This is a genomic window from Mesorhizobium sp. M0077, from assembly GCF_040322955.1.
Lineage (GTDB): Bacteria > Pseudomonadota > Alphaproteobacteria > Rhizobiales > Rhizobiaceae > Mesorhizobium.
Window position 1 is genome coordinate 389,339 of sequence record NZ_JAMYUL010000004.1, and the last position, 53,900, is coordinate 443,238.

The 53,900-nt window shown below is 63.8% G+C and carries 61 protein-coding genes, 1 tRNA gene and 5 pseudogenes (2 of these 67 running past the window's edge); 46 read left to right on the forward strand and 21 right to left on the reverse strand.

The features are described 5' to 3' along the window. Positions 1 to 320: the 5' portion of a non-homologous end joining protein Ku gene (gene ku / locus NKJ57_RS11720; RefSeq protein WP_023824060.1), read on the reverse strand. The gene continues 547 nt to the left of window position 1, outside the view; 320 of the gene's 867 nt are visible here — the first part of the coding sequence; it begins with the start codon at positions 318 to 320; its stop codon lies beyond the left edge, outside the window. Between the two features lie 344 nt (positions 321 to 664). On the opposite strand from ku, the gene NKJ57_RS11725 reads away from it, so the two are divergent. The 6 genes from NKJ57_RS11725 (at position 665) to NKJ57_RS11750 (ending at position 4,016) form a co-directional block, all read left to right on the forward strand. Then, positions 665 to 814 (forward strand): hypothetical protein, encoded by a 150-nt coding sequence (locus NKJ57_RS11725; protein ID WP_196813601.1) that lies wholly within the window; start codon positions 665 to 667, stop codon positions 812 to 814. A gap of 179 nt (positions 815 to 993) precedes the next feature. Next, positions 994 to 1,419, forward strand: coding sequence for a thiol-disulfide oxidoreductase DCC family protein (locus NKJ57_RS11730; RefSeq protein WP_352510713.1), 426 nt, complete (start codon positions 994 to 996; stop codon positions 1,417 to 1,419). Between the two features lie 61 nt (positions 1,420 to 1,480). After that, positions 1,481 to 1,735: a hypothetical protein gene (locus NKJ57_RS11735; protein ID WP_156939210.1), complete on the forward strand. Its 255-nt coding sequence runs from the start codon at positions 1,481 to 1,483 to the stop codon at positions 1,733 to 1,735. A 179-nt stretch (positions 1,736 to 1,914) separates the two neighbouring features. Beyond that, positions 1,915 to 2,184 (forward strand): hypothetical protein, encoded by a 270-nt coding sequence (locus NKJ57_RS11740; RefSeq protein WP_352510714.1) that lies wholly within the window; start codon positions 1,915 to 1,917, stop codon positions 2,182 to 2,184. 211 nt (positions 2,185 to 2,395) lie between these two features. Then, positions 2,396 to 2,764 (forward strand): YciI family protein, encoded by a 369-nt coding sequence (locus NKJ57_RS11745; protein ID WP_023681239.1) that lies wholly within the window; start codon positions 2,396 to 2,398, stop codon positions 2,762 to 2,764. A gap of 7 nt (positions 2,765 to 2,771) precedes the next feature. Continuing rightward, a complete protein-coding gene (locus tag NKJ57_RS11750; protein WP_352510715.1) occupies positions 2,772 to 4,016 on the forward strand; it encodes an RNA polymerase sigma factor in 1,245 nt (414 codons plus the stop codon). A 9-nt stretch (positions 4,017 to 4,025) separates the two neighbouring features. Here the strand turns inward: NKJ57_RS11750 and NKJ57_RS11755 are convergent, their stop codons facing one another. From NKJ57_RS11755 to NKJ57_RS11765, 3 genes are all read right to left on the reverse strand, one after another. Next, positions 4,026 to 4,652, reverse strand: coding sequence for a glutathione S-transferase family protein (locus NKJ57_RS11755; RefSeq protein WP_352510716.1), 627 nt, complete (start codon positions 4,650 to 4,652; stop codon positions 4,026 to 4,028). Between the two features lie 199 nt (positions 4,653 to 4,851). Further along, entirely contained in the window at positions 4,852 to 5,826 is a 975-nt protein-coding gene (gene cysK, locus NKJ57_RS11760) for a cysteine synthase A (protein WP_023692952.1), read from the reverse strand. A gap of 179 nt (positions 5,827 to 6,005) precedes the next feature. Then, positions 6,006 to 6,623, reverse strand: coding sequence for a LysE family translocator (locus NKJ57_RS11765; RefSeq protein ID WP_352510717.1), 618 nt, complete (start codon positions 6,621 to 6,623; stop codon positions 6,006 to 6,008). A 177-nt stretch (positions 6,624 to 6,800) separates the two neighbouring features. On the opposite strand from NKJ57_RS11765, the gene NKJ57_RS11770 reads away from it, so the two are divergent. Further along, the gene (locus NKJ57_RS11770) at positions 6,801 to 7,706 is read left to right on the forward strand and encodes a hypothetical protein (protein WP_352510718.1); all 906 of its coding nucleotides are present in this window, start codon (positions 6,801 to 6,803) and stop codon (positions 7,704 to 7,706) included. A 24-nt stretch (positions 7,707 to 7,730) separates the two neighbouring features. On the opposite strand, the gene NKJ57_RS11775 is transcribed toward NKJ57_RS11770, so the two are convergent. From NKJ57_RS11775 to hrcA, 3 genes are all read right to left on the reverse strand, one after another. Next, positions 7,731 to 9,080, reverse strand: coding sequence for a PQQ-dependent sugar dehydrogenase (locus tag NKJ57_RS11775; protein WP_352510719.1), 1,350 nt, complete (start codon positions 9,078 to 9,080; stop codon positions 7,731 to 7,733). A gap of 109 nt (positions 9,081 to 9,189) precedes the next feature. After that, a complete protein-coding gene (locus tag NKJ57_RS11780) occupies positions 9,190 to 9,390 on the reverse strand; it encodes a hypothetical protein (protein WP_023672050.1) in 201 nt (66 codons plus the stop codon). Positions 9,391 to 9,426: 36 nt separating this feature from the next. Beyond that, positions 9,427 to 10,512, reverse strand: coding sequence for a heat-inducible transcriptional repressor HrcA (gene hrcA, locus NKJ57_RS11785; protein WP_023681233.1), 1,086 nt, complete (start codon positions 10,510 to 10,512; stop codon positions 9,427 to 9,429). Positions 10,513 to 10,667: 155 nt separating this feature from the next. Between hrcA and rph the strand changes: the two genes are divergently transcribed. The 6 genes and pseudogenes from rph (at position 10,668) to NKJ57_RS11815 (ending at position 14,555) form a co-directional block, all read left to right on the forward strand. Continuing rightward, a complete protein-coding gene (gene rph, locus NKJ57_RS11790) occupies positions 10,668 to 11,384 on the forward strand; it encodes a ribonuclease PH (RefSeq protein WP_023726746.1) in 717 nt (238 codons plus the stop codon). 190 nt (positions 11,385 to 11,574) lie between these two features. Further along, the gene (locus NKJ57_RS11795) at positions 11,575 to 11,985 is read left to right on the forward strand and encodes a VOC family protein (RefSeq protein ID WP_023698063.1); all 411 of its coding nucleotides are present in this window, start codon (positions 11,575 to 11,577) and stop codon (positions 11,983 to 11,985) included. Next, positions 11,985 to 12,632 carry an RdgB/HAM1 family non-canonical purine NTP pyrophosphatase gene (gene rdgB / locus NKJ57_RS11800; RefSeq protein ID WP_023726744.1) on the forward strand — a complete coding sequence of 216 codons (648 nt, stop codon included), beginning with the start codon at positions 11,985 to 11,987 and terminating at the stop codon, positions 12,630 to 12,632. Before NKJ57_RS11795 ends, rdgB begins: the two co-directional genes overlap by 1 nt. Next, complete coding sequence (hemW, locus tag NKJ57_RS11805; protein ID WP_023726743.1) at positions 12,632 to 13,789, forward strand: radical SAM family heme chaperone HemW; 1,158 nt, start codon at positions 12,632 to 12,634, stop codon at positions 13,787 to 13,789. The genes rdgB and hemW overlap by 1 nt, the downstream gene beginning before the upstream one ends. 71 nt (positions 13,790 to 13,860) lie before the next feature. After that, on the forward strand, positions 13,861 to 14,229 hold the full coding sequence (locus tag NKJ57_RS11810) for a hypothetical protein (RefSeq protein WP_155923877.1): 369 nt from the start codon (positions 13,861 to 13,863) through the stop codon (positions 14,227 to 14,229). 3 nt (positions 14,230 to 14,232) lie between these two features. Further along, positions 14,233 to 14,555 (forward strand): annotated as a pseudogene (locus NKJ57_RS11815) (low molecular weight protein tyrosine phosphatase family protein). A gap of 113 nt (positions 14,556 to 14,668) precedes the next feature. Here NKJ57_RS11815 and NKJ57_RS11820 read toward each other — a convergent pair. Next, the gene (locus NKJ57_RS11820; protein ID WP_023672058.1) at positions 14,669 to 14,857 is read right to left on the reverse strand and encodes a hypothetical protein; all 189 of its coding nucleotides are present in this window, start codon (positions 14,855 to 14,857) and stop codon (positions 14,669 to 14,671) included. A gap of 7 nt (positions 14,858 to 14,864) precedes the next feature. Further along, positions 14,865 to 15,050, reverse strand: coding sequence for a hypothetical protein (locus tag NKJ57_RS11825; RefSeq protein WP_023672059.1), 186 nt, complete (start codon positions 15,048 to 15,050; stop codon positions 14,865 to 14,867). A 172-nt stretch (positions 15,051 to 15,222) separates the two neighbouring features. On the opposite strand from NKJ57_RS11825, the gene rsmI reads away from it, so the two are divergent. Beyond that, positions 15,223 to 16,131 (forward strand): 16S rRNA (cytidine(1402)-2'-O)-methyltransferase, encoded by a 909-nt coding sequence (gene rsmI, locus NKJ57_RS11830; protein ID WP_023672060.1) that lies wholly within the window; start codon positions 15,223 to 15,225, stop codon positions 16,129 to 16,131. Beyond that, entirely contained in the window at positions 16,124 to 16,501 is a 378-nt protein-coding gene (locus NKJ57_RS11835) for a YraN family protein (protein WP_023692944.1), read from the forward strand. The genes rsmI and NKJ57_RS11835 overlap by 8 nt, the downstream gene beginning before the upstream one ends. 176 nt (positions 16,502 to 16,677) lie before the next feature. Here NKJ57_RS11835 and NKJ57_RS11840 read toward each other — a convergent pair whose 3' ends face one another. Further along, positions 16,678 to 17,484, reverse strand: a complete 807-nt coding sequence (locus NKJ57_RS11840; RefSeq protein WP_023687560.1) for an undecaprenyl-diphosphate phosphatase — start codon at positions 17,482 to 17,484, stop codon at positions 16,678 to 16,680. 169 nt (positions 17,485 to 17,653) lie between these two features. Between NKJ57_RS11840 and NKJ57_RS11845 the strand changes: the two genes are divergently transcribed. From NKJ57_RS11845 to NKJ57_RS11885, 9 genes are all read left to right on the forward strand, one after another. Next, complete coding sequence (locus NKJ57_RS11845) at positions 17,654 to 18,346, forward strand: glutathione S-transferase family protein (RefSeq protein WP_023672063.1); 693 nt, start codon at positions 17,654 to 17,656, stop codon at positions 18,344 to 18,346. Next, on the forward strand, positions 18,327 to 19,481 hold the full coding sequence (gene queG, locus NKJ57_RS11850) for a tRNA epoxyqueuosine(34) reductase QueG (protein WP_352510720.1): 1,155 nt from the start codon (positions 18,327 to 18,329) through the stop codon (positions 19,479 to 19,481). The genes NKJ57_RS11845 and queG overlap by 20 nt, the downstream gene beginning before the upstream one ends. After that, positions 19,478 to 20,407, forward strand: coding sequence for an SDR family oxidoreductase (locus tag NKJ57_RS11855; RefSeq protein ID WP_023687563.1), 930 nt, complete (start codon positions 19,478 to 19,480; stop codon positions 20,405 to 20,407). Before queG ends, NKJ57_RS11855 begins: the two co-directional genes overlap by 4 nt. Positions 20,408 to 20,453: 46 nt before the next feature. Then, entirely contained in the window at positions 20,454 to 21,536 is a 1,083-nt protein-coding gene (gene mepA / locus NKJ57_RS11860; RefSeq protein ID WP_373420153.1) for a penicillin-insensitive murein endopeptidase, read from the forward strand. Positions 21,537 to 21,703: 167 nt separating this feature from the next. Continuing rightward, entirely contained in the window at positions 21,704 to 22,723 is a 1,020-nt protein-coding gene (locus NKJ57_RS11865; RefSeq protein WP_352510721.1) for a glucokinase, read from the forward strand. 279 nt (positions 22,724 to 23,002) lie between these two features. Then, positions 23,003 to 24,862 carry an ABC transporter ATP-binding protein gene (locus NKJ57_RS11870; RefSeq protein ID WP_023741995.1) on the forward strand — a complete coding sequence of 620 codons (1,860 nt, stop codon included), beginning with the start codon at positions 23,003 to 23,005 and terminating at the stop codon, positions 24,860 to 24,862. After that, positions 24,859 to 25,680, forward strand: a complete 822-nt coding sequence (gene dapB / locus NKJ57_RS11875; protein ID WP_023687567.1) for a 4-hydroxy-tetrahydrodipicolinate reductase — start codon at positions 24,859 to 24,861, stop codon at positions 25,678 to 25,680. The genes NKJ57_RS11870 and dapB overlap by 4 nt, the downstream gene beginning before the upstream one ends. A gap of 27 nt (positions 25,681 to 25,707) precedes the next feature. Next, the gene (locus NKJ57_RS11880; protein WP_023672068.1) at positions 25,708 to 26,328 is read left to right on the forward strand and encodes a 2,3-bisphosphoglycerate-dependent phosphoglycerate mutase; all 621 of its coding nucleotides are present in this window, start codon (positions 25,708 to 25,710) and stop codon (positions 26,326 to 26,328) included. Positions 26,329 to 26,626: 298 nt separating this feature from the next. Then, positions 26,627 to 26,711 (forward strand) — tRNA-Leu (locus NKJ57_RS11885). 101 nt (positions 26,712 to 26,812) lie between these two features. Here NKJ57_RS11885 and NKJ57_RS11890 read toward each other — a convergent pair. The 3 genes from NKJ57_RS11890 to NKJ57_RS11900 all read right to left on the reverse strand — a co-directional run bounded on the left by NKJ57_RS11890 (position 26,813) and on the right by NKJ57_RS11900 (position 27,945). Continuing rightward, the gene (locus NKJ57_RS11890; RefSeq protein ID WP_023672069.1) at positions 26,813 to 27,157 is read right to left on the reverse strand and encodes a low affinity iron permease family protein; all 345 of its coding nucleotides are present in this window, start codon (positions 27,155 to 27,157) and stop codon (positions 26,813 to 26,815) included. Positions 27,158 to 27,357: 200 nt separating this feature from the next. Beyond that, the gene (locus NKJ57_RS11895; protein ID WP_023672071.1) at positions 27,358 to 27,666 is read right to left on the reverse strand and encodes a DUF1236 domain-containing protein; all 309 of its coding nucleotides are present in this window, start codon (positions 27,664 to 27,666) and stop codon (positions 27,358 to 27,360) included. Between the two features lie 48 nt (positions 27,667 to 27,714). Further along, positions 27,715 to 27,945 carry a hypothetical protein gene (locus tag NKJ57_RS11900; protein ID WP_033001362.1) on the reverse strand — a complete coding sequence of 77 codons (231 nt, stop codon included), beginning with the start codon at positions 27,943 to 27,945 and terminating at the stop codon, positions 27,715 to 27,717. Between the two features lie 206 nt (positions 27,946 to 28,151). On the opposite strand from NKJ57_RS11900, the gene NKJ57_RS11905 reads away from it, so the two are divergent. The 13 genes and pseudogenes from NKJ57_RS11905 to NKJ57_RS11965 all read left to right on the forward strand — a co-directional run bounded on the left by NKJ57_RS11905 (position 28,152) and on the right by NKJ57_RS11965 (position 39,729). Beyond that, entirely contained in the window at positions 28,152 to 28,451 is a 300-nt protein-coding gene (locus tag NKJ57_RS11905) for a DUF1236 domain-containing protein (RefSeq protein ID WP_023681215.1), read from the forward strand. A 74-nt stretch (positions 28,452 to 28,525) separates the two neighbouring features. After that, entirely contained in the window at positions 28,526 to 28,732 is a 207-nt protein-coding gene (locus tag NKJ57_RS11910) for a hypothetical protein (protein WP_023698078.1), read from the forward strand. Positions 28,733 to 28,838: 106 nt separating this feature from the next. Then, on the forward strand, positions 28,839 to 28,994 hold the full coding sequence (locus NKJ57_RS11915) for a hypothetical protein (protein ID WP_352510722.1): 156 nt from the start codon (positions 28,839 to 28,841) through the stop codon (positions 28,992 to 28,994). 18 nt (positions 28,995 to 29,012) lie between these two features. Continuing rightward, positions 29,013 to 29,344, forward strand: a pseudogene (locus NKJ57_RS11920) (ArsR/SmtB family transcription factor). Positions 29,345 to 29,371: 27 nt separating this feature from the next. Further along, positions 29,372 to 29,730: pseudogene (locus tag NKJ57_RS11925) on the forward strand (arsenate reductase/protein-tyrosine-phosphatase family protein). A gap of 5 nt (positions 29,731 to 29,735) precedes the next feature. Beyond that, positions 29,736 to 30,421 (forward strand): annotated as a pseudogene (locus NKJ57_RS11930) (aquaporin). Then, positions 30,418 to 30,878: pseudogene (gene arsC / locus NKJ57_RS11935) on the forward strand (arsenate reductase (glutaredoxin)). Before NKJ57_RS11930 ends, arsC begins: the two co-directional pseudogenes overlap by 4 nt. 30 nt (positions 30,879 to 30,908) lie before the next feature. Continuing rightward, positions 30,909 to 31,229: an ArsR/SmtB family transcription factor gene (locus tag NKJ57_RS11940; RefSeq protein ID WP_352510724.1), complete on the forward strand. Its 321-nt coding sequence runs from the start codon at positions 30,909 to 30,911 to the stop codon at positions 31,227 to 31,229. Between the two features lie 40 nt (positions 31,230 to 31,269). After that, positions 31,270 to 32,658 (forward strand): NAD(P)-binding protein, encoded by a 1,389-nt coding sequence (locus NKJ57_RS11945; protein ID WP_352510725.1) that lies wholly within the window; start codon positions 31,270 to 31,272, stop codon positions 32,656 to 32,658. Positions 32,659 to 32,684: 26 nt separating this feature from the next. Then, a complete protein-coding gene (locus NKJ57_RS11950; protein WP_502904794.1) occupies positions 32,685 to 33,872 on the forward strand; it encodes an MFS transporter in 1,188 nt (395 codons plus the stop codon). Between the two features lie 506 nt (positions 33,873 to 34,378). Continuing rightward, positions 34,379 to 37,522 (forward strand): amino acid permease, encoded by a 3,144-nt coding sequence (locus NKJ57_RS11955; protein WP_352510727.1) that lies wholly within the window; start codon positions 34,379 to 34,381, stop codon positions 37,520 to 37,522. A gap of 234 nt (positions 37,523 to 37,756) precedes the next feature. Beyond that, on the forward strand, positions 37,757 to 39,424 hold the full coding sequence (locus NKJ57_RS11960) for an FAD-dependent oxidoreductase (RefSeq protein WP_352510728.1): 1,668 nt from the start codon (positions 37,757 to 37,759) through the stop codon (positions 39,422 to 39,424). After that, the gene (locus NKJ57_RS11965; RefSeq protein WP_023726734.1) at positions 39,424 to 39,729 is read left to right on the forward strand and encodes a UBP-type zinc finger domain-containing protein; all 306 of its coding nucleotides are present in this window, start codon (positions 39,424 to 39,426) and stop codon (positions 39,727 to 39,729) included. The genes NKJ57_RS11960 and NKJ57_RS11965 overlap by 1 nt, the downstream gene beginning before the upstream one ends. A 29-nt stretch (positions 39,730 to 39,758) precedes the next feature. On the opposite strand, the gene NKJ57_RS11970 is transcribed toward NKJ57_RS11965, so the two are convergent. The 6 genes from NKJ57_RS11970 to NKJ57_RS11995 all read right to left on the reverse strand — a co-directional run bounded on the left by NKJ57_RS11970 (position 39,759) and on the right by NKJ57_RS11995 (position 45,359). Next, a complete protein-coding gene (locus NKJ57_RS11970; protein ID WP_352443639.1) occupies positions 39,759 to 39,932 on the reverse strand; it encodes a hypothetical protein in 174 nt (57 codons plus the stop codon). A 149-nt stretch (positions 39,933 to 40,081) separates the two neighbouring features. After that, positions 40,082 to 41,263, reverse strand: a complete 1,182-nt coding sequence (locus tag NKJ57_RS11975) for a trans-sulfuration enzyme family protein (RefSeq protein ID WP_352510729.1) — start codon at positions 41,261 to 41,263, stop codon at positions 40,082 to 40,084. Next, positions 41,260 to 42,693 carry a pyridoxal-phosphate dependent enzyme gene (locus NKJ57_RS11980; protein WP_352510730.1) on the reverse strand — a complete coding sequence of 478 codons (1,434 nt, stop codon included), beginning with the start codon at positions 42,691 to 42,693 and terminating at the stop codon, positions 41,260 to 41,262. Before NKJ57_RS11980 ends, NKJ57_RS11975 begins: the two co-directional genes overlap by 4 nt. A 227-nt stretch (positions 42,694 to 42,920) precedes the next feature. Further along, positions 42,921 to 44,288 (reverse strand): FAD/NAD(P)-binding protein, encoded by a 1,368-nt coding sequence (locus NKJ57_RS11985; RefSeq protein ID WP_023692935.1) that lies wholly within the window; start codon positions 44,286 to 44,288, stop codon positions 42,921 to 42,923. A gap of 16 nt (positions 44,289 to 44,304) precedes the next feature. Continuing rightward, entirely contained in the window at positions 44,305 to 44,781 is a 477-nt protein-coding gene (locus NKJ57_RS11990; RefSeq protein ID WP_023687576.1) for an RrF2 family transcriptional regulator, read from the reverse strand. Positions 44,782 to 45,197: 416 nt separating this feature from the next. Beyond that, the gene (locus NKJ57_RS11995; protein WP_023681206.1) at positions 45,198 to 45,359 is read right to left on the reverse strand and encodes a hypothetical protein; all 162 of its coding nucleotides are present in this window, start codon (positions 45,357 to 45,359) and stop codon (positions 45,198 to 45,200) included. A 231-nt stretch (positions 45,360 to 45,590) separates the two neighbouring features. Here NKJ57_RS11995 and tauA point away from each other — a divergent pair, with 231 nt between their 5' ends. The 4 genes from tauA to NKJ57_RS12015 all read left to right on the forward strand — a co-directional run bounded on the left by tauA (position 45,591) and on the right by NKJ57_RS12015 (position 48,668). Continuing rightward, on the forward strand, positions 45,591 to 46,604 hold the full coding sequence (gene tauA, locus NKJ57_RS12000) for a taurine ABC transporter substrate-binding protein (protein ID WP_023710332.1): 1,014 nt from the start codon (positions 45,591 to 45,593) through the stop codon (positions 46,602 to 46,604). Between the two features lie 152 nt (positions 46,605 to 46,756). Then, a complete protein-coding gene (locus tag NKJ57_RS12005) occupies positions 46,757 to 47,548 on the forward strand; it encodes a taurine ABC transporter ATP-binding protein (RefSeq protein ID WP_352510731.1) in 792 nt (263 codons plus the stop codon). Next, entirely contained in the window at positions 47,545 to 48,405 is an 861-nt protein-coding gene (locus NKJ57_RS12010) for an ABC transporter permease subunit (RefSeq protein ID WP_023824077.1), read from the forward strand. Before NKJ57_RS12005 ends, NKJ57_RS12010 begins: the two co-directional genes overlap by 4 nt. 80 nt (positions 48,406 to 48,485) lie before the next feature. Then, positions 48,486 to 48,668 carry a hypothetical protein gene (locus tag NKJ57_RS12015; RefSeq protein WP_023672089.1) on the forward strand — a complete coding sequence of 61 codons (183 nt, stop codon included), beginning with the start codon at positions 48,486 to 48,488 and terminating at the stop codon, positions 48,666 to 48,668. A 136-nt stretch (positions 48,669 to 48,804) separates the two neighbouring features. Here the strand turns inward: NKJ57_RS12015 and NKJ57_RS12020 are convergent, their stop codons facing one another. Continuing rightward, positions 48,805 to 49,092: a GIY-YIG nuclease family protein gene (locus NKJ57_RS12020; RefSeq protein WP_023710330.1), complete on the reverse strand. Its 288-nt coding sequence runs from the start codon at positions 49,090 to 49,092 to the stop codon at positions 48,805 to 48,807. A 283-nt stretch (positions 49,093 to 49,375) separates the two neighbouring features. Here NKJ57_RS12020 and NKJ57_RS12025 point away from each other — a divergent pair, with 283 nt between their 5' ends. The 4 genes from NKJ57_RS12025 to NKJ57_RS12040 all read left to right on the forward strand — a co-directional run bounded on the left by NKJ57_RS12025 (position 49,376) and on the right by NKJ57_RS12040 (position 53,152). Next, entirely contained in the window at positions 49,376 to 50,329 is a 954-nt protein-coding gene (locus NKJ57_RS12025; protein WP_352498544.1) for a sulfonate ABC transporter substrate-binding protein, read from the forward strand. A 69-nt stretch (positions 50,330 to 50,398) separates the two neighbouring features. Then, a complete protein-coding gene (gene ssuD / locus NKJ57_RS12030; RefSeq protein WP_352510732.1) occupies positions 50,399 to 51,568 on the forward strand; it encodes an FMNH2-dependent alkanesulfonate monooxygenase in 1,170 nt (389 codons plus the stop codon). Then, entirely contained in the window at positions 51,565 to 52,341 is a 777-nt protein-coding gene (locus NKJ57_RS12035) for an ABC transporter permease subunit (RefSeq protein ID WP_352462797.1), read from the forward strand. Before ssuD ends, NKJ57_RS12035 begins: the two co-directional genes overlap by 4 nt. Before the next feature lie 7 nt (positions 52,342 to 52,348). Beyond that, positions 52,349 to 53,152 carry an ATP-binding cassette domain-containing protein gene (locus tag NKJ57_RS12040; RefSeq protein WP_352510733.1) on the forward strand — a complete coding sequence of 268 codons (804 nt, stop codon included), beginning with the start codon at positions 52,349 to 52,351 and terminating at the stop codon, positions 53,150 to 53,152. Between the two features lie 233 nt (positions 53,153 to 53,385). On the opposite strand, the gene NKJ57_RS12045 is transcribed toward NKJ57_RS12040, so the two are convergent. After that, the gene (locus tag NKJ57_RS12045) at positions 53,386 to 53,571 is read right to left on the reverse strand and encodes a hypothetical protein (protein ID WP_023710328.1); all 186 of its coding nucleotides are present in this window, start codon (positions 53,569 to 53,571) and stop codon (positions 53,386 to 53,388) included. Between the two features lie 310 nt (positions 53,572 to 53,881). On the opposite strand from NKJ57_RS12045, the gene NKJ57_RS12050 reads away from it, so the two are divergent. Continuing rightward, positions 53,882 to 53,900: the start of a septal ring lytic transglycosylase RlpA family protein gene (locus NKJ57_RS12050; RefSeq protein WP_023672096.1), read on the forward strand. Its footprint extends 341 nt past the window's final position; 19 of the gene's 360 nt are visible here — the first part of the coding sequence; its start codon is at positions 53,882 to 53,884; the stop codon falls past the right edge of the window.

Consider the following 53,900-nt stretch of genomic DNA (forward strand, 5'->3'; position numbering starts at 1 on the left):
ATCTGCTCTATCGAGGCTTTGTCGACGAAGCCGTCCAGCGCCATCGTGTGCGAGGACTCGATCTGCACCGCTTCGATCTCTTCGTCCTCGATATGGACGAACTCACCGGGGCTCACCTCATAGCCCCTGATCTCGTCGCCATCGCCCAGCGGCTTGCCGGTTTCAGAATCGACATAGATGCGCTTCACCGTGTTGCCGGTCTTGCGGTTGAGCACCCGGAACGAAACTTTTTCGGCGTGGGTGACGACGTTGGTCAGTTCGACAGCGCAGGTGACCAGCGACAGTTTCAGATAGCCCTTCCAGGCGGGGCGAGGTGCCATGGCGAACTCCTGCGCGATGCGGTTCAAGCGAGAACGGGCAAGGCCCGTTCCGGTTCCGGGCGCGCAACCAGGGGCATTTCGGCAGCGAGAATGGAAATTTCGAGAGGCTCGCCAATGTGAAACAGAACCGCGCCCAAGCGACATCCAGACGAAACATATGTGATGCAAAAGTCACAATGCCGGAAATGGCGACGGACCACACCGAAAGACCCCCAAACAGCCGCATTCCGGCCACGAAGCATGGGGTTTTCGACCAAAGATTAACATCGTGTTCACCGACTATTCACGCCTCGACACTATGATCCCCGCAATCGGACGGGACATCCGAAAATCGGGACAGGGACTTGAGTAAAATGAAATTCTGGGGCCACATCGCCGGCTATGCCGCCGCCATCCGCGAGTTCATCGCGCCGACCTATCGGCCGGAACGCTACTACATGCGCGGCCCGGGTCCGGCCTGCGCCCGTCGCGGCAGCTCGCTCGGCGCGCACTGATCATGACATTCGAAACGCGTCACGACAGCCGGATCTGCAGACCGGAGGCCGATCCCCGCGCAACCACCTATCGCGCCGAGCGCCCCGCGCTGGCCGCGAGAGGCCGTGCGACAACGCCGCGGCTTTGATCCCGCTGCCGGCGGGCTTAGTGTCTGAAGACACAAGCTGCCGGATGTCCCGTGACTTCTTCTCCTGAACCCTTCGATGCCAGCCAGCCATTGATCGTTTTCGACGGCGTCTGCGTGCTGTGCTCGGGCTTCGTACGCACGGTGGTCGGGCTCGACCGCAAAAACCGCTTCCGCTTCGCCACGGCGCAGTCGCCCTTCGGCGAGGCGCTGTTCCAGAGATACGGGCTGCGCACCGACAGCTACGAGACCAATCTGGTCCTTGTCGGCGGCGCTCCCTTCATCCGGCTGGACAGTTTCATCGCGGTGATGGCCGAACTCGGCTGGCCGTGGCGGGCGGCGAAGGCCCTGCTGCTCATCCCGCGCCCCTTGCGTGACTGGCTCTACGAACGCATCGCCAAAAACCGCTACGCCATGTTCGGCCGCAAGGACAGTTGCGAGATCCTGTCCGCCCCGATACGTGCGCGCGTGATCGGCTAATCGCATGTCACCCAAAAGTCACCTCGGTTCCGGGAACGACATACGCAAAAAGAGCGGCGCGATGAGGCTTCTGGTCGTTGGCGGCTATGGCATTTTCGGCGGCCGCATCGTGCAATTGCTGGAGAGCGAGCCACGCCTGATCCTGCTCGTCGCCGGGCGCTCACTGGCCAAAGCCGAGGCCTTGTGCAACGCCGGCACCGGCGCGGCGGCGCAGCTCGTGCCGGCGCGCTTCGATCGCAACGGCGACGTCGCGCAAGGCCGGCCTGTTCGTTCGCGCCTCAGTCCGGCAACGCCGCGACGGCGACGATCTCGATGACGATGTCTGCCTGGGCAAGCGCTGCGACGCCGATTACCTCGAAGGCGGCGGATTGTTGTCGCTACAATGCTTCGGACAATGCTCGGCGAAAAACGCGTCCAGCACGTCGAGACGAAAATTAGGCGAGCTGAGGACGCCGCCGTCGGGAAATGGCCCTTTGACGAAAAAAGGTCAGCCTGATGAGATGGTCGAGCCCCGCTGCCAAGTTCTTCCAGATCCGATTTGATGTTGCCGAGAACTTCCCGCCACTGCGCCGCGGCATCGCCGGCGAAGCCGCCACCCTTCTTGGCGGCCGGATCGTAGTCAGCCGATGTCGCGGTGTTGCCGCAGAGATAGACGGTGCCTTTCGCACCGCTGACGACCGTGCCTTTGCCCCATGGCATCAACCGGCCGTTCTTGAATTTCTTGTGGGTCACGAGTTCCATTCTCTTCTCCCATGCCTCGTGTGACGTGCCCGCCAACGACAGAGGATAGTGCTGTGCGGAGCCACGGCCAGTCCGCTGCCGGTCATCCGCCAGCAGACGGAGGAACATCTGGTCCTTGCGAAATCTCCTGGCGGAGGCGAAAGTTTTTTCTGAAGCCCGTCGAAATCGGCCGCCGCCGCGCGACATACGTCTGGCCCCGCTAGAACGCGGCCTTCGAAACCACGGGAGAAGACCCATGCGATACATGCTTTTGATCAACAGCGACGAAGCCGCGCAGGCGAACACGCCAATCGAGAAGGCTCAGCAGATGAGCGCAGCATATGCCGCCTATACCGAAGCGTTGAAGAAATCCGGCGCATGGCTCGCCGGCGAAAGGTTGCGCCCGACCCAGGCGACCACCTCGGTGCGGATCACAGACGGCAAGACCAACGTGATCGACGGCCCCTATGCCGACACCAAGGAGCAGCTTGCCGGCTTCTACATGATCGAGGCGGCCGATATCGATACCGCCATCGACTGGGCGGCGCGCTGTCCGGCGGCGAGCGCCGGCACGGTCGAGTTGCGGCCGATCTGGGAAATGGCCGACTACATGCCCAAGAAATGACACCGTGATGGACAATCGCCCGGAGATCGCGCGGGCGGCTGCCGAAGCGGCCGCCCGGCAGAGTTACGGCAAGCTGGTCGCCTGGCTAGCGGCGCGCACCCGCGACGTGGCCGGCGCCGAGGACGCGCTGGCCGAGGCCTTCGCCGCGGCGCTGGAGCGCTGGCCGCAGACCGGCGTGCCCGACAAGCCGGAAGCATGGCTGCTGACCGTCGCGCGCCGCCGTGGTGTCGATGCGGTGCGCCGTCGGCTGACCAGCGAGGCGAGCCGCGACCATCTCAAGCTGATGGCCGAGGAGATGGAGGCGAGCATGGAAGACGACGACTTGCCCGACGAGCGTCTCAGGCTGATGTTTGCCTGCGCGCATCCGGCGATCGAAGCCAGCGTGCGGGCGCCGCTGATCCTGCAGACGGTTCTGGGTTTCGACGCGGCGGCGATCGCCTCGGCCTTCCTGGTTTCGCCGGCGACGATGGGCCAGCGTCTGGTGCGCGCCAAGAGCCGCATCCGCGAGATCGGCATTCCGTTCCGCGTGCCGGATCGCGCCGAACTCGGCGAGCGGCTGGAAACGGTGCTGGAAGCGATCTACGCGGCTTTCGCCGAAGGCTGGACCGACCCGGCAGGGACCGAGACGAGAGCGCGCAATCTGGCGACCGAAGGCATCTGGCTCGGTCGGCTGGTGGCATCGCTGATGCCGGACGAACCGGAAGCGCTCGGCCTGCTGGCGCTGATGCTGTTTGCCGAGGCGCGGCGCCCGGCGCGGCGCGATGCGGCTGGAGATTATGTGCCGCTCGCCGACCAGGATTGTCTTCTTTGGGATCACGCGCTGATCGACGAAGCCGAGGCGCTGCTGGGCCGCGCCGCCACCATGGGCGTCATCGGCCGCTATCAGCTCGAAGCGGCGGTACAATCGGTGCATGCGACGCGGCGACGGACCGGCCAAACCGATTGGGCGGCGATCCGTAACTTCTACGATGCGCTGTCGGCGATATCAGGCTCGCCGGTGATTTCGATCAACCGCGCCGTGGCGATTGCCGAGGGCGAAGGGGCGGCGGCAGGACTGGCGGCGCTCTACGTGCTGGGCGCCGACAAGCGGCTCAACGACTACCAACCCTACTGGGCCGCCCGCGCCGGCCTGCTGGCCAGGCTAGGCAATGCGGCGCAAGCGGTCGAAGCCTATGACCGGGCGATCGGCCTTGAACGCGACCCCGCCGTGCGCCGCTTCCTGCAGGCGAAACGGGCGATCCTGCGAAATTGAAGCGTCCGTTCAGGCCGGCCACATCTCATGCGTGGTGTTGAGCCGTTTCATCAGCGGATGCGGGCGCAGCGCCGACCATAAGCGTTCGATGTTCGGCCAGTCGGCTCGCGCCTTGTCCATGTCGGGGTGCCAGGCCACCAGCATGACGAGGTAGATGTCGGCCAGCGACATCGCGTCGCCGGCCAGCCAGCCGCGCCCCTCGAGGGCTGTATCGACAATGGCGAAGCCGCGGTCCATCTCGGCAATGGCTGCCTGCTTGACGGCTTTCTTGCCGTCGGCATCGGTGGTGTAGCGATGGGCATAGTAGAGGCGCAGGATGGCGGGGTAGAGCACCGACGACATGAACGCCATCCAGCGCAGGAAACCGGCGCGATCCGGCGATCCGGCGGCCGGCGCCAGACCCGCCTCCGGATGGCGCTCGGCAAGCAGGATGCAGATCGCCGCCGATTCGGTTATCGATTGACCGTTGGGCAAGGTCAGCACCGGAACCTGGTTCAACGGGCTGATGTCGAGGAAGGCCTGGTCCGGCGGATCCTTCTTGGGCACATCGATCTGGTCGAATTGCGCGTTTGCCAGCGCCAATGCGGCCTCGACGACAAAACCGCCGCTGCCTGGGCGCGTGTAAAGTTTGTACATGAGATTCTCCCCCTGCCCACACGAAGCAGGCCGGGGCGATTTGACCCTGAAGCCGCCTCCCGCTCAAGCCGGTGGCGGACGCCACAGCCGGGTTTTCTGCGGTCCAGCCATGAGACTTCCGATGTCGGAGGGACAGCACCCCCCGATGCCCGGCAGGGCGGAGGGGGGTGCGAAGGATCCCCGCTATCCCGTTGAGACGTTAAGCGCCCAGCCCGTCGAACAGGATCGTCGACAGATAGCGCTCGGCGAAGGACGGGATGATCACCACAAGGTTCTTGCCCTTGTTCTCCGGCCGCGAGCCGACGACGATCGCCGCTTGCAGGGCGGCGCCCGACGAGATGCCGACCGGCACGCCTTCAAGGCGGGCGACGAGGCGGGCGTTGGCGACCGAATCCTCGTTGGAGACCTTGACGATCTCGTCATAGATCGAAGTGTCGAGGATCTTTGGCGCAAAGCCGGCGCCGATGCCCTGGATCTTGTGCGGGCCGGGCTGGCCGCCCGACAGCACCGGCGAGGCCTCCGGCTCGACGGCGACGACATGCACCGAGGGCTTGCGTTGCTTCAGCACCTGGCCGACGCCGGTGATGGTGCCGCCGGTACCGATGCCGGCGACGAAGATGTCGACCCCGCCATCGGTGTCGTTCCAGATCTCCTCGGCGGTGGTGCGGCGGTGGATCTCCGGATTAGCCGGGTTTTCGAACTGCTGCGGGATGACGGCGTCGGGCAGGGTGGCGGCCAGCTCGTCCGCCTTGGCGATGGCGCCCTTCATGCCTTTCGGCCCTTCGGTCAGCACCAGTTCGGCGCCGAGCAGCGCCAGCATCTTGCGGCGCTCCACCGACATGGTTTCGGGCATGGTCAGGATCAGCTTGTAGCCCTTGGCGGCGGCGGCGAAGGCGAGCGCGATGCCGGTATTGCCCGAGGTCGGCTCGATCAGCGTCGTCTTGCCGGGTTTGATCCGGCCCGACGCTTCCAGCGCCTCGATCATCGAAACGCCGATGCGGTCCTTGACCGAGGCGATCGGATTGAAGAATTCGAGCTTGGCAAGAAGGTTGGCAACGACGCCCTTCTCCTTGGCGAACTTGTCGAGCCGCACCAGCGGCGTGTCGCCGATCGTCTCGGTGATCGAGTTGTAGACACGGCCGCGGCCGGGCACGCGCGCGGAAGGCTTGTTCATTGGTTTCGCTCCCAAATCAGATCAGGCAATTGGCGTCGGCGGACAGAATAGGGCTTTCGCCCGCGCAAGATAGGCTGCCGGCCGAAAATATCGAGTGGGCCGCTTGCTGAAAACGCTTGTCCCCTCAAGCCGCATTTTCCGGATGGACCGATCGGCGGAATGGATGGGCCTGAACCGATCTACTGACGTGCGGCAATGGCAGCGGCCGCGCCCACCATGAAGCCGGCGGCGGTGCGGTTCAGCGCCCTCATCGCGCGTGGCGATTTCAGGAACCAGCGCGCCTTGGCGGCCAGCGCAAGATATGGCACCAGCACCACGAAGAGCACAATGACGGTGAGCGCGACCAGGATGCCGTAGTCGGCGAGCGTGATGGTCTTCAGGTCGACGATGGTCGGCGTGATGGCGAGGTAGAAGATCATCGTTTTCGGGTTGCCCAGCGTGACGGTGAGGCCGGCAAGGAAGCTCGATACCAGGCCGCCCTTGCCTTTCCTGGCCTCGACAGTCTCGGGCGTGATCCCGGCCGTCCAGAAACGCCAGCCGAGGAAGGCGAGATAGGAGACGCCCAGCCATTTGATGGCGAGAAACACCATGCCGAAGCTTTGCGCGACAAAGGCAAGGCCGAGCACCACCGCGGTGAGATAAATGAGGTCGCCGAGCATCAGGCCGAACGACATCGCCAGCGATGAGCGGAAGCCGGATCCGAGCGCCCGCGCCACAAGCGCGGTGACGCCGGGCCCGGGAATGGCGGCGGCGATGCCCAGCGCAGCACTATAGGCAAGGAAGCCGGTGAGGGTCATGACGGTCGCACCTCGTGAAACGACTCTGATGCCATGAAAGCCTGCAACGGCAAAACGGATTCGATTGCGCCAAGCAGGACATGAAAGCCGGTCATCCTCGCCTGAAAGCGAGAGATGGTTCACTTACGCCCCGAAGGCGGTCGGCTATCTCGCATGGTCCGAACGGCAGGAGCACCCATGTTAGCCAAAAGACTTCACATCCAGCTCATGAAGTGGATGCCCAACAACTATTCCGAAGCACGCGGTCACGTCCACGAGCTGGAATGGTATCTGTGGTTCGAGGGGCGTCAGGCTTTCAGCCTGTTCGACAAGGGCGATAGCGATGTCGTTCCGCAGACTGGATATTTTACCGACAGCCGGAACCCTGGCGCCTACCCCGTTCGTCCGATGATCTATCCGCTGGTCGTCAACAACCGCTTCAAGGTGCGGCTGGTGGCGATCGAGCGTGACGGACCGCAAAAGATAGACCCCGACGACACCGCCAAAGGCGAATTCTACATCGACCTCGACACCAAATATCCGCCGGTCTCGGACTGGCGCATCATTGCTGCCGATCCGCGCAATACCGACCTCAACGTGGAAGCGTCGTTCCAGCTGCAATGGTTGGATTATGTCGATACCGCCGAGATTGCCGAGGATGGCCCGCCACGCATCATCGACAAGTCCAATTATCCCTATCCCTGGGGCGCCAATGTGATGGTGTTCGAGCACTGGCTCGGGCTTGGCCGCAAGGCGCCGCTCAAACTCATCGACCCGAACCGCGCATCGCGCCGCGAATACTGGATGATCAATGGCAATGCGGCCCGGCGCATGGTGCAGGACCTCTATCGCTTCCACATCAACCAACTGGGCGTCGCCAACGACACCATCAGCAGTGTTTACGTGCCGAAGCTCAATGCCGGCCACGTCACGGTGACGCTTTACGAGCACGATTTCAGCGACAGCCGCTTCGCGCAAGGGGCGAAGAAGTCCTTCGGCTCGGTCGGGCTCTTCAATCTCAGGGATACCGGTTTCGATGACCGCGTCTCATCGGCCGAGGTGATCCATACCTATCCCAAGGTGATCCATCGGGACGTGCATTAGGGCCGGATTGCGCTGTTCGCCGGCTCAGGATGGGCCATCGACATGGGTGATGCGCCAGATGGTGCCGTTGCCATCCTCGGTGACGATAAGCGCGCCGTCCCTGGCCACCGCGACGCCGACCGGCCGGCCCCAGACGGCGTCGTCGGAGAGGACGAAGCCGGTGATGAAATCCTGGTACTCGCCGGTCGGCTTGCCGTCGCTGAATCTCAGCCGCACCACCTTGTAGCCGGTCCTCATACCACGGTTCCAGGAGCCGTGCAGGGCGACGAAGGCGTCACCCTTGTACTCTGCCGGGAAATTGCCGCCGTCATAGAAGGCGATGTTGAGCGGCGCCGAATGCGCCTGCATCAGCACGTCGGGCACGGTGACCGAGCCGGCGAGGTCTGGGCGCGCGCCCTCGTGACGCGGGTCCTCGTTGGCGCCGATATAATACCAGGGCCAGCCATAGAAGGCGCCGTCCTTGACTGAGGTGGCATATTCGAACGGCACATCGTCGCCGAGACCGTCGCGCTCGTTGACGACACACCACAGCGCGCCGGTGGCCGGCTGCACGGTCATGCCCGAGCAATTGCGCAGGCCGGTAGCGAGGATGCGGCCATTCTTGCCGTCGGGGCCGAAGGCCAGCACGTCGGCACGGCCATCCTCGGAACCCCAGGTGGCGCCGAGTGGCTGTGATTTTGCCCAGGCGTCAAGGCCGCCCTTCGGTGCCTTCTGCATGCCCTCCGCGACGTTCGATCCGGAGCCGACCGAGAGATACAGCGTCTTCCCGTCCGGCGAGAAGGCGATATCGCGGGTCCAGTGGCCGCCGGTAGGGATGTCGGAGACAATCGTCTCCGGTTCGCCGGAGGCTTTAAGGTCGCCGTCGCGATAGGCGTAGCGGACCACGCTGTCGTTGTTCGCGACATAGACCCATTGCGGCTTGTCGCCAGGCGGGTAGAAGGCGATGCCATAGGGCTGGTTGAGATTGTCGGCAAAAATGCCCTCTTCGGCCGGCTTCGCGCTACCCTTGGCCAGCCGATAGACGCGGATCTGGTTGGCGTCACTGTCGGCGACGAACAGGTCGCCGTTCGGCGCCACGCGCACGACCCGCGGATTGGAAATGCCGGAAGCAACCAGTTCGGCCGAAAACCCAGGCAGCAGGACGGGCTTCGCGCCCTCGGGTCGATCGCCAAGGCCGGCGCTGTTGGAGGCGGATCCGGTGATGTTGGGCTTTTGCAGATCATCCGGCTTGATCAGCCGGCGCACACCTGGCTTGTCGGCCGTCCAGTCGCCGAAAGCGTCTTTGCCGGTCAGCAGCGGTTGATCGGCCTCCTGGGCGAAGGCGCTGGTGGCCAGAAGCAGGGCAAGCCCTGCCAAGCCGGCAATCCGGATCATGCTGTTCTCCTCGAACTCGCGCCGGTCGGCGCGTCATGCACAAGGGAGATATTGTGCGGCCGCCGCAAAAGAGAAGCGTGCGCGCGCGCAGATTCGACGAGAGAACCGCTCAACTTTCCTCTTCGACGTCGAGATCGTCGTCGAGACGCTTTTCCAATGCGACGAGATCTTCCGGCAGCGGCAAGCCCATGGCGCGCATTTCGCGCAGTTTTTCGCGCAGCTGCTCCTGGATTTCGTGCTCGTCCTCCGGCTGGTTGACCATTTCTTCGAGCAGCATGCTGATCTGGGCCTTGAACGATTCAAGCGCCATTCTGCGCCCTCCTTTACGGTGATCCCGGCTTCGGAATTATCTTAACATCCGGGTAATCAATTGGGCCGTGTAGTCGACCATCGGCACGATGCGGGCATAATTCAGCCTGGTCGGGCCGATGACACCGAGCGCGCCGACGACGCGGGCGTCCTTGTCGCGGTAGGGCGCCACGACCAGCGACGAGCCGGACAGCGAAAACAGCTTGTTTTCCGAGCCGATGAAGATCCGCACGCCGGGGCCGTCCTCGGCGAGGTCGAGCAGCTGGATCAGCCCGTCCTGCGTCTCCAGATCCTCGAACAGGTGGCGCAGCAATTCGATATCGGCCTGGGCGGTGACGTTTTCGAGTAAATTGGCGCGGCCGCGCACGATAAGGCGCGCCGGCAGGCCGCTGTCGGCGCCGGCCCACACCGCCAGGCCTTTCTCGACCAGGTCCTGCGACAACGTGTCCAGCGCTGCCCTGGTCTCGTCCTTGATGCGGGCGATCTCGATGCGCGCCTCGGCGAGCGTGCGGCCCCTGATATGGGCGTTGAGGAAGTTGGAGGCCTCGTGCAGCTGCGAGACGGTGATGCCGGCCGGCAGGTCGACGACGCGGTTCTCGACATCGCCATTCTGCGACACCATCACCGCCAGCGCCTTGGTCGGCTCGAGCTGGATGAACTCGATGTGCTTCAGCGCCACCTCGTTCTTGGTGGCGAGCACCAGGCCGGCGCCGCGCGACATGCCCGACAGCATCTGGCTGGCCTCGGTCAGCATGTGTTCCAGCGTCGCGCCCGAGCCGGAGGCGCGCACCTGCGCCTCGATGACCCGGCGTTCCTCGTCGGAGAGATCGCCAAGCTCCATGAAGGCATCGACGAAGAAGCGCAGGCCGGTCTGGGTCGGCAGGCGCCCGGCCGAGATATGCGGGGCATAGATCAGGCCGAGATGTTCGAGGTCGCTCATCACATTGCGGATGGTGGCCGGCGACAGCGACGACGGCAGGATGCGCGACAGGCTACGCGATCCCACAGGCTCACCGTCCTTCAAATAGGATTCGACGATGCGCCTAAAAATGTCGCGCGAACGCATGTCGAGCGATTGCAGCGCGGGCGCCAGCAGACTGGGTTCGGTGACTGCCTTGGTCATTCGAGCCAAAAACCTCCGGCTCAAGGATATAGACTTCCATCGCCCCCGCGCAACCCGGCGTCTGTGCCAGATCGCCCGGCCTTTTCCTTTGCGCCATGGGCTGCATGCGTCTACAAGCCGCCGACGCAACCGTAAAAGAACAGAAAGAGGCCTCGATGCGCCCTTCTAAACGCCAAGCCGACGAAATGCGCGCCATCTCCTTCGAGCGCGGCGTCTCCAAACACGCGGAAGGCTCGTGCCTGGTGAAATTCGGCGACACGCATGTGTTGTGCACGGCGAGCCTGGAGGAAAAGGTGCCGGGCTGGATGCGCAATTCCGGCAAGGGCTGGGTGACGGCCGAATACGGCATGCTGCCGCGTTCGACCGGCGAGCGCATGCGCCGTGAAGCCTCGGCCGGCAAGCAAGGCGGCCGCACGCTCGAAATCCAGCGGCTGATCGGCCGCTCCTTGCGCGCCGTTGTCGACCTGCAGGCACTGGGCGAACAGCAGATCACCGTCGACTGCGACGTCATCCAGGCCGATGGCGGCACCCGCACGGCCTCGATCACCGGCGGCTGGGTGGCGCTCTACGATTGCCTGCGCTGGATGGAAGCGCGGCAGATGGCCAGTGTTGCCAAGGTGCTGAAGGACCATGTCGCGGCAATTTCCTGCGGCATCCACGACGCCAAGCCGGTCATCGACCTCGACTATATCGAGGATTCGTCTGCCGGCACCGACGCCAATTTCGTCATGACCGGCAAGGGCGGCATCGTCGAGATCCAGGGCACCGCCGAGGGCGAGCCGTTCTCGGAAGGTCAGTTCGCGGAGCTGATGGGGTTGGCCAAGAAGGGCATTCAGCGGCTGGTGAGCTTGCAGCAGATGGCTGTGGCCTGATTGAATTTAACGTGATGACGTCGGCGATCCTTCACACCCCCCTCTGGCCTGCCGGCCATCTCCCCCGCAAGGGGGGAGATCAGAGGTCGCTACCGTTTTCGCCAACCATCAACGTTGAGACGCCGCCAGCGGAACTGCCAATCTCCCCCCTTGCGGGGGAGATGCCCGGCAGGCCAGAGGGGGGTGCCTGATGCAACCCTCCGCTATTCTTGAGTCAGCGCTTTACGTCACGGATCTCGCCGCTGCCGAAGCCTTCTACTCCAACGTCCTCGGCCTCCCTCTCCTCGGCAAGGTCGACGGCCGCCATCTCTTCTTCCGCTGCGGCCCGGGCGTGCTGCTGGTCTTCAACGCCGAAGCCACCAAAATCCCGCCGGCGCCCGATGCGCGGCTGAAAGTGCCGCCACATGGCACGGTCGGCGAGGGCCATCTCTGCTTTGCCGCAAGTGCGGATGAACTCGCACAGTGGAAGGCGCAACTTGAGGCGAAAAACATCGCCATCGAAAGCGAATTCGAATGGCCGCAGGGCGGGCGCTCGATCTACATACGCGACCCCTCGGGCAATTCGATCGAATTCGCCGAGCCAAGGATCTGGGGCCTTTGATGCATTCTCTCGATGGAAAGAAGATCGTCGTTGCCAGCCACAATGAAGGCAAGCTGCGCGAATTCGCCGACTTGATGGGTCCGTTCGGCTTCGAGGCGAAGTCGGCAAAGGACTACGGCCTGCCGGAACCGGAGGAGACCGGCACCACCTTCGAGGAAAACGCCTACATCAAGGCCTTCGCCGCGGCTAAGGCGACCGGCCTGCCGGCGCTGTCGGACGATTCGGGCCTGTGCGTCGACGCGCTCGACGGCGCTCCCGGCGTCTACACCGCCAATTGGGCCGAAGCTCCCGATGGCAGCCGCGACTTCGGCATGGCCATGCAGCGCACCGAAGTGGCCTTGCAGGAGGTCGGCGCCGCCGAGCCAGCGCAGCGCAAGGGGCGGTTCGTCGCCGTCATCTGCCTGGCCTTCCCCAATGGCGAGGCTGAATATTATCGCGGCGAAGCTGAGGGAACGCTGGTGTGGCCGCCGCGCGGCGAACTCGGCTTCGGCTACGACCCGGTGTTTTTGCCCGACGGTTTCGACAAGACGTTCGGCGAGATGAGCGCTGAGGAAAAACACGGCTGGAAGCCCGGTCAGCCGACGGCGCTGTCGCACCGCGCCCGCGCCTTCCAGAAATTCGCCCGCGCCAGGTTAGGCTCAGCTTAATGTCGCTGGACCGCAGCCCGGGCTTCGGCGTCTACATCCATTGGCCGTTCTGCGCGGCCAAATGCCCGTATTGCGACTTCAACAGCCATGTCCGTCACCAGCCGGTCGACCAGGAGCGCTTTGCCCGCGCCTTCGAGACCGAGCTGAAGACGATGCGCGAGCGGACCGGGGCGCGCGAGGTAACTAGTATCTTTCTCGGCGGCGGCACACCGTCGCTGATGCAGCCGCAGACGGTGGCGGCGGTGCTGGACGCCGTGGCGAAGAACTGGACGGTGCCCGACGGCATCGAGGTGACGCTGGAGGCCAATCCATCCTCGGTCGAGGCCGAGCGCTTTCGCGGCTACCGCGCCGCCGGCGTCAACCGCGTCTCGCTCGGCGTGCAGGCGTTGAACGACAAGGATCTGCGCTTTCTCGGCCGACTGCACAATGTCGACGAGGCGCTGCATGCCATCGGGCTGGCACGCGAAATCTTTCCGCGCCTCTCCTTCGACCTGATCTACGCCCGCCCCGGCCAGACGCTGGACGACTGGCAGGCGGAGCTCGAACAGGCGATCGGCCATGCCGCCGACCATCTGTCGCTCTACCAGCTGACCATCGAGGAAGGCACGCCGTTCCATGCGCTGCATGCGGCGCACAAGTTTACCATTCCCGACAATGACCGGGCCGCCGATCTCTATGCGCTGACTCAGGAGGTCACCGCAGCGCATGGCCTGCCGGCCTATGAGATTTCCAACCACGCCAGGCCGGGCGCCGAGAGCCGGCACAATCTGACCTATTGGCGGTATGGCGAATATGTCGGCGTCGGACCGGGCGCGCATGGCCGCTTCATCGAAAACGGCCAGCGCATCGTGACGATCGCCGAGCGGATGCCGGAGACCTGGGCCGGTCTTGTCGAGGCCAAAGGCCATGGCGTCACCGGCGGCGAGGTCTTGACACGCTCGGAGGAGGCCGACGAGTTCCTGCTGATGGGGCTGAGGCTGGCCGAAGGCATCGACCTTTCCCGCTACGAGGCGTTTTCCGGGCGCGGCCTGTCGAGCGCCCGGCTGGCCGTGCTGCAGGATGAGGGGCTGGTGGCGCCGATCGGCAATGCCAGGCTACGCGCCACGCCAGCCGGCATGATCGTGCTCGATGCCGTGGTGGCGGATTTGGCGCGGTGAGCCCACAGGGCAAATGGCCGGGCTGTTGGACGATTTATCGGCTTGAGCAAGGATGTTAGAAAGTCGACTTGTTGAACCGCTGGCGTGCCAGCGCCGCATCCGAGGTGACTCCTGCGATGACGTTCCTGATCCACGAGACCTTGATGACATTGAACACGGATGATGTGTTCGAGTTTGGATTGACCGAAATCTTGAGATCTCCAGAGCAAGACGACCTCTTTGAGGCTCAGGCGATTTTCATCAGGAACGCAACGGTCACATCGAAACTAAAATTGACCCACTTGAGCGAATTCAGCGTTGTCCTCAGTTTCATAACATATATTGGAAATAAGCTTCGCGGAATCGCCAAGGATGAGTTGCTCGAGTTTGATCTGAATGGACTCACATTTGATCAGTACATCCCTCTCAGCAAAAATCTGCGTAAGATCTGGGATGAGTAGTCGGTGAAGAACGTCCTGTTCGTCTGCAGCCAGAACCGCTTGCGCAGCCCGACCGCCGAGCAGGTGTTCTCCAAACGTAGGGATATCGAGGTCGAGTCGGCCGGCACCAATCACGATGCAGACACGCCGCTGACGCATGAACTGGTCGCCTGGGCCGACATCGTCTTCGTGATGGAAAAAGCGCACCGCACCAAGCTGCAGAAGAATTCAAGGAGAGCCTGAAGAAGGCCCGCGTCATCTGCCTCGACATCCCGGATGACTACGGATCCATGGATCCGGAGTTGATCGACCTTCTGAAGGCACGGGCTTCGCGATATCTCGATTGAACTATGGGGGCTTCGCAACCACGCGTTCGTCATCCTCGAGTCTGCGCCGCGTCGCTTCGCTCCTTGCTCGCCCGTGATGACGAAGTGAGGGTGGTCCTCGCCAATCGCGAAGGTCAAGCGTCGTGCTTGAAGCGGCGCTTGCCGCGGTGTTTCTCGGCATGCGCCTCTCCGGTCCGGGCCGGCTTGGCGTCGCTCTTGTCCCGGCGGACGCTGTTCTGGTCGTTCATCGGATGCGGCGGCGCGCCTTCGCGGGCGCTCTTCGTTTCAAGACGGGTGATGAAGATATCGAAACGATTGGGCATCGTACGGTCAGTGCTCCGTCGTGCTGTCCGGTTTGTTGTCCGAAAGCCTGACATTCGTCGGCAAGGCGGTGGCCGTCCGACTGGCCAGGCCGGTGTCGCTTTCGGCGAGCGCACGCTTGCCCTTTCGCGCAGTGAAGCGCTTGCGCTCGGCATAATAGGGCTCGAAAACGTCCTGCAATTCCAGGCTGTCCATCCTGTCCTCCTCCTCAAGAGACTCAGGTATTCAATCCGCCAGCCACGCTTTCGTTCCCCACTGTGGCAAAGACATGGCCGCCGGGTTACATCGGCGTCAGGTTTGGCCCGACGTTCGGGAGTTTTGCAACCCGGCGCGCGCCATGCCAAACAGGGCGAAATGGAGAGACCCGGTGACCGGCGAGAAACGCAGCTATGTGATCGGGCAGACCGAGATCGCAGTCCGGCCGCTGGCGCCGGCGCTGTATCTGGTGGCGACGCCGATCGGCAATCTCTCCGACATCACGCTGCGCGCGCTGGAAACGCTGGCGGCCGCCGACGTCGTCGCCTGCGAGGACACCCGCGTCTCGCGCGTGCTGCTCGACCGCTACGGCATCCGCCGCCGCACCACGGCCTATCATGAACACAATGCCGGCGAGGCCGGACCGAAGCTGATCGCGGCACTCGAGGCCGGGCAGAGCGTGGCGCTAATTTCGGATGCCGGCACGCCGCTGATCTCCGACCCAGGCTACCGGCTGGTCGGCGAAGCGCTGGAGCGCGGCCTGCGCGTGGTGCCGATCCCCGGCCCATCGGCGCCGCTGGCGGCGCTGACGGCGTCGGGCCTGCCGTCCGACGCCTTCCTGTTTGCCGGGTTTCTGCCGGTGAAATCTGGGCAGCGGCTGACAAAGCTCGAAACGTTCAGGGCGGTGCCGGCAACGCTGATCTTCTTCGAGTCGCCGCGTCGGCTGGCCGAAACGCTGGTCGCCATGGTCGAGGCGTTGGGCGGCGCGCGCAAGGCCGCCATCGGCCGCGAGCTGACCAAGACTTTTGAAGAGATGCGGACGGGAACGCTGCAGGCGCTGGCCGACCACTATGCGGCGGCTGACACGCCGAAGGGCGAGATCGTCATCTGCGTCGGGCCCGCCGAGATCAAGCCCGACCAACCCGCCGACATCGACAGGCTGCTGCTGTCGCTGGCCGCCGAAATGCCGGCGTCCAAGGCGGCGGCGGAGGCGGCGAAGATGACTGGCGGGCAGAAGCAGGCGCTTTACCGGCGGCTGCTGGAACTCAGGGATGCGGTTGGAGAAGGCGAAGGTGGCTGAGCGCCCGGCCGCCAGCCGCCAAAAAGCCTATCGGCGCGGCCATCGCGGCGAGTGGCTGGCGGCAGCGGCGCTGATGCTGAAAGGTTATCGCATCCTCGCCCGCCGGCATCGCACCCGCTTCGGCGAGATCGACCTGATCGCCAGGCGCGGCGACCTGGTGCTGTTCGTCGAAGTCAAGGCGCGGCGCACGCTGATGGAAGCGATGGAGGCGATCGGCCACCAATCGGAGCGCCGCATCGAAGGCGCCGCCGACATCTGGCTGTCGCGGCAGCCGGACTACGGCAGATTGTCAATGCGCTTCGACATGATCGCGGTGCTGCCCTGGCGCTGGCCGGTGCATGTCGAGAACGCGTTTTATGGGAGGAGTTAGCGGCCTTTACCCTCCCCCTTGTGGGGAGGGTCGGTGAGCAAGCAACGCGACTCGTCGATGGCGAAACGGGGCGGGGGTGTGGCGCCCCCACCCCGATCCGCTTTGCGGATCGACTGACCGGGGCGAGCCGCCTGTCTCGCCCGTCCTTCGGACCCCCACAAGGGGGAGGGTAAAGCTCACCCCCAAATGAAAAGCGCCACCAACCCAACCGCTCCCACCACCAGGCGCCACCAGCCGAACAGCGAATAGCCGTTGCGCGAGACGTAATCGAGCAGGAAGCGGACGACGATCAGCGCGGTAAGGAAGGCGGCGATGAAGCCGATAGCGATGATCGGCAGGTCGGCGCTGCTCAGCACGTTGCGGTTCTTGAACAGATCGAAGGCGAAGGCGCCGACCATGGTCGGGATGGCGAGGAAGAAGGAGAATTCCGCCGCCGCGCGCTTGTCGACGCCCAGCAGCAGCGCGCCGACGATGGTCGAGCCGGAGCGCGACGTGCCGGGGATCAGCGACAGGCACTGGAACAGGCCGATCTGCAGGTAAAGCCTTGTCGGGAAGCGCTCGACGTCACGGTAGACCGGCTGCAGCTTCATGCGGTCGACGACCAAGAGCACGACGCCGCCGATGATCAGCATGATGCAGATCAGCCTTGGCGATTCGAACAGCACCGTCTTGATGAAATCATGCGCCAGCGCGCCGATGATGGCGGCCGGCAGGAAGGCAATCAGGATGCCGATGACGAAATGCCGCGTCAGCCGATCATGCGGCAGGTCGAGCAGCATCTGCCACAGACGGCGGAAATAGACGCTGAGGATCGCCAGGATGGCGCCGAGCTGGATCAGGATCTCGAACGCCTTGCCGGTGGAATGGAAGCCGAGGAAATGGCCGGCGAGCAGGATATGGCCGGTCGAGGAGACCGGGATGAACTCGGTCAGCCCCTCCAGCAGGCCGAGCAGCAGGGCTTCGACGATGGTGTGGCTATCCATGGCAACCTCGGCATTCAAGGGACGGAAGGAAACGGCTGGCAAAAGGGCTTGCTTGTCACGGCGCGGAAGTCCCCCTATAGGTCGCAGCACCGTGACGGCCGCATGACGGGCCGCCAAGACTTACCGGTGCGGACGGCGATTCGCCAGTGCGCCTTAATATCGCGGAATCATGCTGACGCTTTTCCATCACCCGATGTTCGCCACCTGCCGCTTCGTGCGCCTCGCCTTCGGCGAATATGGCGAGGAGCTGGCGCTGATCGAGGAAAAACCGTGGACGCGGCGCAAGGAGTTTTTGGCGCTGAACCCCGCCGGCACCTTGCCTATCCTGCTGGCCGAAGGCGACGTGCCGATCGTCGGCGCCATGGTGATCGCTGAATATCTCGACGAAACACGTGGTGTCCTGAAGCGCGACAAGCGCCTGTTTGCGGAAGACCCGATGCAGCGCGCCGAAATCCGCCGCCTGACCGACTGGTATCTCAACAAGGCCGAGAGCGAAGTGACCCGGCATCTGGTGCGCGAGCGCGTGCTGAAGCCGGTGATGCCGGAAACGGCGGGCGGCGGTTCCCCCGATTCGGCGGCGATCCGCGCGGCGCGCGCCAACATTCGCCAGCACATGAAGTACACCAACTGGCTGGCCGGCACCCGTCATTGGCTGGCCGGCAGCAAGGTCACCTATGCCGACCTGGCGGCAGCGGCGACGCTGTCGGTGCTGGATTATCTCGGCGAGATCGATTGGCGCGAGCATGCCGCGGCGCGCGAATGGTACACGCGGGTGAAATCGCGGCCGTCGTTCCGGCCGCTGCTCTCCGACCGGGTTCGCGGCCTGTCGCCGGTTTCGCATTATGCGGACCTCGACTTCTAGAAGCCAAACCCTGCGCGCGCTGATCGACGCCGAGGCGCGGCGCGCCGGCTTCGATGCGGTTGCCGTCACCACGCCTGACGCGATCCCGCTGGCGCCTGCCAGATTGGCAGAATTCGTCGCCGATGGTTTTCACGGTTCGATGGCGTGGATTGCGGAGACGCTTCAACGCCGCAGCGAGCCTTCGACGCTGTGGCCCGAGGTGCGCTCGATCATCGTGCTGGCAATGAGTTACGGCCCCGACCACGATCCGCGTGCGCTGCAGGCAAGGCGCGATCTCGGCGCGATCTCGGTCTATGCGCAAAACCGCGACTATCACGAGGTGATGAAGGGCCGGCTGAAGGAGATCGCCGGCAAGATCGTCGCGCGGGCCGGCGGCGACGTGAAGGTTTTCGTCGATACGGCGCCCGTGATGGAAAAGCCGCTGGCTGAGGCCGCCGGGCTCGGCTGGCAAGGCAAGCACACCAATCTGGTCAGCCGCGAGCACGGCTCCTGGCTGTTTCTCGGCACCATCTTCACCACGGCGGAGCTCACGCCAGATTCGACCGAGGTAGACCATTGCGGTTCCTGCCGCGCCTGTCTCGACGCCTGCCCGACCGATGCCTTTCCGGCGCCCTATCGGCTCGATGCCAGGCGCTGCATCTCCTACCTGACCATCGAGAACAAGGGGCCGATCCCGCAAGAATTCCGCGAAAAGATCGGCAACCGCATCTATGGCTGCGACGATTGTCTCGCCGCCTGCCCGTGGAACAAGTTCGCCCGCGCCGCCTCGGAGGCCAAGCTCGCCGCGCGCGATGAACTGCGCGAACCGCCGCTGGCGGAACTGTTGCAGCTGGACGACACGGCGTTCCGGACCTTTTTCTCCGGCTCGCCGATCAAGCGCATCGGCCGCGACCGCTTTGTCCGCAATGTGCTGACCGCCGCCGGCAATTCCGGCGATGTTTCGCTGGCCGGCCCGGTGCGCGATCTGCTTGGCGATGCCTCGCCGCTGGTGCGCGGCGCGGCGATCTGGGCGCTGGCGCGGCTGGTGACGGCCGCCGAATTCAACGGGCAGGCGGCGGTCTACTTGAAAACCGAAACCGACACTACAGTGCAGGACGAATGGCTGTCCGCATTGCCAATCGAGGCGCATGCATGAGCGAAAAACAGGTTTTTATCTTCGGCGCCGGCTATTCGGGCAAAGCCTTTGCACGGGCCAATGCGGAGGCGATTACGATCTTCGGCACCACGCGCTCATCGGAAAAATTCGACGCGCTGCGGCAGGTCGGCATCGCGCCGCTGCTGTTCGACGGCGCCCTGACCCCTGAAATCGGCGATGCGCTGGAAAAGACCACCCATCTCGTCGTCTCGGTGGCACCGGAGGAGGCCGGCGACCCTGTGCTTCTCGCCGCGCGCAAGGCGATCGAGGCGATGCCGGCGCTTCGCTGGATCGGCTATCTCTCGACCGTCGGCGTCTATGGCAATTATGACGGTGCCTGGGTCGATGAAACGGCCGAATGCCGGCCGGTGTCGAAACGCTCGTCGATGCGAGTGGCGGCCGAGCGGGGCTGGCTGCAGCTTGGACTCGAGACCGGCAAGCCGGTGGCCATCCTGCGGCTTTCCGGCATTTACGGGCCGGGTCGCAACGCGCTGGTCAATCTGGAAAACGGCACGGCCAGGCGGCTGGTCAAGCCCGACCAGGTGTTCAACCGCATCCATTGCGACGACATCGCCGGCGCGCTCTGGCACCTCATCGGTGGCAATAGAGGCGGCATTTTCAACATCACCGATGACGAGCCGGCGCCGCCGCAGGATGTCGTCACCTATGCCGCTTCGCTGATGGGCGTCGAGCCGCCGCCGGAGATTCCTTTCGAGACCGCCCAACTTTCGCCCATGGCGCGGTCCTTCTATGGCGAGAACAAGCGCGTCGCCAACGCCGCGATCAAGGCAGCGGGCTACCGGTTCCGCTATCCGGACTACCGCCAGGCGTTCGATCGGATGTGGGCCGACGGCAGCTGGCGCGACGGCGAGCCGCGCAGCCCGATGAAGGTAGATAATCGAAACGCGAGCCCGAGGGTGATATGATTCGATTGTGTTGCGGACTTTTGCAGTGGGGTTCATGACGATTTCGATGCGATCCTTGACCGGCAGACGGCCGTTCCTGACGGCGGCGCTGGCGATCGTGGCGCTGGCCGGGCTGGTAGCGGGCGCAATCACGGCCGAGCCACGGGCAAAAGACCTGTTCGGCGCCAAGAAGCTGCCGGCGGTGGCTGCGGCGCAATCCTTCGGCTTCTATTCAAAGGGCTGCTTCACCGGCGGCGTCGCCATTCCGATGGACGGCCAGAACTGGGAGGTGATGCGTCCCTCGCGCAACCGGCGCTGGGGTCATCCAACGATGATTGCGCTGATCGAGAAGCTGTCGCGCGATGCCGCCGCCGACGGCTGGCCGGGGCTTCTGATCGGCGACATTTCGCAGCCGCGCGGCGGCCCGATGCTGACCGGGCACGCCTCGCACCAGATCGGCCTCGACGCCGACATCTGGCTGACGCCGATGCCCGACCGCAAGCTTACGACCCAGGAGCGCGAAAACATCAGCGCCACGCTGATGGTCGACGACAAGACGCATCTGGTGAAGGACAGGCTGTGGAAGCCGATACATACCAAGCTGTTGAAGCGCGCCGCGAGCTATCCGGAAGTCGAGCGCATCCTGGTCAATCCAGGCATCAAGAAGAAGCTGTGCGACACCGTCACCGGCGACCGTACCTGGCTGAGAAAAATCCGGCCGTTCTGGGGCCATGACTATCATTTCCACATCCGCATCGGCTGCCAGCCGGGTTCGCCCAACTGCAAGGGACAGGAAGCGACGCCCGACGATGACGGCTGCGGCAAGCCGCTGGCCTGGTGGTTTACCGAGGAGCCGTGGCGCCCCAACAAGAACCCGGACGCGCCCAAGGCGCGCGACCTGATGACGATGGCGAACCTGCCGAAACAATGCCAGTTCGTGCTCGACCAGCCCGACGCGGACTCGGCGGAAGCCGTCACCTATCGCGGCGGCGGCGTGCCGATCGCCGCCAGGGCGCCGGAACCCGACGCGCCTCCGCCTATTGCGGGCAATGCGGGCGGCTTGCCAAACGCAGCCAACGCCTTCACCGCCACGCCGGAGATCGGCATTCCCCTGCCAAGGCGACGGCCGCCGGCAAACGTCGGACAGTGATGGCGAACTGACGCTTTCCCTTTCCGGGGCCATGCGCTAGTCAATCGATTGAACACCGGGCGATTGAACACCGGGCGATTGAACACCGGGCGATTGAACACCGGGCGATTGAAAAACCGGGCGATTGAAACGGTCGCAACGGCGCCGCAAAGGGGACGAGCAAGAGCATGTCAGGCGACGACGACACCGCGTTGCGGTTTCCAGTGCTGATCGGCGACATCGGCGGCACCAATGCGCGCTTTTCGATCGTGCTCGACGCAAATTCGGAAGCCGGTGAGCCGCATATCGTGCAAACCGCCAATTTCGCCACCATAGACGAGGCGATCCAGGCGGCGGTGCTCGACCGGTCGTCCATCCGGCCGAATTCGGCAGTGCTGGCGATCGCCGGACCAGTCGATGGCGACGAGATCCCGCTTACCAACTGTCCCTGGGTGGTGAAGCCGAAGCAGATGTTTGCCAATCTGGGCCTGGGCGACATCGTCGTGCTCAACGATTTCGAGGCGCAGGCGCTGGCCGTCGTGGCGCTCGGCGAAGAGCATATGGAAAAGATCGGCGGCGGCACGCCGGAGGAGAATGCCGGACGCGTCGTGCTCGGCCCCGGCACCGGCCTCGGCGTCGCCGGGTTGGTTCATGCCCTCCACCACTGGATACCGGTGCCTGGCGAAGGCGGCCATATGGATATCGGTCCGCGGACGCCGCGCGATTTCGAGGTGTTCCCGCATATCGAAAAGCTGGACGGCCGCATTTCGGGCGAGCAGATCCTGTGCGGGCGCGGTCTGGTCAATGTCTACCGGGCGGTCGCCAAGGCCGACGGCAAGCCGGCGCCGTTCACCACGCCGGCCGAAATCACCGGGGCGGCGCTGGCCAAGACCGACCCGGTTGCCGAGGAAGCGCTGGCGCTGTTCGTCACCTGCCTCGGCCGCACCGCCGGCGACCTCGCGCTGGTGTTCATGAGCCGCGGCGGCGTGTTTTTGACCGGCGGCATCGCGCAAAAGATCGTTCCGGCACTGAAGGAAGGCAGTTTCCGTGCCGCCTTCGAGGACAAAGCGCCGCACAGCGCGCTGATGGCCTCGATGCCGGTCTATGTCATCATCCACCCGCTGGCGGCACTTCTGGGCCTTGCCGCCTATGCCCGCAACCCTTCGCTGTTCGGCGTCCAGACCGCGGGGCGGCGCTGGCGGGCATGATCCATTTCGTCCCGAAAACGGGTATTTTCTTGGAAATGGCTGCCGCTTTCGTGACCCCAACCTCGGGCCGCGACGAAGTTTCGCCATAGGCAAGCCGTAGCCGGGGCGCTAAGAGGGGCCGAATTCCAGCCTGGCATCCCTAGGGCCGGATGATTTCAGATCGAATCGACCTGAAATCTGAATCCGGCTCTAAATCAAAGAGATAGAGCATGATGTCGTCCGAAAACCGCTTCACACTTTTCGGCATCATGCTCTAGCAAACCACGAAGCGCCCGCGATTTGACCGCTCAAAGTCCACTCAAACTGAAAGTCCAGCCAGCTGAGGTCACTGCGGTGCTGCGCCGCATCCTGGCCGAAAACGGCAGTGAATATCGCTGGACCTATGTCGTTGCCGTCGGCTGCCTGCTGATTGTTTCCGCCACCACCGCCTTCACGGCGTGGATCATGGCCCCGATGATCAACGAGATCTTCTACGAACGACGCGGCGACATGATCGTCTGGATCTGCGCCGGGTTCATGGCCGCCTCCGTGCTGCGCGGCTTCGCCGGTTACGGCCAGGCGGTCGCGTTGGCCAAGATCGGCAACAATCTGGTCGCCCGCTACCAGAAGCGCAGCTTCGACCATCTGATGAAGCTCGGCGTCGACTTCTTCAACGATACGCGTTCCGGTCGGCTGGCGGCACAGGTCAACGAGAATGTCGGCGGCGTTCGCGATCTGCTGTCGCTGACGCTGACCTCCATCAGCCGCGACGCGGTCTCGCTGATCGCCCTCGTTGGCGTCATGATCTACCAGGATCCGGTGTTGTCGCTCAGCTCGCTGCTGATCGGGCCGCCGCTGATCTGGGCCGTCGTCTACATCACCCGCCGATTGCGGCGCATCAACCGGGAATCGGTGCTGATCAACTCGCGGCTGAACGGGTCCGTACAGGAGGCCACGCAAGGCATCGCCATCGTCAAGGCCTTCACCCTGGAAGCCGAGCTGGCGCGCCGGATCGGCATCATGGCCGATACGGCCGAGCAGCGTAACAACAAGATCGCCCGGGTCGCGGAGCGGCTGTCGCCGATTTCCGAGATTTTGGGCGGTCTCGCCATTACCTCCGTCCTTGCCTATTCCGGCTACCGGGCGCTGGTGCTCGGACAACCACCAGGCGCTGTGTTTTCCTTCATCACCGCGCTGATCATGGCCTACGATCCGGCACGGCGCCTGGCTCGTACGCAGGTCGGTATGGAACGTGCCCTGGTCAACGCCCGGATGATTTACGAGCTGCTCGACCTGGAGCCTAAACAGGGCGATGCGCCCGACGCGGTCGAAGCCAGGATCACCACCGGCGAGGTTCGCTTCGACAATGTGACGTTCGGCTACAGCGCCGACATGCCGGTGATCAGGAACCTGAGTTTCACCGCCGCGGCCGGCAAGGTTACGGCGGTGGTCGGGGCCTCGGGTGCCGGCAAGACGACGCTCGTGGCGCTGCTGCAGCGCTTCTACGATGTCGACAAGGGTTCGATCGAGATCGATGGCCAGGACATTTCCAAAGTCACCAAGCACTCGCTGCGCGGCTCGATCGCCTATGTCTCGCAGGCGCCCTATCTGTTCGAAGGCAGCATACGCGACAACATCCGTTTTGGCCGACTTTCGGCGACCGACGCCGAGATCGAGCGGGCGGCGGTGCTGGCGGCGGCCGACGAGTTCATCCGTCAGCAGCCGCAGGGCTACGACACGCCCGTCGGCGAGGGCGGCTCGACACTTTCCGGCGGCCAGCGCCAGCGCGTCTCGATTGCGCGGGCGATCGTGCGCAACGCGCCGATCCTTTTGCTCGACGAAGCGACCTCGGCGCTCGACAACGAGGCCGAGGCGCGCGTCCAGGAGGCGCTGACCCATGTGATGGAAGGGCGCACCACCATCGTGATAGCGCATCGCCTGTCGACGGTCGTCAACGCCGACCACATTATCGTGCTTGAAGAGGGGCGCCTGGTCGAGGAAGGCACCCATGCCGCACTGATGGCCGATCCAAACAGTGTCTACGCCCGCTTCCACCGCATTCAAGGCAAGAACGGACTGGGGCTTGTCGACGACTCGAAGCCCGTCCAAACTCCGGTCCTGCGCAGCCGCGCCAAGAAGGCGGTGGGGAGAACAGCATGAGCGAATCCGGCGAAATGGGCCTGGTGGTGGTGGGGGCGGCCGGCCGCATGGGCCAGACGCTGATCCGCGCCATCCATTCGATCCCCGGCGCCCGCGTCGTCGGCGCGGTCGAACGAACCGGATCGCCCTATCTCGGCAGGGATGCGGGCGAGCTTGCCGGCATCGGCATCATCAATGTGACGATCGGCGACGATCCGCTGCCGGTGTTCGCCAAGGCCGACGGCGTGCTCGATTTCACCATGCCGGCAGCCACCGTCGAATTCGCAGGCTATGCCGCGCAGGCACGCATTGCCCATGTCATCGGCACCACCGGCTGCTCGGCGGAAGACGACGCCAGGATCGAGGCCGCGGCGCGCCACGCGACGATCGTCAAATCCGGCAATATGAGCCTCGGCGTCAATCTTCTGGCGGTGCTGGTCGAGCAGGCCGCGCGCGCGCTCGGTCCAGAGGATTTCGACATCGAGATCCTCGAAATGCATCACAAGCACAAGGTCGACGCGCCGTCGGGCACCGCCTTGCTGCTCGGCGAAGCGGCGGCGGCGGGACGCGGCATTTCCCTTGCCGGCAACGATGTGCGGTCACGCGACGGCCATACCGGCGTGCGCAAGCCAGGAACGATCGGCTTTGCCAGCTTGCGCGGTGGCTCGGTGGTCGGCGACCACAGCGTCATCCTGGCCGGGACCGGCGAGCGCATCACGCTGTCGCACCATGCCGAGGACCGCGCCATCTTTGCCCGCGGCGCGGTCAAGGCCGCGCTCTGGGCGCGCGGTAAAAAGCCCGGACTTTATTCCATGCGGGACGTGCTCGGCTTGAGCTAAACTATCCATAATTTTGAAGGAGCAAACATGTCGGGAACTCTCGTGCTCGTGCGCCACGGCCAGAGCGAATGGAACCTGAAGAACCTGTTCACCGGCTGGCGCGATGTCGACCTTACCGAGCAGGGCCACAAGGAGGCCAAGGAAGCCGGCCAGAAGCTCAAGGCACGCGGCTTGAAATTCGACATTGCCTTCACCTCGGCGCTGATCCGGGCGCAGAAGACCTGCCAGCACATTCTCGACGCGGTCGGCCAGAGCGATTTGAAGACGATCCGCGACCAGGCGCTGAACGAGCGCGACTATGGCGATCTCTCCGGCCTCAACAAGGACGACGCGCGCCAGAAGTGGGGCGAGGAGCAGGTGCACATCTGGCGCCGCTCCTACGACGTGCCGCCGCCCGGCGGCGAAAGCCTGAAGGACACCGGCGCCCGCGTCTGGCCCTATTACCTGCACGACATGCAGTCGCATGTTCTGAAAGGCGGCACCGTGCTGGTCGCCGCGCATGGCAATTCGCTGCGCGCGCTGATCATGGCGCTGGACGGCAAGAGCGGCGAGGAGATCGTCAAGCTCGAGCTCGGCACCGGCGTGCCGGTGATCTACAAGCTCAACGCCGATTCCACTGTGGCGTCGAAGGACGTGCTGGAGGGGTGAGGTTTTCGGCCAGCGCATTCGCCAAGTCGGCGCTGCCCCTCATTGCCCTGCCGGGCAGTTCTCCCGGTATAGTGACGGGGAGAAAGGGCTGGCCGCAGCCTCGGCGCTCTTCTTGTGACGCAGGTGACCGGCGAAATCATCGATGAGAGCGCCCCTCTCCCCGTCACTGTACGGGGAGAGGATGCCGGCAGGCAGGTGAGGGGCGGCGCTGACCCCCGGGAAACTAAGCCGGCAGGCAGCGGCCCTCGAAAAAGCGCGTTGACACATATCGTTTGCCCGCTTACATGAGCCCGCACCAGCCCAGATGGCGGAATTGGTAGACGCGCACGGTTCAGGTCCGTGTTCCGCAAGGAGTGGAGGTTCGAGTCCTCTTCTGGGCACCAAATTCCCGTTTCGGATAAGTCCGAAATGATTTAGACGCGAAGCAAAAAAGCCCGGTTCCCGGGCTTTTTTGCTGATGAATGACAGATTGTCCAGCGGAGGGTCAATGCGGCGGGCGAACCGCTTTCATTGCTTCTTCTTCGAGTGTCTGGAGCTTCTCCCGAATCTCCTCCGGCTCGGCATGCTCCAAGCCGACGACATCGTTTCTGGTCTCATTCAGCGAAACGATAATCTCATCAAGCTTGGCGTGAATGGCGGCCGTGTCGCGGTAACCCTGGATCAGCACAACGCCGGTGATCACGATGGCCGCTACCGACAATGCGTAGGTGACCACATTGGTCAGGCCGAATGGCACCAATGCAGTACAGAGCAGCATGGCTACAAGAAGGACATAGAAGCCCGGTGGCCGGGATAGAAAGTCGCCCATCACAAAGAGGAAGCGGTTCATATCCAGGCCGCGGTCAAAAATGCCACGAGTGCGGTGACGGCTACGCAAATTGGAATTGCTGCGAGTAAGGCAGCTTCCAGGACCCAAGTTTCCTTGTCGCTAAACATCAGACATCCTCCCGTTCAGAAAACGGCTGCCCGTAGAGCCTTCACAGCGCAGCCAAAGCCCGCCGCTCCTGATCGGAGCGGCGGGCTCGCGCGTTACTCGATGATCTGCACGACCTTGCGCGTGTCGGGATCGACGAGAACCGCATGATCTCCGACAACCGTATACTTGTAGCGGACATCCGGAACGTCGATTGCGTGGAGCTCGACAGTGTCGGGAAGTGCCGTGCCGACGTTGAGTTCGACGCCGAGCAAACTGACTGAGGCCAGCTTCTGCTTATGGATATATTCGCGAACGACCGTCTGTTGTTCGGGCTTGAGAACAATAACATCCTCGGCAAACGAGGTGCCGATGCCCGCCATAAGGACGAGGGCGCCGGCGGCGCTGACGAAATATCTGGTCATGGGAATTTCCTTTTCATAGGTCAGTTCGGAAGCGTGGATACGAGCAGATCAGCCGCCACTCGCAGGGGCTGGGGCAGGTGCCGCGGGCTTTGCAGGTGCAGCCGGAGCTTCCACCTTTGGCGCTTCAACCTTGACGTTGATATCCTTGCCGCCGTCGCCGCGGATATTGATCACGCCGGTAAAAATAAGCAACACTACGACCGCAATAAGTGCAAGAACAACAGCAATCGCAGTGCCGCCGCCACCCCCAGAATTAACAACAGTTGGGCCGTCGGCCATGTGTTCCTCTCCTGTTTTATTTAGTTGCATTTGGGAAACGCCTGCCCCGCTTGAACGTTCCGCCTCGGGACTTGGGTCTTAGCTGATATCCGACTTTGGTCTGGTTCGCCGCGGACTGAAGTCACAGGAACAATCTGGCTGATCTCAAGTTCGGTCCCTCGGCGAACAGGCGTGGTGCCGTCGCCGGATTACGCGAGGAGAAAACCATGAAAATCCACTTTGCAAGTGCCGCTGCAGGCTTGTTGCTTTTGGCTGGGGTCGGCGCCGCCGCAGCTCAGGATGTCGTCATCACACCGGAGCAGGATACGGTCGTCCGCGAATACGTAAAAAAGCAGCCGCTGGCTTCGGTGAAGATCCCGGGCGTGGAGCTGAACGTCGGCAGTGCCTTGCCTGATACGGTCGAGCTGCACGAAGTTCCCAACGTCAAATACCGCTACGTCGTGGTCGACAACCGCACCGTCCTGGTCGATCCCAGCACCCGGAAAATTGTGAAGGTCTACGACTGATCGAATAGCTGCCGCCCGCCGCCGGCCATGGCGGCGGGCAGCGGATTTCACGTTGCGCTCCAGGATGATCGAAGATGATCGATGACGTCGAGACATCGCCAGCCCTCGATGCCCGCCTGGGTTCGCTCAGGGCGAGAATGCGCGATGCGCGCATAACAGAGGCCGACATGAAGACCTTTCAGAAAGTCGCATCCATCATGGTTGGCGGCAGTGGCCGCATCAGCGGCGATGACCTGATTGCAGCTTCGTTCGTCCTCGAGGACCAGCCGGAAGGCTTGTAAGGGCGAAGTACTCACGTGCGCAGGCTCCCGCAACGCTGATCCCAAGTGTTCCAAAGCGTTTGCGAAGTACAATCGCCGAACCGGTTCAAACCTGCTATCAGGTGCCTTGGGCCAGCTTCTCGCCCTGGTGCTGAACACATTCCTGCTGCCGGCGCTGGCGGCGATCCTGTTCATATCTGCGGTCAAGATCTGGAAGCCCGCTAAATCGATCCCCCTCCTGGATGTCATCCAGATGTCATACGCCTTGGCTATGTGGCGATAAATCTGGATTTGTGGATACGTGAACAAAGAGACCGCCCTTGTCGCGCTCGCGGCGCTTGGCCAGGATACAAGGCTGGAGGTTTTCCGGCTGCTGGTTCGGGCCGGTGTCGAAGGCGTGCCCGCTGGCGAGGTCGCGTCTCGCTTAAGCATCGTCCAGAACACCATGTCGGCGCATCTGAAGATACTCGGCCATGCTGGGCTGGTCCGCGCTGAGCGCGAGGGCGCACCATTCGCTATGTCGCCGACATGACCGGTTTCCGTGACTTGCTTGCTTACCCCAGGGAGGATTGCTGTAACGGTGCGCCGGAGCTTTGCCCGTCGGTAATCCAGGCGGTGACTTGCAATTGTTAAGCTGAGTGAATGCCAGGGGAGGAAGCCATGAGCGATCAGATTTACAATGGGTTGTTCCTGTGCACCGGCAATTCGGCGCGGTCGATCCTCGCGGACGCGATGCTGAACCGTGTCGGCGCCGACAGGTTCAAGGCCTTTTCTGCCGGCTCCCATTCGAAGGGTTCGGTCCATCCCTATACGCTGCAGCTTCTGAAGACCGTTTGCGACAACGCAGCCAATGAGTCCTGTCCCGTATGGCCCGGTCAGCCGATGACGTCTCATTGGGGGAGCCCGTTCACGCAACCGTCGAGGCAATCTTCGTCAGCCTGCCGATGAATACGGTCGATAAGCTTGCCTTGCAGAAGCGCCTGAATGAGATCGGTCGCAATCACCCCAATGCAGGCTGAGCAGCATGGCCACTGATTCGTCCCGACGCCTCGCCGCCGAAGCGCTCGGCACCACCATGCTGGTTGCCGCCGTTGTCGGTTCGGGCATCATGGCCGATCGCTTGACCGACGACGTGGCGCTTTCGCTCCTCGGCAACACGATCCCGACCGGCGCTATTCTGGTGGTGCTGATCACCATTCTTGGGCCGATCTCCGGTGCGCATTTCAATCCGGCCGTCACGCTGGTGTTCGCGCTTCGACGTGAGATTGAAGCCAGAACAGGGTTGGCTTACGCTGTCGCCCAAATTCTGGGTGGCATTGCCGGAACGTTCCTAGCGCACGCGATGTTCGAACTGCCGATCCTGCAGGTGTCCGAAACCGTGCGAACCGGAAGCGGCCAATGGATCGCAGAGTTGGTGGCCGCCTTCGGCTTGGTGTTCACCATCCTTGCCGGCTTGCGCTTTCGCAGTGATGCCATTCCCTGGCTGGTCGGGCTCTACATCACCGCCGCGTATTGGTTCACGGCATCGACCTCGTTCGTCCGGCGGTCGCCATTGCGCGCGCGTTTTCCAACACGTTCGCCGGGGTCCGGCCGCTCGATGTCCCGGCCTTCATCGTCGCCGAACTACTGGGCGCGCTGCTCGCCGTGGCTCTGGCCGGCTGGCTGCTTTCAGAACCCAAACCCGAGTCACAGATGAAAGCTGCCCAATGACCATCACCATCTATCACAATCCGTTTGCGGCACCTCGCGCAACACCCTGGCGATCATTCGCCAGTCCGGCGAGGAGCCGGAGGTGATCGAGTACCTCAAGACGCCTCCTTCGCTCGAAAAGCTGATCGAGCTGATTGCGGCGATGGGGATGACACCGCGCGATTTGCTGCGCGAGAAGGGTACCCCCTTTGCCGAACTCAACCTCGGCGATCCCAAGTGGAGCGACGACGAGATCCTCGATTTCATGCTGGCGCATCCGATCCTGATCAACCGGCCGATCGTGGTGACGCCGCTCGGCGCCATGCTCGCCCGGCCGTCGGAAGCCGTCCTCGGCATCCTTCCAAATCCGCAGATCGGCGCCTTCACAAAGGAGGACGGTGAGGTCGTCATGAATGCCGAGGGCAAACGCGTCGTCCGAGCAACGCGTTATTTCGACGGCAATCGAAACAACGCTTGATTGCGTCGGTCACTGGCGTATTGTATTTCGATGAGACTCGAACAAGCAGCAAAACAGCTCGAGGCGCTCGGCAATCCGACGCGGCTGAACCTCTATCGCACACTGGTCAGGGCCGGTGCAGCCGGCAGGCCGGTCGGCTACCTGCAGGAAAGTCTCGGCATCGCCGCATCGACGCTGTCGCACCATCTGCACCGGCTGATCCTGACCGGCCTCGTGACTCAGGAGCGGCAGGCAACGACGCTGATCTGTCGCGCTAACTATCCCATCATGAACGACCTCATCGGCTTCCTCGCCGACGAATGCTGCGCCGACGTCGCCTGCAATCCTACCGAAGGCGAGGCCGCGGCATAATTTTTGGTTCTATTTCGATAATCCCGGAAGGATGGAAACTATGGTTTCTCGAAGCGATCTCCCCGTTGCCATCATCGGCGCCGGTCCTGTTGGCCTGGCGGCAGCCGTCCATCTGCTGAAGCAGGGCCTGCCAGTAAAGCTCTATGAATCGGGTAGCGAAGTTGCGTCCGCCCTGCGGGATTGGGGTCATGTCAAAGTGTTCACGCCCTGGCGCTACTGCGTCGACCAGGCGGCCCGAAAATTGCTCGAGGTCCATGGCTGGCGCATGCCGGAGCCAGAGGCATTCCCCACCGCCACCGAGCTTGTCGAGCATTACCTGGAGCCGCTTGCCAAGCTGCCGGAACTGACGCCGGTGATCGAAACCGGCGCCCGCGTCGTTGGCATCTCGCGTTGGGGCGCCGACAAGGTGTTGAGCAAGGCACGCGGGACGCGGCCCTTCATGCTGGTGGTCGAAACGGCCAATGGCACAAGGCGCGATCGCGCCTACGCCGTGATCGATGCATCCGGCACCTGGCAGACGCCAAATCCGCTCGGTGCGGGCGGAATCGCGGCCGAGGGCGAGGCCGAGAATGCCGGCCGTATCGCCTATGGAGTTCCTGATATTCTCGGCCGTGACCGCGCTCTTTATGCCGGCCGCACGACGCTGGTTGCCGGCTCGGGGCACTCGGCCGCTAATGCCTTGCTCGACCTCGCCACACTGGCCGATGCCGAGCCCGGCACGGCGTTCATCTGGGTAACGCGCGGCACCGACCTCGTGCGCATCTATGGCGGCGGCGACGCCGATGCCTTGCCGGCGCGCGGCGAGCTTGGCGCCGATGTTCGCGACCTGGCGGAAAGCGGCCGCGTCTCGCTTGTGACAGGATTTTCAACCGTCGCCATCCGTGCCCAGGAAGATCGCTTGATCGTCGAAGGCGAGACGGCAGGCGGTTTGCGCCAGGTAGGCCCTATCGACCGCATCATCGCCGCAACCGGGCAGCGCCCCGACCTCTCGCTGACCAGGGAGCTCCGCCTCGACCTCGATCCGTGGCTTGAAAGCGTCAAGGCACTGGGGCCGCTCATCGATCCCAACGAGCATTCCTGCGGCGATGTGCCGCCGCATGGCCATCGCCAGCTCAGCCATCCCGAGCCCGATTTCTATACGGTCGGAATCAAGAGCTACGGCAGGGCGCCGACCTTCCTGCTGCTGACGGGTTATGAACAGGTCCGCTCCGTCGCCGCCGCGCTTGCCGGCGATATGGCTTCCGCCGACGTAGTGCAACTGGTGTTGCCGGAAACCGGGGTCTGTACGGTGCCGTCTTCTGCACTTGGCGCTGCCTCCAAAGGCTGTTGCGGCGGCCCGGTAGCAGAGGAGGCGGATGCGTGCTGCGTCGCCGATGCCGCCGCAAAAGCTGTCGGCAAGGGTGGGTGCGGTTGCGGCGTTGCCGCGTGAGCTTGCTGCCATCATCGACCGCCGGCGTGCGCAGCCGCGGCACGATCGTCACGGCGCTTGGCCTTACACAGATCATGGCGTGGGGCTCCTCCTACTACCTGCCGGCCGTCATTGCGCCGGCAGTGTCGGCTGAGACCGGCTGGTCGTTTCCTTGGGTGATCGGCAGCCTGTCGCTCGGCCTGCTCGTCGCGGGCCTGATCTCGCCGCATGTCGGCGCCGCGATCGAACGCCATGGAGGGCGCGTGACGCTGGCCTTCAGCGCCCTCTGCCTCGGCTTCGGCCAACTCGTCCTCTCCGTGTCTGCTAGTCTGGCTGTTTTTGTCATCGGCTGGCTGATCATGGGTTTTGGCATGGGGGCCGGCCTGTACGACGCGGCCTTCGGCACGCTTGGCCGTCTCTATGGCCGCAACGCTCGCTCGACCATTACCAGCCTCACCCTGTTTGGCGGCTTCGCCAGCACCATGTGCTGGCCGATTTCGGCCTTTCTGCTCGACACGTTTGGCTGGCGCGGCGTGTGCCTGGTCTATGCTGCGATCCAGCTTTGTATGGCGCTGCCGGTCTATCTGCTCATCTTGCCACGCGGCGTTCCCGCCGAAACGACGCCCGCAGCCGCCATTGAGCCCGAAACGGGTCTAGCGCCGCGAACCCTGCCGCTTATGGCCACGCTTGCAGCAAGTATCACCCTGTCCGCCGTCATTTCCTCCACCCTATCGGTTCATCTGCTGACTATCCTGCAATCGGCCGGCCTGGCGCTGGGCGCGGCGGTCGGCCTCGGCGCGCTGGTCGGCCCGTCCCAGGTCGGCGCCCGCGCGGTCGAGATGGCGATCGCCCGCTATCACCATCCGATCTGGACCAAGCTGGCGTCGGTGACTTTTGTGGTCATAGGCGTGGCGACGCTCTGGATCGACCTGCCTGTCCTGCCGGTCGCTCTGATTTTCTACGGCGCCGGCATCGGCCTGGAATCAATCGCGCGCGGCACGCTGCCGCTCGCCCTGTTTGGCGCCACCGGCTATGCGAAGCTGATGGGCACGCTCGCCATGCCGAGCTTGATCGCCCAAGCTGCGGCGCCGTCCGTAGGCGCGCTGCTCTTGCAGCATACCGGTGAACGCGGACTGCTGACGGCACTGCTCGGGCTCGCCCTGATAAACATCGCACTGGTCGGCGCGCTGTTTGCCCTGCAACGCGGGGCTATGCGGCGTGCTCGCACAAGTTAGCTCCAGCTTGAGGCACGGCGTGAAGTCTCGGTGCTTGCCCCCCACGATCGCGAGGTACGAAGTCAAAAAGCGGTCAATGTGCTTAGCGATCTAGAGTCGACTTCAGCCGCCGTTTCGAATGATGGCGCCCCGCGATCACGAGATTTGTCGATAATAATCGATATAAGGCTGTATTCGCGACTATTCGATCGCTCTTCCATAGTGGGCGATTAGATAAAATTGGAAATGACATCCCATGTCTGAGGAGATCAAGGCCTTGGGGCCGGCATCAGCATGATTGAACCGCAGCTACCGCAAGTTGACAGCGATCATCGGGCGGATCTGGTTTGGTACGAAGTCTTAATACGTCTCACCTAAGGTCCAACTTTGACTTCGGGAGCGCGACGTTCGACAGACATATCTCCGCAGGTTACATTCGCCAGTCAGACAGCGCTCCGCACTCGAATGGATGTCTCTGAATGCCGGGCCTCACGCCTTCACGACCGCACCCGAGAACCTTGGGATGGATGGGCACGACAGCGCTCGCCATGGGTGGCAGCAATCAAAGTCTGTTTCTGATTGCCGCCCTTTTTGTCGGCCAGGGGAATATTCCCGGTCAAGGAAGCGCTGCGGTTCCTTTGCTCGTTGTTGGTCTGCTTCTAAGCTGGGCCGCCGCGCCTGCGTGGACCGAATTGGTTCTCATGTGGCCAAACCGCGTCGGCGGTATCTCTGCAGCGTGCGCCGAAGCCTTCCGACCTTACAGTCCCGTTCTCTCGGCTCTGACGGGCACCTGCTATTGGTGGGGTTGGGTGCCGACCTGCGGACTGACAGCGGTTCTTTCAGCGTCTGCAATACAGCAATGGTACCTGCCGGGCCTCCCCGTGGAGGCGGTCGCCTGCGGGCTCATCGCATTCTTTACGGCGGTCAACCTGTGTGGAATCAAGTGGGTGGTCCAACTGGCGATCCCGATCGCCACTGCCTCCGCGACGCTTGCGTTTCTCTCATCCCTCGTCCCGGTCATCAGTGGCTCGGTCGACTGGCGGCAGGCGACGGATTTTGCCCTGACCAGCCCGTTTACCGGCCTGTTCGGCGATATCACGTCGGTGATGGCGGGACTGTACCTGATCGGGTTTGCCGCACCGGCATTTGAGGCTGCAGCCTGCCATGTTGGCGAAACCATCGATCCCAACCGCAACATTCCTCTGGCGATGTGGGCCAGCGCCGCAATGGCCGGCGTCTATTTCCTGGTCCTGCCGGTTGTCTGGCTGGGTGTGCTCGGGCCGGAGCCGCTAGGCACCGACCTCGCCATAGCTCTCGGGCCCACCTTTGCGCCCTTGTTGGGGAGTTTCGGCAAGGCGGCCGCCATCTGGCTCATCATGCTGAACATGTTCCATGGAACGTTGCAGCCATTGGCAGGCGCCGCGCGGACCCTTGCGCAGCTGAGCGAAGACGGCCTGCTGCCGAGCTTCCTGGCCAGGCGCACCTCAACAGATTGTCCCTGGGCGGCAACGCTGCTCACAGCTGCTGCGGCAATCGGCTTCATGCTGTGCGGGTATCCGCTCTGGATGATCGCCGCGGCCAATTTTACGTACCTGATCAGCATCTGCATGCCAAACATCGCAGTCTGGCTCTTGCGCCGTGACAGTCCCGAAGCCGAGCGACCCTTCCGGGCTCCCAGGGGAACGATCATCCTTGGCGTAGGCGCGGCTGCAATATGGCTGTTGACCGCCATACTGGGATTTCAGCAATTTGGCCTTCCTACCGTCCTGTTCGGTCTGGCTTTGGCATATTCGGGTGCTGCGCTCTACGCCTGGCGCACGATGGAGGATCGATACGCACTCGGTCTACCCTTGCTGCCACATACGCTTCACCTGAAGCTGACCGGAGCCATGCTTTTTGTGCTCGTGCTTGACGGTGCCGGCTATTTCCTGGCGATCGGCAGCGTTCCCCAAGGCGACACTTCATTGGTCGCCGCGCTGGAGGACATTTTTGTCGTTGTCGCGCTGCTGACCATCAGCGTTGGCCTGATCTTGCCGGGAATGATCACCCATTCGGCGACAGAGGTGAGCAACGCGGCAAAGCGTCTGACATCCGGAACGCTGAAGGACTTCTCTCTCGCCATGGTCGCCCTGGGGCGGGGAGACCTCGCGGCGGCGCATGCCTCCGTGAATATCATGCCGGTTACGGTAAACTCTCGTGACGAACTTGGAGAGATGGCCGAAAGCTTCAACCTGCTCCAGGACAAGGTGAGGGAAGCCGCCCACGGCCTGGACGACGCGCGCGAGAACATGAACGTAGCGCGCACCGAACTGATGGCACGGCATGAGGAAATCGCGCATCTCGCGCACCACGATCCGCTTACCGGCCTAGCGAACCGAGCCGCGCTTGCAGCACACCTGGCCACGACACTCGAGCGCGCAAAAGCAACGCACGCCAGCTTTGCCGTCTTCAGCATCGACCTTGACCATTTTAAAGAGGCGAACGACGTTTTCGGGCACGCCGCCGGCGACGATCTGCTTTGCACCATTTCCCGGCGTCTCCAAACCGCGGCGCCTGAGGCCTTTATCGCGCGCATGGGCGGCGACGAATTCACGGTTGTCCTGGCCATGGATGACCGGTCCGCGAGTGCCAAGGACGTTGCGGACCGTCTGTTCGAATCGGCGGCAGGCAAATTCGAAATCCGGGGCCAGCACATTTCGATCGGGGTGAGCATCGGGGCGGCGATCTATCCGAAAGACGGAGAGAATGCAGCGGCGCTGATGGCAAATGCCGACGCAGCGCTCTACCGGGCCAAGGCGGACGGTCGTCGAATGGTGCAATTCTTCGATCCTGAGATGGATAAGCGGCTAAGAGAGCGCTACGCCTTGCAGCGAGATTTGCGCTCTGCGGTCGCCCATGGCGAACTTGTGCTTCATTATCAGCCGCAAGCCAGGATGGACGGCGAAATCTTCGGTTTCGAGGCACTCGCCCGATGGCACCATCCAAAGCATGGGCTCATCTCCCCAAACGCGTTTGTCTCGCTTGCCGAACAGGATGGCACGATCGTTGAGATAGGTGAATGGACGCTCAGGCAAGCGTGCAGAGACGCGGCCTCCTGGCCCTCACCGCTGCAGATCGCCGTCAACCTCTCTCCCGTGCAATTCCGTTTCGGGGACCTGGTAGGCCTCGTTCATTCTATCCTCTACGAGACCGGCCTTGCTCCGGGGCGGCTGGAACTGGAAATCACGGAAGGGGTTCTCATCCGCGACCGGGCAACTGCCTTGTCGGTTTTGCGGAGGTTGAAGGCGTTGGGCGTCAGGGTCTCGATGGATGATTTTGGCACCGGGTATGCCTCGCTGTCCTCGCTGCAGGCGTTTCCATTCGACAAGATCAAGATCGATCGCAGTTTTGTTTCGGGTGTCGGTTCGAATGTCCAATCGGCCGCCATCGTGCGCACGATACTCAGCCTGGGGAATGCGCTGGCCTTGCCTGTCATCGCGGAGGGTGTCGAAACAGAGGACGAGCGTGCCTTCCTGATGAGGGAAGGATGTCCCGAAATCCAAGGATATCTGGTGGGGCGCCCGCATCCGATAGCGCTCTACAAAAATGTGACGAATGGGATTTCGCCAGTATCTGCCTTCGCGGAGCCCAAGGATACCACCGCACCCCAGGCGCTTGGCGTAACGCGATAGCCCGGCGCCGACGGTCGGCGCGCTGCTCTTGCAGCATACTGGTGAGCGAGGACTGCTGGCGGTACTGCTCGGGCTCGCCCTTATAAAGGTCGCACTGGTCGGCGCGCTGTTTGCCTTGCAGCGCGGGGCCATGCGAAGCATCCGAACCAGCTGGCGCGGGAGCCACCTCCCCTTCCGGCCAATCCCCCAACAAACCACTTCAAACCCGGCGGCCGTGGCGCTACGCTCGCACCTATGGCCCCACCCACCCAGCCGATCACCGTCACCCGCCGCGACCAGATGTTTCCCATCCTGGGCGACGCCGATATCGAGCGCATGCGCCGGTTCGGCGAGGCGAGTTCCTATGCCGCCGGCGAGCACATCGTCACCGCCGGCACCGTGGCGCCGGGGCTGATCGTCATCCTGTCGGGCACGGTCGATATCACCCAGGATGTCAGGCCCGGCCGGCGCGAGACCATCGTCACTCATGGTCCCGGCAATTTCATCGGCGAGCTGGCGCAGCTTTCCAGCCGGCCGTCGCTGGTCAATGCGGAGGCGGCCGAGCCGGTCGAGGCCTTCGTCATCCCCTCGCAGCGGCTGCGCGACCTGATGGTGCAGGAGGCAAGCCTTGGCGAGCGGATCATGCGGGCGCTGATCCTGCGCCGCGTCGGGCTCCTGGAAAGCGGCAGCAGCGGACCGATCGTCGTAGGCCCGGCCGGCAATGGCGACACGCTGCGGCTGCAGGGGTTTCTGCGCCGCAGCGGCCAGCCGCACCGCGCGCTCGATTCCGACAGCGACCCGTGCGCCAAGACGCTGATTGAGCATTTTCATGTTGACCCGCACCATCTGCCGATCGTGCTCTGCCCCAACGGCAAGCTGATGCACAATCCCGGCGAAACCGAACTTGCCCGCTGCATCGGCCTGCTGCGGCCGATCGATCCCGACATGGTCTATGACGTCGCCATTGTCGGCGCCGGGCCGGCGGGGCTGGCGGCCGCGGTCTATGCGGCATCCGAAGGGCTGTCGACCATCGTGCTCGATTGCCGCGCCTTCGGCGGCCAGGCCGGCGCCTCCGCGCGCATCGAGAACTATCTGGGTTTCCCCACCGGCATTTCCGGCATGGCGCTGATGGCGCGCGCCTATAACCAGGCGCAGAAATTCGGCGTCGAAATAGTCATCCCCGACGAGGCCAAGCTGCTCGGTGCAGCAGGCGAGGGCTACACGCTCGCCGTCGGCGACGGTGAAAGCCTGCGCGCGCGCACGGTGGTGATCGCCAGCGGCGCCCGCTACCGCCGCCTCGACATCGCCAAGCTGGCCGAGTTCGAGGGCACGTCGGTGCATTACTGGGCCTCGCCGATCGAGGCGCGGCTATGCACAGGGCAAGAAGTGGCGCTGGTCGGCGCCGGCAATTCGGCGGGGCAGGCGGCGGTCTATCTCGCCAGCCAGGTCCGCAAGGTGACGATGCTGGCGCGCCGCGGCGGCCTCAGGGAAACCATGTCGCGCTATCTGGTCGAGCGTATCGAGGCGCAACCGAACATCGAGGTGCTTGGCGAGACCGAGATCGAGGCGCTGGAAGGCGAAGGCGGCAATCTCACCCAGTTGCGTTGGCGCAACCCCGGCGGCGTCGAGACGCGGCCGATCCAGCATCTCTTCCTGTTCATCGGCGCCGACCCCAACACCGATTGGCTGGCTGGGTGCGATATCGCGCTCGACGCCAGGGGTTTCGTGCGCACCGGCGCCGACATAGGGGCGGGCCAGATGGAGACCAGCCGCAGCGGCGTGTTCGCCATCGGCGACGTGCGCGCAGGCTCGGTCAAGCGGGTCGCCGCCGCCGTCGGCGAAGGCGCCCAGGTGGTGGCTGCCTTGCACGCCTATCTCGCGCGACCCGACGCAGCAGCGCCCGAACTGGCCAGGAGAGCATAATGGATGAATGCAAACACACGCGCGACATCAAGACGGTGACGCCGAGCGCGCTCGGCTGCGAGGAATGCCTGAAGAGCGGCTCGATGTGGGTGCATCTCAGGCTCTGCCGCACCTGCGGCCATGTCGGCTGCTGCGACGACTCGCCCAACCGCCACGCCACCAAGCATTTCCACTCCACCAAGCATCCGATCATCGAAGGCTACGACCCGCCGGAAGGCTGGGCCTGGTGCTTTGTCGACGAGGCGTTCATCGACCTCGAGGGCGACGTGACGCCGCAGAACGGGCCGATCCCGAAGTTTTTCTGAGGCGGCCGACTGTCGGCCGACCGCTGCGCCTATTTCACCGAGCCAGTAACCGTGCGGTCTATGGCATTGGGATTGTGGTCGTTGCCGGCAAGTGCGGCAATGATCAGAAGACTGGCGACGACCGGGACGAACAGGATGGCCACGCGGGCCTGCACATAAAAGATGGCTCGCCATTCGCTGCGCTTTTCCGGGCTGTTGTCCATCACACTCACTCTCGCCATGCCACCCCAAGCGGGACATAGCGGCGAAGGGTTAAGCAAAGGCTGCTGAATGTGTTAACGCGCGGCGGATTGGGATTTAATCTTGACGGTCAGCGCCGCCCCTCATTGTCATCGGTACGCATCTGGTACGCCTACCCCCGCAGCGCCTGGTCCAGGTCGGCGATCAGATCATCGCCATCCTCTATCCCCGCCGACAACCGCACCAGCGAATCCGAAATGCCGATTTCCGCGCGCTTTTCCGCCGGGATCGAGCCGTGCGTCATCAGCGCCGGGTGTTCGATCAGGCTTTCGACGCCGCCGAGGCTTTCAGCCAGCGTGAACAATTGCGTCCGTTCGAGGAAGCGTTTGGTGCCGGCGAGGTCGCGGTCGAGGTCGACCGAGATCATGCCGCCGAAGGCATGCATCTGTTGGACGGCGATGGCGTGCTGCGGATGGCTGGCCAGGCCGGGATAGACGACGCGGCGCACATATTTTCGCGCCTCCAGCCACTGCGCAATCTTCAGGCCGTTCGTGGAATGCCGCTCCATCCTGAGCGCCAGTGTCTTGATGCCGCGCAGCGCGAGAAAACTGTCGAAGGGACCGGAGATGGCGCCGATGGCGTTCTGCAGGAATTTCAGCTGGGCGGCGAGGTCCTTGTTGTCGCCGACGATGGCGACGCCGCCGACCATGTCGGAATGGCCGTTGAGATATTTCGTCGTCGAATGCACGACGATGTCGATGCCGAGTTCCAGCGGCCGCTGGATGTAGGGGCTGCAGAACGTGTTGTCGGCGACCGTCAATACGCCCTTGCGCCTGGCGAGTGCCGCAACGCCTTCGAGGTCGACGATGCGCAGGAGCGGATTGGTCGGGGTTTCAACCCAGAGCAGTTTTGTCTCCGGACGGATCGCTGCTTCCACCGCCGCCAGATCAGTGAAGTCCACAAAACTCACCTGCAGATTGGCCGAGCGCTTGCGCACCCGCTCCATCAGCCGGAACGAGCCGCCATAGATGTCGTCGGTTGCAACGATATGGGCGCCGCTGTCGAGCAGCTCGAGCACGGTCGAGATCGCCGCCAGGCCGGACGCGAATGCAAAAGCGGCCGAGCCGCTTTCGAGATCGGCCACCGCGCGCTCGAAGGCGAAGCGGGTCGGGTTCTGGCTGCGGGCGTACTCAAACCCCTTGTGCACGCCGGGCGACTGCTGGCCATAGGTCGAGGTCGCGTAGATCGGCACCATCACCGCGCCGGTCAGCGGGTCATGGCTCTGGCCGCCATGGATGGTGCGCGTGGAAAAAGCCAGGCGGTTCTTGCCCGATGGGGATGTTTCAGCAGTCATCGTGCGCGCCTCAAATGGTTGATCAGGTCGATACGGGTTATCAGGCCGACGAACTCGTCGCCATCGAAGATGATGGCGACCTCGTTGCGGTCGAACACCGGCAGCAGCGCATCCAGCGTCTGATTGGCCTGCAGCGTGTGCAGATTGGAGGTCATGGCGGTGCGCACCGGGGCGTTGAAGCGGTCCCAGCGGCCGTCATAGGGGCCGTCGACCTTGGCCAAGATGTCGCCCTCATCGATAATGCCGACCAGCTTGCCATTGTCCAGCACCGGCAGCTGCGAGACATCGGAGCGGCGCATGCGGCCATAGGCGTTGAGCAGGCTTTCGTCGGGGCCGACATAAACGGTGTCGCCGGTGCGGTGCGAGCGCATGACGAGGTCGCGCAGATCGCCATGCTGTTCCTGTTCGGCCAGCCCCTGCTCGGCCAGCCAGAAATCGTCGAACACCTTGGACAGATATTTGTTGCCGCTGTCGCAAACGAAGGTGACGACGCGTTTTGCTGTCGTCTGCTCGCGGCAATAGCGAAGCGCGGCCGACAGCAGCGTGCCGGAAGACGAGCCGGCGAGAATGCCTTCCTTCGAAAGCAGGTCCCGCACGGCCAGCATGCTCTGCTTGTCTGGGATGGAATAGGCTTTCCTGACCAGCGACAGATCGGCATTGGGCGGCACAAAATCCTCGCCGATGCCTTCGACGGTCCAGCTGCCGGCCTCTTCCATCTTGCCGGTCTTGATCAGCGGCGCCAGCACCGATCCGACGGGATCGGCCAGCACCATTTCGGTCTTCGGCGATGTTCTGGCGAAGTAGCGGCCAAGCCCGGTCAGCGTACCGCCGGAGCCGACGCCGACGACCACGGCGTCGAGGTCGCCATCGAGCTGGGCAAGGATTTCCGGTCCGGTGGTGGTCTCATGCGCCTCGGGGTTGGCCGGGTTGGCGAACTGGTTGGCGTAGAAGGCGCCGGGCGTTTCCGATGCGATCTTCTCGGCCATGTCCTGGTAATATTCGGGATGGCCCTTGCCGACATCGGAGCGCGTCATGCGCACTTCGGCGCCGAGCGCGCGCAGATGCTGGATCTTTTCGCGCGACATCTTGTCGGGCACGACGAGGATGATGCGGTAGCCCTTGGGGATGCCGACCTGGGCGAGGCCGAGGCCGGTATTCCCGGCGGTCGCCTCGACGATGGTGCCGCCGCGCTTCAGCTTGCCTTCCTTCTCGGCCGCGGAAATCATAGACAGCGCAATGCGGTCCTTGATCGAGCCGCCTGGATTCTGGCTTTCGAGCTTGATGAACAGCCGGCACTTGCCGGTGTCGAATTTGGTCAGTTCGACCACCGGCGTCTGGCCGATGAGGTCGAGCACCGAGGCGTAGGGCGGACGCAGGCGGGATAACGCGCCGTCCGAACTGCCTGGCGCAGCTTTTCCGTGCTCGCTCATATCGATGTGCTCCCTTGAACAAGCGACCGCCTCGGGGGCAGAGCGGCAGCGTAGCTTCTTTTCCGGCCGTTTGCAGTCGGAAAGAAGGTAGATCGTGCCAATCAACCGGCGAGAGGGGGAATGGAATTCCAGTTTTAGGCCGGCTTTGGACTCAAGCCCAACACCCTCCGTAGCGATCCTTCCCACCCCCCTCTGAGGGGCGTGCTATCCCGCCGACGTCAACAGCTTTACCCTAGCAGCTGCTTGCTCAGCCTAGCGCATTGCACGCGGATGTCGGGGATGGCGTCGATCTCGAAGAAGGTGCCGCGGGTCAGCGGCCCGACGGCGAGGATCTTGGCCGATGCGGTGCCGTCGCCGGCGATGATTTCGCACTTGGCCGTTACATCGAGGCCAAGCCGCAGCGGGTCGGGCCGCGCCAGGCCGCGGTCGACCAGCGAGCGCACGACGCTGTTCGACGTCGTCGAGATGTCGCGGGCGATGCCGGTGCAATCATAGATGCGGGCGACCTGCAGCGTTTCCAGCGCCTTTGTGTGGCGAGACTGGATGCCGACGGTGAATCCATCGCCAGCCTCGATGCCGACGACACGGCCGGCGACCGGGCGGATGCGGCCGGTGCGCACCGCTTCGGTGACGCGGGCATGCACCTCGGGCGCCAGCCGATGGCGATGGATGTCCCACCAGGCCTTGGTGTGCTCAACGAAGCGGCGCTTGGCCGAGGACGGCCAGTTCTGCCAGATCTTCTGATTGAAGGGTCGCAGCCCATCGACGACGTCGCGCCAGTCGATGCCGGCCTTCTGGTTTTCGCGGATCAGGTCGCGGAACCAGCCGACGAAATAGGAGAGCTGCGTGCCGAGCGGAATGTCGGCGACGTCGAGCTTGATCGGGTTGCCCTTGCGGTGCGGCGACGGCAGCAGCCCGCGCCGCGATACGGCGACGATCTCGCCGCGATGGCCGCGCTGCTCGAGCGACAGGAAGGCATCGACCATGCTGAGCCCGGTGCCCAGCACCAGCACGCGGGCTTCAGGATCGAGCGCGGTGTCGGCCTCGGTGCCCATGCGGATGGCGTGGCCCTGGCCGGCGCCGGGCTGCTCGTCATGGCCGGTGGCAAGCACCGCCAGATGCGCGACGACGCTGGTGCCGTTGGCCAGCACCACTTCGACACCGGACGATGTCGGCGAGATCGATAGGCTTTCCTCGCGAATTAGCCTGAGACGGCCGGTTTCCTTTTCGCGCGCTTCGAGCTCGTCGAGCACTTCCTTGAGGTAGCGGGCATAGACGCTGCGCGGCGCATAGAAGGGTGTCTGCGGCGTCTGTTCCTGGCTTATCAGGCCGCGCCCCTGCAACCAGCGCCAGAAATTCAGGGGATCGTCGGCATAGGCGCTCATCCCCGCGGCGCTGACATTCAGCACGTGCGCCGACAAAAGCGTCGAATAGGCGATGCCCTGGCCGAAATGCGGACGCTTTTCGATCAGCGTGACGCGAAGGTCCGGGTTGGGCGACTTCAGCAGATGCGCGGCCAACACGACGCCGCTGGCGCCGCCGCCGACGATGATGATCGAGCTGGGGATGATCGAATTGGCGCGCGCGACGCTCATGCGAGCACGCTCAAGATCAGGCGGGGACCTTTTGCGCCGGCGCAAGCTCGTCGATGTCCCTCGCGACCGGAAGGTCGTCGAGGACGATGTCGCGCATTTCGGCCAGCGTGCGCTGGTCGAGCACCTCGGCGATCGCCTGCCGGACCTCGAGCATCAGATGTCGGACTTGGCATGTCGCCTCATTGCAGTCTTCACAGCGCTGATACTGGGTGCGGCTGGCGCAGGGGATGGGCGCCAGCGGTCCGTCGAGCACGCGCACGACATGGCCGACCTTGATCTCGTCGGCCGGGCGCGCCAAGCGATAGCCGCCATCCTTGCCCTTGCGGCTCTGGACGAAACCGGCATTGCGCAATTCGCCCAGAATGGCGTCGAGGAATTTCTTCGGAATGTTGTTGCCGCTGGCGATGTCGCCGACAAAGGCGAGCTGTCCCACCGGCAGTTGCGCCAGATGGACCAGCGCCTTGAGGCCGTACTTGCCTTTTTTGGTGAGCATAGACCGAATGTTTCTCTGTCAGGCGATGGCCCAAAACCATCGGTTTCGAAACGCCTGACGTGCCTCCCCGCCGCGTGCAAGCTGCTTCGACACATAAATTCTACTGACATGATATACAAGCCGAGAAACCTTGATTTTGCTTCGTTTTCACGCCGCAGGGGCCACTTTAGCAAGGCTTTGTGCCGTTAAGGTCACAGCCAGCCGCGAGCGATTGCGGCGATGAGCGGCGGCTCCTGCTCCCAATGTCGATAAGATTACTATACTTACCCTCGAACACGCGGAACGTGTTTTCAAATCAACCGTCTTTTACAGCATGGATTTGCGCCATTTGGGGCTTTGCCGGGAATTTTGGGTCGCAGCCCGCGGATCGGCGAAACATGACTCCCGACAACTCGGGCGCCGCCCTGCGCCCGATATCAGGACGCCGCCTTGCCGCTCTGAGGCCGGGCGGCCTTGGCGGCCACCGGCACGCCGCTTGACCGCAGCATCCAGCGGTGGCCGTCGCTGCGGAAGTCGGTGAGGCTCAACGGCTCGACATCGATCCTGCGGCAGGCCGCAAGCGGCGCGCCGAGCACCAAATCAGGCCTCTTCCGTAGGAGGGTTGGCAGGACCACCAACTCTTCAGCACCTTGGGGGCGCCGTTTGCGTTTGCGCACGGTTCGGCACGGGCCGGTCACCGCGCCCGCATCAGCCGGTGGTTTTTTTCTAACAAGTGCTTCTTGCTTGGAAGGATTTAACTCTACAAGAATGATAGAATTAGCTGACTATGAACAGGCATCCGGTTTTTCTCATTTTTCATGGAGCCTTTCATGTCCAGCATTTCGCGACGCATTGTCCTCCTGTCGTCGGCAGCTTTGGCGGGTGCGGCCTTCCTCGGCCCGGCCCAGGCGCAGGACCTCAACATCACCATCGGCTACCAGACGGTGGTCGAACCTTCCAAAGTAGCGCAGGCCGACGGCGCCTATGAAAAGGCGACCAAGGCCACGATCGACTGGCGCAAATTCGATTCCGGCGCCGATGTCATCGCCGCCGTCGCATCCGGTTCGGTCGATATCGGATATGTCGGCTCGAGTCCGCTGGCCGCGGCCGCCAGCCGCGAACTGCCGATCCAGACCATCTTTGTCGTCGGCCTGATCGGCCAGTCCGAGGCGCTGGTCGCCCGCAATGGATCCGGCATCGAGAAGATCGCCGACCTCGCCGGCAAGAAGGTGGCGGTGCCGTTCGTGTCGACCACGCATTACAGCCTGCTTGCCGCGCTGAAGCACGAAAACGTCGACCCGAAGTCGGTCGAAATCCTTAATCTCAGGCCACCGGAAATAGCCGCCGCGTTCGCTCGCGGCGACATAGACGCGGCCTATGTCTGGGATCCGGCGCTCGGCCAGATCAAGACGACAGGCAAGGTGGTGCTGGATTCCTCGCAGGTTGCCGCCTGGGGCGCGCCGACCTTTGACGCCTGGATCGTGCGCACCGACTTCGCCGAAAAGAACCCGGACGCCGTGCGCGATTTCGTCAAGGTGACCGGCGAATCCTATGCCCAGTTCCTGGCCAAGCCCGAGGCATGGTCGGTTTCGTCGCCGGAAGCGGCCAAGATCGCCAAGATCACCGGCGCCAAACTGGAAGAGGTGCCGCAGCTCCTCAAGGGTTACGTCTTCCCGACATTGGAAGAGCAGGCTTCCGACAAATTCCTCGGCGGCGGCACGGTCAAGGCGATCGAGGCAGCTTCGGCCTTCCTCAAGGAGCAGGGCAAGATCGACGCCGTGCTGCCCGACTATTCGAAATACGTGTCGTCGAAATACGTGACCGAGGCTCTGGCCTCGAACTGACAGCTGAGTTTTAGAGCGTCCTTTTCGTGCCCCAGCGGCACGCGGCGCTCTAGTGCCACGCGCGGTTCTTCTTCCCTGACGCCGCGTGCTGCCTGTCCCGGATCCGCTTAACCGGGCCGGGGCAGGCTGATTTTCTTCCGGAGCCCCTTTTCATGCCGCATCTCGTACTCGACCCGCATCTCGTACTCGACAAGGTCTCGGTTCACTATGACGGCCAAGCAGCGCCGGCGGTCGACCGAGTTTCCATCGATGTCGCCAAGGGTGATTTCGTCGTGCTGGTCGGCCGCTCCGGCTGCGGCAAGACCTCGCTGCTCAATGTCGCCGCCGGCCTGGTCGAACCCGCGCGCGGGGTCGCCACGATCGGCGGCAGGCCGATCACCGGCCCAGGCTCCGACCGGGCGGTCGTGTTCCAGAACGATGCGCTGTTTCCCTGGCTGACGGCTCGTGAAAACGTCGCCTTTGCGCTCAGGCTACGCGGCGTGCCGCAAGCCGAGCGGGCGCGCCGCGCCGACCAGTTGCTGGCGCTGGTCAAGCTCGACAGCGTCGGCGACAAACGCATCTGGGAATTGTCCGGCGGCATGCGCCAGCGCGTCGGCCTCGCCCGTGCGCTTGCCGCCGAACCGGAATTCCTGCTGCTCGACGAACCGCTCGGCGCGCTCGATGCGCTGACGCGCGAGCGCATGCAGACGACGCTGCTCGACCTGTGGACCGCAAGCCGGGTTGGCGTGCTGATGGTCACGCATGGCATCGAGGAGGCGCTGGTGCTGGCCACAAGCATCGTCGTGCTCGCGCCGGGACCTGGCCATGTGGTGCGGACATTCGAAACCGGCTTCAGCCGGCGCTATGCCGCAGGCGAGCCGATCCGCGCCATCAAGGCCGATCCAGTCTTTGCCGCGGCGCGCGGCGAGCTGACCGATGCGATCTTCGAAGGAGAGGCGGCATGAGCGTCACCTCCTACAGCGAGCGGCCGGCCACCGGGACCGGCGAGGCCGATGCCATTTCGGTGCCGTGGTCGCGGCCGGTGCGGAAGCGGCGCGGGGTTTCCTCGCGGGCGATCAGCGCCGTCACCATCCTGGTCGTGCTGGCGGCATGGGCGCTGTCTGCGCGCCTGCAACTGGTGTCGCCGGTGTTCCTGCCGTCGCCCGCTGCCGTGTGGACCAAGTTCATCGTGGTGATCAAGGACGGCTTCGTCGACGCGACTTTGCTCCAGCACATCGTCGCCAGCCTCGGCCGCGTGTTCGCGGCGCTGCTCGCGGCCATCGTCATCGGCGTTCCGGTTGGGCTGGCTATGGGCATTTCGACGGTCGGGCGCGGCATCTTCGATCCCTTGCTCGAATTTTTGCGGCCGATCCCGCCGCTCGCCTATCTGCCGCTGGTCATCATCTGGTTCGGCATCGGCGAGCCGTCAAAGATCCTGGTGATCGCCATTGCCATGCTGGCGCCCGTGGCGCTGTCGACGGCCTCGGGCGTGCGCGGTGTCTCAAAGGAGCGCATCGATGCGGCCCGTTCGCTTGGTGCGACGCAGCGCCAAGTGGTGCGCCATGTTATCCTGCCCAGCGCGCTGCCGTCGATCCTCACCGGCCTGCGCATCGCGCTCGGCGCCGGCTGGTCGACGCTGGTTGCAGCCGAGCTGGTGGCGGCAACGCGCGGCCTCGGCTTCATGATCCAGTCGGCCGCCCAGTTCCTGGTCACCGATGTCGTGGTGATGGGAATAGTGGTGATCGCGACAATAGCCTTCGTGCTGGAATTCATCATCCGCCGGATCGAGCGTCAGCTGGTTCCGTGGGCGGGAAAGGAATGACAACAAGTTTCTGCCGGTTTGACCGGCTGCTTCCCTTCGCAGCACGGCGACCGCCGATCCGGAACAGAAGGAGTGATGTCATGACCCAGTCCACCGCGGTGCTGTTCGCCCACCTCGGCAACTGGCTGCTCGCCTGGCGGGAGAACTCGTCGTCGCAGCCGCAACCGAAATCGCCGGCCCCGGTGCAACTCGACGCCGAACGCGACCGCCTGCCGCCACGCGACGAGGGATTTTACTGGGCCTGGCAGTATTGGTCGCAGTGAGGTGATGGTGATTAGCGCCAGCCTTCGCGATTTCGTCATCCTAGGGCGAAGCAAGGAGCGAAGCGACGCGGCGCAGACCCTAGGATCCATGCCGAGACGCTGATGCTACGCTCCAGGGGAGCAACAAACCGGGCGCCTACCACCCGGTTCCGCGAAACAGCTCAAACCACTCCGGATTGGCCTTCTCTATCAGTTCGATCTTCCACTGTCTCGGCCATCGCTTCAGCGACTTCTCGCGTTGAATGGCATCGGTGATGTCGAAGAATTCCTCATACCAGACCAGCCGTTGAACACCGTAGCGGCTGGTGAAGCCTGCGCCCTGGCCGGATTTGTGTTCAGGCATGCGGCGGGCGAGATCGTTGGTGACGCCGATGTAGATCGTGCCGCGTTTTTGGCTTGCAGTCATGTAGACGTAGCCGGTCATGGTTTCAGGGTATCGAGCCTCGGTTCGCGCACAAGCGACATTCTGATCCGTTCCACTCTACGGCAAACGTCACGGCATGGATCCTAGGGTCTGCGCCGCGTCGCTTCGCTCCTTGCTTCGCCCTAGGATGACGAGCGCTGGGTTCTGAAGAAAATATTTCCACGTCAAGCAGCCAACTCGCAAAATCGTTTCTCTACTAAATTTATAGACCTACCTAGCCTTGTCTCTCATCCACGGCAGGGAGCCCTTCCCGGCGCCGGTTCGCAGCGAAGGAAGAGGGATCATGTTCAGCCTGACCAGACGCGTTTTCGGCCTTGGCCTTTTGGCGGCGGGCATTGCTGCCTCGCTCAGTGCCTCGGCGCAGGAGTTGAAGCAGCTCAACATCGGCTATCAGAAGACCGGCCTGCCGGTCATCGCCCGGCAGCAGCAGGTGATCGAGAAGGCGCTGAGCGACAAGGGTGTCGCGGTGAAATGGGTGGAATTCACCGCCGGCCCGCCGCTGGTCGAGGCGCTCAATGTCGGCGCCATCGATGTCGGCTGGACCGGCGACGCACCGCCAATCTTCGGCCAGTCGGCCGGCGCCAACATCGTCTATGCGGCGGCACTGCCGGCCAATGGCGACGGCGAAGCGATCTTCGTCAAGCCGGCATCGCCGATCCAGTCGCTCGCCGACCTCAAGGGAAAGCGCATCGGCGTCGGCAAAGGCACCAGCGCGCACAATCTGCTGGTCGCGGCACTCGAAAAAGCAAACATCCCCTTCGACCAGATCACCCCGGTCTATCTCAGCCCGGCCGATGCCGCGGCGGCTTTCGCCAGCGACCAGATCGATGCCTGGGCGGTCTGGGATCCGTTCTACGCCATCGCCGAGACACGCTACCAGCCGCGCGTGCTGGCGCGCTCCAGCGAGGTGCTCAAGGTGAACACCTATTTCCTCGCCAACAAGGATTTTGCCAAGGCGCATCCGGAGACGATCACCACGACGATAGCGGCGCTCGGCGTGGCGGCGAAATGGGCGGACGCGAACCGCGACAAGGTCGCCGCGGCGCTGCATGAGGTGACCGGCGTGCCGCTCGACGCGCAGACGATCGCCGCCAATCGCACCAAATTCGGCATCTTCCCGATCACCGACGAGATCATCGCCGGCCAGCAGGCGACCGCCGATCGCTTCTACAAGCACAAGCTGATCCCGAATGCGGTGCGCATCTCCGACGCCGTGTGGACCGCACCGGGCAATTGATTTTTCACGTGCGGCGGCGGGCGGAAACGCCCGGCGCCTTTGGCCGTTTCACGCTTCAGGGATTTCGTCATGACCGCTCCAGACAATCCGCAAGCCAGCCCGCTCGATTTCTTCTGGTTCATCCCGACGCATGGCGACGGCTCCTATCTCGGCTCCGAACAGCAGCAGCGGCCGCCGGAGTTCGCTTACTTCAAGGAGATCGCACAGGCGGTCGACCGGCTCGGCTTTCCCGGCGTGCTTTTGCCGACCGGGCAGAATTGCGAGGATTCCTGGATCACCGCCTCCGGCCTTGCAGCGCTGACGGAAAAGCTCAAATTCCTGGTGGCGCTACGGCCCGGCGTGACGTTGCCCACCTTCGCGGCGCGCCAGACGGCGGCGCTCGACCGGCTGAGCAATGGCCGCCTGCTGCTCAATGTCGTGGTCGGCGGCAACCCGACCGAGCTTGCCGGCGATGGCGTGTTCCTGCCGCATGATGAGCGCTATGCGCAGGCGCAAGAGTTCCTGACCATCTGGCGCGCCCTGGTGTCGGGCGAGAGCGTCAACTTCAACGGCAAATATTACCGCGTCGACAATGGCCGCCTTGACCTTCTGCCGCAACAGGAGCGGCCGCCGCTCTATTTCGGCGGCTCGTCCGATGCCGGCCAGGAGCTCGCCGCCGATCTCGTCGATATGTACCTGACCTGGGGCGAGCCGCCGGCGCAGGTGGCGGAAAAACTCAGCGCGGCGCGCAAAAAGGCTGAACGGCGCGGCCGCAAACTGCGTTTCGGCATCAGGCTTCATTTCATCGTGCGCGAGACCGAGGAAGAGGCCTGGCGCGCCGCCGACCGGCTGATCAGCCACGTCACCGATGCCCAGATCGAAAATGCCCAGGCCCGCTTCACCAGGGAGATGGACTCTGTGGGACAGCGGCGCATGGCCGAACTGCATGGCGGCCGCCGCGACCGGCTGGTGGTGTCACCCAATCTGTGGGCCGGCGTCGGCCTGGTGCGCGGCGGCGCCGGCACCGCGCTGGTCGGCTCGCCGGAGCAGATCGTCGAGCGCATCCGCGAGTATCAGGCGATCGGCATCGACACCATCATCGGCTCCGGGTACCCGCATCTCGAGGAAGCCTACCGTGTCGCCGAGCTTCTGTTCCCGCGTCTCGGCCTGGGCACCAGGCGGGCACGGGCGCATGAGAACATCGCCAATGAATTCGCCGTCGGCTTCCACGGCGCCAACCGCCTGCAGGCCTCGTCGTGAGTTTTGCCCGGCGCGTCAAACAGAACGGCATCGGCTGGCTGCTGCCGGCGCTGGTCATAATTGGCTGGGAAGCCGCCAGCCGCGCCGGCGTGATGCCGGCCAATGTGCTGCCGGCGCCGAGCGCGGTGGCCGAGGCCTTCTGGCGGCTGACGCTGTCGGGCGAGCTGATACAGAACATCGGCGTCAGCACGCTGCGCGCGCTGGCCGGCTTTGCCATCGGCGGCTCGATCGGCTTTGCACTCGGCCTTGCCAACGGGCTGTCGGCGCTCAGCCGCGGCCTGACCGACACGACGCTGCAGATGATCCGCAACATCCCGCATCTGGCGCTGATCCCGCTGGTCATCCTGTGGTTCGGCATCGACGAGGAAGCAAAACTGTTCCTGGTGGCGCTCGGCGTGTTCTTCCCGATCTACGTCAACACGCTGCTCGGCATCCAGAGCGTCGACCCGCATCTGGTCGAGATGGGCCGGGTCTACGGCATGGACCGCCGCGCGTTGTTTTTTCAGGTGATCCTGCCCGGCGCGCTGCCGGCGATCTTCGTCGGCCTGCGCTATGCGCTGGGCATCATGTGGCTGACGCTGATCGTTGCCGAAACCATCTCGGCCAGTTCCGGCCTCGGCTACATGGCCATGCAGGCACGCGAATTCCTGCTGATCGATGTGGTCGTGCTGTCGATCCTGATCTATGCGCTGCTCGGCAAGCTTGCCGACAGCTTCGCCCGCCTGCTCGAGCGGCTGTCGCTCGGCTGGCATCCCGCCTTCCAGAACGCCTGAGGGTTCGATGCCAACCGCCAGCCTGACCGCCATCCGTTCCTTCGTCGCCGCGCCGGAACCGTCACGGCCGGAGGAGGCCGTCGAAAGGCAGCGCGCCTTTGCCTTCAAGGGCATGGAAAAGCGCTTTGGCGACAAGGTCGTGCTCGACTGCATCGATCTCGACGTGCCGGTCGGGCAGTTCGTTGCCGTCATCGGCAAGAGCGGCTGCGGCAAGAGCACGCTTTTGCGGCTGCTGGCCGGGCTCGACCGGCCGACGGAAGGATCGCTGACATTCGGGCCGGAAGCCAAGGCCGGCGCCGGCGAAGAGAGCCGCTTCATGTTCCAGGAGCCGCGGCTGTTGCCCTGGGCCAGCGTGGTGAAAAACGTCGAGGTCGGGCTGACCGGGCTTGCCACCGGTGCGGAAGCCAGGCGGCGCGCGCTCGCCATCCTGGGTGAAGTCGGCCTCGCCGACCGCGCCGACGAATGGCCCTCGGTGCTGTCGGGCGGCCAGAAGCAGCGCGTGGCGCTGGCGCGTGCACTGATCGGACAGCCAAAGATTCTGGCGCTCGACGAGCCGCTCGGCGCACTCGATGCGCTGACCCGCATCGAAATGCAGCAGCTTCTGGAACGCATCTGGCTGGAGCAAAAATTCACCGCCGTGCTGGTCACGCATGACGTCGCCGAGGCGGTTGCGCTCGCCGACCGGGTGGTGGTGATCGACGAGGGCCGCATCGCGCTCGATCTCGACGTGTCGGTGGCGCGGCCGCGCCGGCGCGGTTCGGTCGAGCTTGCCAGGCTGGAGGGAAGGATTCTGGATCAGCTGTTCGGGTAGTGCTGTCGCGGGCAGGGCATTCTATCCGAGCCGGATAGATAGGTAACAGAATGGACCGGCAATATGGGGTGGCTGTTTTCTTGCTCGCCGGGTTGTGCCTGTTTGCGACTGCGGGTTTGACCAGCGCCTTCCCCCACTCCGTCTTTCCTCTCCCCCGTCGATCGGGGGAGAGGTGTCGAGCGAAGCTCGACGGAGTGGGGGTCGATCTGTGTGGGTCGATTTTTCGTCGCAACTCACCCCCGCGAACGGCTCGCCCATACCAGCCCGGCGAAACCGACCAGCATGGTCACGATGCCGATATAGAGCCATTGCGACTGGCCGGTCATGAAACTGCCGCCGACCACGCCAATGCCCTGCAGCGACCACAGCGCGCCAATGGCGAGCACGATCAGCGCCAGCAGATATCTGAACAGTCTCATCGCCAAGATTCCTTTCCGAAGTCGATCGTCAACTGCGCCATGACCGTGATGACAGAGCGAAAGGACGGCGCCCAATCGCGCTCTCTTCTACTTGTACTATAACGTCCTGCCTTGCTCACGGAATCTGTGAAACAGCTCGCAATATCTCCGGAGATACGGCTGCGCCACACGAAAGATGCCTGACAAACTGTTTCCCAGCGACTCCAAACGTGTGCCGGTGCCACGGAACTGCCCGATGCTTGCCGCATTTCCTGCCTTATTCGACACTTAACGGCTGGGGTCTGTCGAAAACGGAGCCAATCCCCCCAACATGAAGAAAACAAACCAGA

Bases quoted from the DNA above. Each gene is read 5' to 3' on its own strand.
- NKJ57_RS11755 (WP_352510716.1), bottom strand. From the start codon at position 4,652: ATGTACAAACTTTACACGCGCCCAGGCAGCGGCGGTTTTGTCGTCGAG.
- NKJ57_RS11990 (WP_023687576.1), bottom strand. From the start codon at position 44,781: ATGCTCACCAAAAAAGGCAAGTACGGCCTCAAGGCGCTGGTCCATCTG.
- NKJ57_RS12020 (WP_023710330.1), bottom strand. From the start codon at position 49,092: ATGACCGGCTACGTCTACATGACTGCAAGCCAAAAACGCGGCACGATC.
- dapB (WP_023687567.1), top strand. From the start codon at position 24,859: ATGAGCGAATCCGGCGAAATGGGCCTGGTGGTGGTGGGGGCGGCCGGC.
- NKJ57_RS11985 (WP_023692935.1), bottom strand. From the start codon at position 44,288: ATGAGCGTCGCGCGCGCCAATTCGATCATCCCCAGCTCGATCATCATC.
- NKJ57_RS11970 (WP_352443639.1), bottom strand. From the start codon at position 39,932: ATGGACAACAGCCCGGAAAAGCGCAGCGAATGGCGAGCCATCTTTTAT.
- NKJ57_RS12025 (WP_352498544.1), top strand. From the start codon at position 49,376: ATGTTCAGCCTGACCAGACGCGTTTTCGGCCTTGGCCTTTTGGCGGCG.
- NKJ57_RS11735 (WP_156939210.1), top strand. From the start codon at position 1,481: ATGAGGCTTCTGGTCGTTGGCGGCTATGGCATTTTCGGCGGCCGCATC.
- NKJ57_RS11880 (WP_023672068.1), top strand. From the start codon at position 25,708: ATGTCGGGAACTCTCGTGCTCGTGCGCCACGGCCAGAGCGAATGGAAC.
- NKJ57_RS11820 (WP_023672058.1), bottom strand. From the start codon at position 14,857: ATGCCCAATCGTTTCGATATCTTCATCACCCGTCTTGAAACGAAGAGC.
- queG (WP_352510720.1), top strand. From the start codon at position 18,327: ATGCGGACCTCGACTTCTAGAAGCCAAACCCTGCGCGCGCTGATCGAC.
- hemW (WP_023726743.1), top strand. From the start codon at position 12,632: ATGTCGCTGGACCGCAGCCCGGGCTTCGGCGTCTACATCCATTGGCCG.
- NKJ57_RS11770 (WP_352510718.1), top strand. From the start codon at position 6,801: ATGTTAGCCAAAAGACTTCACATCCAGCTCATGAAGTGGATGCCCAAC.
- NKJ57_RS11900 (WP_033001362.1), bottom strand. From the start codon at position 27,945: ATGGCCGACGGCCCAACTGTTGTTAATTCTGGGGGTGGCGGCGGCACT.
- NKJ57_RS12015 (WP_023672089.1), top strand. From the start codon at position 48,486: ATGACCCAGTCCACCGCGGTGCTGTTCGCCCACCTCGGCAACTGGCTG.
- NKJ57_RS11965 (WP_023726734.1), top strand. From the start codon at position 39,424: ATGGATGAATGCAAACACACGCGCGACATCAAGACGGTGACGCCGAGC.
- NKJ57_RS11955 (WP_352510727.1), top strand. From the start codon at position 34,379: ATGGGCACGACAGCGCTCGCCATGGGTGGCAGCAATCAAAGTCTGTTT.
- NKJ57_RS12045 (WP_023710328.1), bottom strand. From the start codon at position 53,571: ATGAGACTGTTCAGATATCTGCTGGCGCTGATCGTGCTCGCCATTGGC.
- NKJ57_RS11740 (WP_352510714.1), top strand. From the start codon at position 1,915: ATGAGATGGTCGAGCCCCGCTGCCAAGTTCTTCCAGATCCGATTTGAT.
- NKJ57_RS11905 (WP_023681215.1), top strand. From the start codon at position 28,152: ATGAAAATCCACTTTGCAAGTGCCGCTGCAGGCTTGTTGCTTTTGGCT.
- NKJ57_RS11745 (WP_023681239.1), top strand. From the start codon at position 2,396: ATGCGATACATGCTTTTGATCAACAGCGACGAAGCCGCGCAGGCGAAC.
- rph (WP_023726746.1), top strand. From the start codon at position 10,668: ATGCGCCCTTCTAAACGCCAAGCCGACGAAATGCGCGCCATCTCCTTC.
- hrcA (WP_023681233.1), bottom strand. From the start codon at position 10,512: ATGACCAAGGCAGTCACCGAACCCAGTCTGCTGGCGCCCGCGCTGCAA.
- NKJ57_RS11750 (WP_352510715.1), top strand. From the start codon at position 2,772: ATGGACAATCGCCCGGAGATCGCGCGGGCGGCTGCCGAAGCGGCCGCC.
- NKJ57_RS11975 (WP_352510729.1), bottom strand. From the start codon at position 41,263: ATGACTGCTGAAACATCCCCATCGGGCAAGAACCGCCTGGCTTTTTCC.
- NKJ57_RS11825 (WP_023672059.1), bottom strand. From the start codon at position 15,050: ATGGACAGCCTGGAATTGCAGGACGTTTTCGAGCCCTATTATGCCGAG.
- NKJ57_RS11765 (WP_352510717.1), bottom strand. From the start codon at position 6,623: ATGACCCTCACCGGCTTCCTTGCCTATAGTGCTGCGCTGGGCATCGCC.
- NKJ57_RS11940 (WP_352510724.1), top strand. From the start codon at position 30,909: ATGAGACTCGAACAAGCAGCAAAACAGCTCGAGGCGCTCGGCAATCCG.
- NKJ57_RS11865 (WP_352510721.1), top strand. From the start codon at position 21,704: ATGTCAGGCGACGACGACACCGCGTTGCGGTTTCCAGTGCTGATCGGC.
- cysK (WP_023692952.1), bottom strand. From the start codon at position 5,826: ATGAACAAGCCTTCCGCGCGCGTGCCCGGCCGCGGCCGTGTCTACAAC.
- NKJ57_RS11980 (WP_352510730.1), bottom strand. From the start codon at position 42,693: ATGAGCGAGCACGGAAAAGCTGCGCCAGGCAGTTCGGACGGCGCGTTA.
- mepA (WP_373420153.1), top strand. From the start codon at position 20,454: ATGCGATCCTTGACCGGCAGACGGCCGTTCCTGACGGCGGCGCTGGCG.
- NKJ57_RS11855 (WP_023687563.1), top strand. From the start codon at position 19,478: ATGAGCGAAAAACAGGTTTTTATCTTCGGCGCCGGCTATTCGGGCAAA.
- NKJ57_RS11780 (WP_023672050.1), bottom strand. From the start codon at position 9,390: ATGGCGCTTGAATCGTTCAAGGCCCAGATCAGCATGCTGCTCGAAGAA.
- NKJ57_RS12005 (WP_352510731.1), top strand. From the start codon at position 46,757: ATGCCGCATCTCGTACTCGACCCGCATCTCGTACTCGACAAGGTCTCG.
- tauA (WP_023710332.1), top strand. From the start codon at position 45,591: ATGTCCAGCATTTCGCGACGCATTGTCCTCCTGTCGTCGGCAGCTTTG.
- NKJ57_RS11945 (WP_352510725.1), top strand. From the start codon at position 31,270: ATGGTTTCTCGAAGCGATCTCCCCGTTGCCATCATCGGCGCCGGTCCT.
- rdgB (WP_023726744.1), top strand. From the start codon at position 11,985: ATGCATTCTCTCGATGGAAAGAAGATCGTCGTTGCCAGCCACAATGAA.
- NKJ57_RS11840 (WP_023687560.1), bottom strand. From the start codon at position 17,484: ATGGATAGCCACACCATCGTCGAAGCCCTGCTGCTCGGCCTGCTGGAG.
- NKJ57_RS11845 (WP_023672063.1), top strand. From the start codon at position 17,654: ATGCTGACGCTTTTCCATCACCCGATGTTCGCCACCTGCCGCTTCGTG.
- NKJ57_RS11910 (WP_023698078.1), top strand. From the start codon at position 28,526: ATGATCGATGACGTCGAGACATCGCCAGCCCTCGATGCCCGCCTGGGT.
- NKJ57_RS11775 (WP_352510719.1), bottom strand. From the start codon at position 9,080: ATGATCCGGATTGCCGGCTTGGCAGGGCTTGCCCTGCTTCTGGCCACC.
- NKJ57_RS11890 (WP_023672069.1), bottom strand. From the start codon at position 27,157: ATGAACCGCTTCCTCTTTGTGATGGGCGACTTTCTATCCCGGCCACCG.
- NKJ57_RS11795 (WP_023698063.1), top strand. From the start codon at position 11,575: ATGCAACCCTCCGCTATTCTTGAGTCAGCGCTTTACGTCACGGATCTC.
- NKJ57_RS12040 (WP_352510733.1), top strand. From the start codon at position 52,349: ATGCCAACCGCCAGCCTGACCGCCATCCGTTCCTTCGTCGCCGCGCCG.
- ssuD (WP_352510732.1), top strand. From the start codon at position 50,399: ATGACCGCTCCAGACAATCCGCAAGCCAGCCCGCTCGATTTCTTCTGG.
- NKJ57_RS12010 (WP_023824077.1), top strand. From the start codon at position 47,545: ATGAGCGTCACCTCCTACAGCGAGCGGCCGGCCACCGGGACCGGCGAG.
- NKJ57_RS11960 (WP_352510728.1), top strand. From the start codon at position 37,757: ATGGCCCCACCCACCCAGCCGATCACCGTCACCCGCCGCGACCAGATG.
- NKJ57_RS11895 (WP_023672071.1), bottom strand. From the start codon at position 27,666: ATGACCAGATATTTCGTCAGCGCCGCCGGCGCCCTCGTCCTTATGGCG.